Annotated in this window: 54 protein-coding genes and 2 pseudogenes (1 of these 56 running past the window's edge); 19 read left to right on the plus strand and 37 right to left on the minus strand. The window is 61.0% G+C overall.

Annotated elements, in window-relative coordinates:
- Positions 1-252 precede the first annotated feature (252 nt).
- Positions 253-705 carry a thiol-disulfide oxidoreductase DCC family protein gene (locus JN524_RS21820; protein WP_202370656.1) on the plus strand — a complete coding sequence of 151 codons (453 nt, stop codon included), beginning with the start codon at positions 253-255 and terminating at the stop codon, positions 703-705.
- Positions 706-713: 8 nt separating this feature from the next.
- Here the strand turns inward: JN524_RS21820 and JN524_RS21825 are convergent, their stop codons facing one another.
- Positions 714-1,202 (minus strand): DUF2269 family protein, encoded by a 489-nt coding sequence (locus JN524_RS21825; protein WP_202370657.1) that lies wholly within the window; start codon positions 1,200-1,202, stop codon positions 714-716.
- Between the two features lie 2 nt (positions 1,203-1,204).
- A complete protein-coding gene (locus JN524_RS21830; RefSeq protein ID WP_202370658.1) occupies positions 1,205-2,320 on the minus strand; it encodes a saccharopine dehydrogenase family protein in 1,116 nt (371 codons plus the stop codon).
- A 136-nt stretch (positions 2,321-2,456) separates the two neighbouring features.
- Here JN524_RS21830 and JN524_RS21835 point away from each other — a divergent pair, with 136 nt between their 5' ends.
- The gene (locus JN524_RS21835; protein ID WP_202370659.1) at positions 2,457-3,491 is read left to right on the plus strand and encodes an NAD(P)/FAD-dependent oxidoreductase; all 1,035 of its coding nucleotides are present in this window, start codon (positions 2,457-2,459) and stop codon (positions 3,489-3,491) included.
- 115 nt (positions 3,492-3,606) lie between these two features.
- Positions 3,607-4,728: an SMP-30/gluconolactonase/LRE family protein gene (locus JN524_RS21840; RefSeq protein ID WP_202370660.1), complete on the plus strand. Its 1,122-nt coding sequence runs from the start codon at positions 3,607-3,609 to the stop codon at positions 4,726-4,728.
- A 144-nt stretch (positions 4,729-4,872) separates the two neighbouring features.
- Here JN524_RS21840 and JN524_RS21845 read toward each other — a convergent pair whose 3' ends face one another.
- The gene (locus JN524_RS21845; RefSeq protein ID WP_202370661.1) at positions 4,873-5,952 is read right to left on the minus strand and encodes an SDR family oxidoreductase; all 1,080 of its coding nucleotides are present in this window, start codon (positions 5,950-5,952) and stop codon (positions 4,873-4,875) included.
- 74 nt (positions 5,953-6,026) lie between these two features.
- On the opposite strand from JN524_RS21845, the gene JN524_RS21850 reads away from it, so the two are divergent.
- Both JN524_RS21850 and JN524_RS27590 read left to right on the plus strand, forming a co-directional pair.
- The gene (locus JN524_RS21850) at positions 6,027-6,419 is read left to right on the plus strand and encodes a MerR family transcriptional regulator (protein ID WP_202370662.1); all 393 of its coding nucleotides are present in this window, start codon (positions 6,027-6,029) and stop codon (positions 6,417-6,419) included.
- 43 nt (positions 6,420-6,462) lie between these two features.
- A pseudogene (locus tag JN524_RS27590) lies at positions 6,463-6,549 on the plus strand (DUF1993 family protein); the annotation flags it as partial.
- Positions 6,550-6,568: 19 nt separating this feature from the next.
- Here the strand turns inward: JN524_RS27590 and JN524_RS21860 are convergent.
- Positions 6,569-7,003, minus strand: a complete 435-nt coding sequence (locus JN524_RS21860) for a GFA family protein (RefSeq protein WP_139054611.1) — start codon at positions 7,001-7,003, stop codon at positions 6,569-6,571.
- A 166-nt stretch (positions 7,004-7,169) separates the two neighbouring features.
- Positions 7,170-7,463: a hypothetical protein gene (locus JN524_RS21865; protein WP_202370663.1), complete on the minus strand. Its 294-nt coding sequence runs from the start codon at positions 7,461-7,463 to the stop codon at positions 7,170-7,172.
- A 53-nt stretch (positions 7,464-7,516) separates the two neighbouring features.
- On the opposite strand from JN524_RS21865, the gene JN524_RS21870 reads away from it, so the two are divergent.
- Both JN524_RS21870 and JN524_RS21875 read left to right on the plus strand, forming a co-directional pair.
- Entirely contained in the window at positions 7,517-7,939 is a 423-nt protein-coding gene (locus tag JN524_RS21870; protein ID WP_202370664.1) for an SgcJ/EcaC family oxidoreductase, read from the plus strand.
- Between the two features lie 119 nt (positions 7,940-8,058).
- On the plus strand, positions 8,059-8,619 hold the full coding sequence (locus JN524_RS21875) for a fasciclin domain-containing protein (protein ID WP_202370665.1): 561 nt from the start codon (positions 8,059-8,061) through the stop codon (positions 8,617-8,619).
- A gap of 65 nt (positions 8,620-8,684) precedes the next feature.
- Here JN524_RS21875 and JN524_RS21880 read toward each other — a convergent pair whose 3' ends face one another.
- Positions 8,685-9,917, minus strand: a complete 1,233-nt coding sequence (locus JN524_RS21880; protein ID WP_202370666.1) for an NADH:flavin oxidoreductase/NADH oxidase family protein — start codon at positions 9,915-9,917, stop codon at positions 8,685-8,687.
- A gap of 350 nt (positions 9,918-10,267) precedes the next feature.
- Between JN524_RS21880 and JN524_RS21885 the strand changes: the two genes are divergently transcribed.
- Together JN524_RS21885 and JN524_RS21890 are read left to right on the plus strand one after the other, a co-directional pair.
- Positions 10,268-11,005, plus strand: a complete 738-nt coding sequence (locus tag JN524_RS21885) for a type 1 glutamine amidotransferase domain-containing protein (RefSeq protein ID WP_202370667.1) — start codon at positions 10,268-10,270, stop codon at positions 11,003-11,005.
- A 94-nt stretch (positions 11,006-11,099) separates the two neighbouring features.
- A pseudogene (locus JN524_RS21890) lies at positions 11,100-11,234 on the plus strand (acetoacetate decarboxylase (ADC)); the annotation flags it as partial.
- A gap of 15 nt (positions 11,235-11,249) precedes the next feature.
- Here JN524_RS21890 and JN524_RS21895 read toward each other — a convergent pair.
- Positions 11,250-11,729, minus strand: a complete 480-nt coding sequence (locus tag JN524_RS21895; protein ID WP_202370668.1) for a MerR family transcriptional regulator — start codon at positions 11,727-11,729, stop codon at positions 11,250-11,252.
- Between the two features lie 72 nt (positions 11,730-11,801).
- On the minus strand, positions 11,802-12,497 hold the full coding sequence (locus JN524_RS21900; protein ID WP_202370669.1) for a tRNA (adenine(22)-N(1))-methyltransferase: 696 nt from the start codon (positions 12,495-12,497) through the stop codon (positions 11,802-11,804).
- 221 nt (positions 12,498-12,718) lie between these two features.
- On the opposite strand from JN524_RS21900, the gene JN524_RS21905 reads away from it, so the two are divergent.
- Both JN524_RS21905 and JN524_RS21910 read left to right on the plus strand, forming a co-directional pair.
- A complete protein-coding gene (locus JN524_RS21905) occupies positions 12,719-13,750 on the plus strand; it encodes an alpha/beta hydrolase family protein (RefSeq protein ID WP_098968339.1) in 1,032 nt (343 codons plus the stop codon).
- A gap of 114 nt (positions 13,751-13,864) precedes the next feature.
- On the plus strand, positions 13,865-14,029 hold the full coding sequence (locus JN524_RS21910) for a DUF2986 domain-containing protein (protein WP_202370670.1): 165 nt from the start codon (positions 13,865-13,867) through the stop codon (positions 14,027-14,029).
- Here the strand turns inward: JN524_RS21910 and JN524_RS21915 are convergent.
- Positions 14,024-14,620: a DJ-1/PfpI family protein gene (locus JN524_RS21915; RefSeq protein ID WP_202370671.1), complete on the minus strand. Its 597-nt coding sequence runs from the start codon at positions 14,618-14,620 to the stop codon at positions 14,024-14,026. The two genes, JN524_RS21910 and JN524_RS21915, sit on opposite strands and share 6 nt — an antisense overlap.
- Before the next feature lie 167 nt (positions 14,621-14,787).
- Here JN524_RS21915 and JN524_RS21920 point away from each other — a divergent pair, with 167 nt between their 5' ends.
- From JN524_RS21920 to JN524_RS21935, 4 genes are all read left to right on the plus strand, one after another.
- On the plus strand, positions 14,788-15,711 hold the full coding sequence (locus tag JN524_RS21920) for a LysR family transcriptional regulator (protein WP_202370672.1): 924 nt from the start codon (positions 14,788-14,790) through the stop codon (positions 15,709-15,711).
- 100 nt (positions 15,712-15,811) lie between these two features.
- On the plus strand, positions 15,812-16,537 hold the full coding sequence (locus JN524_RS21925) for an alpha/beta fold hydrolase (protein WP_202370673.1): 726 nt from the start codon (positions 15,812-15,814) through the stop codon (positions 16,535-16,537).
- Positions 16,538-16,644: 107 nt separating this feature from the next.
- Positions 16,645-17,079, plus strand: coding sequence for a GNAT family N-acetyltransferase (locus JN524_RS21930; RefSeq protein ID WP_202370674.1), 435 nt, complete (start codon positions 16,645-16,647; stop codon positions 17,077-17,079).
- A 70-nt stretch (positions 17,080-17,149) separates the two neighbouring features.
- Complete coding sequence (locus tag JN524_RS21935; protein ID WP_202370675.1) at positions 17,150-17,986, plus strand: PhzF family phenazine biosynthesis protein; 837 nt, start codon at positions 17,150-17,152, stop codon at positions 17,984-17,986.
- Between the two features lie 66 nt (positions 17,987-18,052).
- Here the strand turns inward: JN524_RS21935 and JN524_RS21940 are convergent, their stop codons facing one another.
- From JN524_RS21940 to JN524_RS21960, 5 genes are all read right to left on the minus strand, one after another.
- Positions 18,053-18,631, minus strand: a complete 579-nt coding sequence (locus tag JN524_RS21940) for a DUF4337 domain-containing protein (protein ID WP_003224278.1) — start codon at positions 18,629-18,631, stop codon at positions 18,053-18,055.
- 39 nt (positions 18,632-18,670) lie between these two features.
- Positions 18,671-20,017 carry an ATP-binding protein gene (locus JN524_RS21945; protein ID WP_202370676.1) on the minus strand — a complete coding sequence of 449 codons (1,347 nt, stop codon included), beginning with the start codon at positions 20,015-20,017 and terminating at the stop codon, positions 18,671-18,673.
- Positions 19,993-20,658, minus strand: coding sequence for a response regulator (locus JN524_RS21950; RefSeq protein WP_098968331.1), 666 nt, complete (start codon positions 20,656-20,658; stop codon positions 19,993-19,995). Before JN524_RS21950 ends, JN524_RS21945 begins: the two co-directional genes overlap by 25 nt.
- Positions 20,659-20,756: 98 nt before the next feature.
- The gene (locus JN524_RS21955; RefSeq protein WP_135295568.1) at positions 20,757-21,194 is read right to left on the minus strand and encodes a hypothetical protein; all 438 of its coding nucleotides are present in this window, start codon (positions 21,192-21,194) and stop codon (positions 20,757-20,759) included.
- Between the two features lie 28 nt (positions 21,195-21,222).
- Complete coding sequence (locus JN524_RS21960) at positions 21,223-21,987, minus strand: COG4705 family protein (protein WP_202370677.1); 765 nt, start codon at positions 21,985-21,987, stop codon at positions 21,223-21,225.
- Between the two features lie 194 nt (positions 21,988-22,181).
- Between JN524_RS21960 and JN524_RS21965 the strand changes: the two genes are divergently transcribed.
- Complete coding sequence (locus JN524_RS21965; protein ID WP_202370678.1) at positions 22,182-24,563, plus strand: DUF3772 domain-containing protein; 2,382 nt, start codon at positions 22,182-22,184, stop codon at positions 24,561-24,563.
- 192 nt (positions 24,564-24,755) lie between these two features.
- Here the strand turns inward: JN524_RS21965 and JN524_RS21970 are convergent, their stop codons facing one another.
- The 5 genes from JN524_RS21970 to JN524_RS21990 form a co-directional block, all read right to left on the minus strand.
- Positions 24,756-25,520, minus strand: a complete 765-nt coding sequence (locus tag JN524_RS21970) for an ABC transporter permease (RefSeq protein ID WP_202370679.1) — start codon at positions 25,518-25,520, stop codon at positions 24,756-24,758.
- Positions 25,520-26,719, minus strand: coding sequence for an ABC transporter substrate-binding protein (locus JN524_RS21975; RefSeq protein WP_202370680.1), 1,200 nt, complete (start codon positions 26,717-26,719; stop codon positions 25,520-25,522). The genes JN524_RS21970 and JN524_RS21975 overlap by 1 nt, the downstream gene beginning before the upstream one ends.
- On the minus strand, positions 26,685-27,527 hold the full coding sequence (locus tag JN524_RS21980) for an ABC transporter ATP-binding protein (protein WP_202370681.1): 843 nt from the start codon (positions 27,525-27,527) through the stop codon (positions 26,685-26,687). Before JN524_RS21980 ends, JN524_RS21975 begins: the two co-directional genes overlap by 35 nt.
- Complete coding sequence (locus tag JN524_RS21985; RefSeq protein ID WP_202370682.1) at positions 27,524-28,594, minus strand: acyl-CoA dehydrogenase family protein; 1,071 nt, start codon at positions 28,592-28,594, stop codon at positions 27,524-27,526. The genes JN524_RS21980 and JN524_RS21985 overlap by 4 nt, the downstream gene beginning before the upstream one ends.
- A gap of 64 nt (positions 28,595-28,658) precedes the next feature.
- Positions 28,659-29,204, minus strand: a complete 546-nt coding sequence (locus tag JN524_RS21990; RefSeq protein ID WP_202370683.1) for a carboxymuconolactone decarboxylase family protein — start codon at positions 29,202-29,204, stop codon at positions 28,659-28,661.
- 103 nt (positions 29,205-29,307) lie between these two features.
- Here JN524_RS21990 and JN524_RS21995 point away from each other — a divergent pair, with 103 nt between their 5' ends.
- Positions 29,308-30,219, plus strand: a complete 912-nt coding sequence (locus JN524_RS21995; RefSeq protein ID WP_202370684.1) for an AraC family transcriptional regulator — start codon at positions 29,308-29,310, stop codon at positions 30,217-30,219.
- 365 nt (positions 30,220-30,584) lie between these two features.
- Positions 30,585-31,046: a DUF3574 domain-containing protein gene (locus JN524_RS22000; protein ID WP_202370685.1), complete on the plus strand. Its 462-nt coding sequence runs from the start codon at positions 30,585-30,587 to the stop codon at positions 31,044-31,046.
- On the opposite strand, the gene JN524_RS22005 is transcribed toward JN524_RS22000, so the two are convergent.
- From JN524_RS22005 to ycaC, 13 genes are all read right to left on the minus strand, one after another.
- Positions 31,043-32,407 carry an APC family permease gene (locus JN524_RS22005; RefSeq protein WP_202370686.1) on the minus strand — a complete coding sequence of 455 codons (1,365 nt, stop codon included), beginning with the start codon at positions 32,405-32,407 and terminating at the stop codon, positions 31,043-31,045. The two genes, JN524_RS22000 and JN524_RS22005, sit on opposite strands and share 4 nt — an antisense overlap.
- A 41-nt stretch (positions 32,408-32,448) precedes the next feature.
- Positions 32,449-34,836, minus strand: coding sequence for a TonB-dependent receptor plug domain-containing protein (locus tag JN524_RS22010; protein ID WP_202370687.1), 2,388 nt, complete (start codon positions 34,834-34,836; stop codon positions 32,449-32,451).
- A gap of 674 nt (positions 34,837-35,510) precedes the next feature.
- On the minus strand, positions 35,511-36,176 hold the full coding sequence (locus JN524_RS22015; RefSeq protein ID WP_202370688.1) for a sulfite oxidase-like oxidoreductase: 666 nt from the start codon (positions 36,174-36,176) through the stop codon (positions 35,511-35,513).
- Positions 36,177-36,244: 68 nt separating this feature from the next.
- Entirely contained in the window at positions 36,245-37,300 is a 1,056-nt protein-coding gene (locus JN524_RS22020) for a substrate-binding domain-containing protein (protein WP_202370689.1), read from the minus strand.
- Positions 37,301-37,331: 31 nt separating this feature from the next.
- A complete protein-coding gene (locus JN524_RS22025) occupies positions 37,332-38,357 on the minus strand; it encodes an ABC transporter permease subunit (RefSeq protein WP_202370690.1) in 1,026 nt (341 codons plus the stop codon).
- Positions 38,350-39,900, minus strand: coding sequence for a sugar ABC transporter ATP-binding protein (locus JN524_RS22030; protein WP_202370691.1), 1,551 nt, complete (start codon positions 39,898-39,900; stop codon positions 38,350-38,352). Before JN524_RS22030 ends, JN524_RS22025 begins: the two co-directional genes overlap by 8 nt.
- Before the next feature lie 8 nt (positions 39,901-39,908).
- Entirely contained in the window at positions 39,909-40,580 is a 672-nt protein-coding gene (locus JN524_RS22035; protein WP_047599773.1) for a methionine ABC transporter permease, read from the minus strand.
- On the minus strand, positions 40,577-41,377 hold the full coding sequence (locus JN524_RS22040; RefSeq protein WP_202370692.1) for a methionine ABC transporter ATP-binding protein: 801 nt from the start codon (positions 41,375-41,377) through the stop codon (positions 40,577-40,579). Before JN524_RS22040 ends, JN524_RS22035 begins: the two co-directional genes overlap by 4 nt.
- On the minus strand, positions 41,374-42,183 hold the full coding sequence (locus JN524_RS22045; protein ID WP_202370693.1) for a MetQ/NlpA family ABC transporter substrate-binding protein: 810 nt from the start codon (positions 42,181-42,183) through the stop codon (positions 41,374-41,376). The genes JN524_RS22040 and JN524_RS22045 overlap by 4 nt, the downstream gene beginning before the upstream one ends.
- Positions 42,184-42,210: 27 nt before the next feature.
- Positions 42,211-43,263: an isopenicillin N synthase family dioxygenase gene (locus JN524_RS22050; RefSeq protein WP_202370694.1), complete on the minus strand. Its 1,053-nt coding sequence runs from the start codon at positions 43,261-43,263 to the stop codon at positions 42,211-42,213.
- A gap of 197 nt (positions 43,264-43,460) precedes the next feature.
- Positions 43,461-43,988, minus strand: coding sequence for a hypothetical protein (locus tag JN524_RS22055; protein ID WP_202370695.1), 528 nt, complete (start codon positions 43,986-43,988; stop codon positions 43,461-43,463).
- Positions 43,989-44,143: 155 nt separating this feature from the next.
- Positions 44,144-45,079 carry a Gfo/Idh/MocA family protein gene (locus tag JN524_RS22060; RefSeq protein ID WP_202370696.1) on the minus strand — a complete coding sequence of 312 codons (936 nt, stop codon included), beginning with the start codon at positions 45,077-45,079 and terminating at the stop codon, positions 44,144-44,146.
- A 201-nt stretch (positions 45,080-45,280) separates the two neighbouring features.
- A complete protein-coding gene (gene ycaC / locus JN524_RS22065) occupies positions 45,281-45,913 on the minus strand; it encodes an isochorismate family cysteine hydrolase YcaC (protein WP_007966399.1) in 633 nt (210 codons plus the stop codon).
- A gap of 310 nt (positions 45,914-46,223) precedes the next feature.
- On the opposite strand from ycaC, the gene JN524_RS22070 reads away from it, so the two are divergent.
- Positions 46,224-46,982 carry a helix-turn-helix transcriptional regulator gene (locus JN524_RS22070; RefSeq protein ID WP_202370697.1) on the plus strand — a complete coding sequence of 253 codons (759 nt, stop codon included), beginning with the start codon at positions 46,224-46,226 and terminating at the stop codon, positions 46,980-46,982.
- Positions 46,983-47,043: 61 nt separating this feature from the next.
- Here JN524_RS22070 and JN524_RS22075 read toward each other — a convergent pair whose 3' ends face one another.
- The 5 genes from JN524_RS22075 to JN524_RS22095 form a co-directional block, all read right to left on the minus strand.
- Positions 47,044-47,403: a DUF6124 family protein gene (locus JN524_RS22075; protein ID WP_202370698.1), complete on the minus strand. Its 360-nt coding sequence runs from the start codon at positions 47,401-47,403 to the stop codon at positions 47,044-47,046.
- 139 nt (positions 47,404-47,542) lie between these two features.
- The gene (locus JN524_RS22080) at positions 47,543-47,917 is read right to left on the minus strand and encodes a DUF6124 family protein (protein WP_202370699.1); all 375 of its coding nucleotides are present in this window, start codon (positions 47,915-47,917) and stop codon (positions 47,543-47,545) included.
- Between the two features lie 609 nt (positions 47,918-48,526).
- Positions 48,527-50,482 (minus strand): MacB family efflux pump subunit, encoded by a 1,956-nt coding sequence (locus JN524_RS22085; RefSeq protein ID WP_202370700.1) that lies wholly within the window; start codon positions 50,480-50,482, stop codon positions 48,527-48,529.
- 2 nt (positions 50,483-50,484) lie between these two features.
- The gene (macA, locus tag JN524_RS22090) at positions 50,485-51,633 is read right to left on the minus strand and encodes a macrolide transporter subunit MacA (protein WP_098968301.1); all 1,149 of its coding nucleotides are present in this window, start codon (positions 51,631-51,633) and stop codon (positions 50,485-50,487) included.
- Between the two features lie 66 nt (positions 51,634-51,699).
- On the minus strand, positions 51,700-56,639 hold the 3' end of the coding sequence (locus tag JN524_RS22095) for a non-ribosomal peptide synthase/polyketide synthase (protein WP_202370701.1). 12,883 nt of this gene lie beyond the right edge of the window; the window shows 4,940 of its 17,823 coding nt (coding positions 12,884-17,823); its start codon lies off the right edge, out of view; the stop codon is at positions 51,700-51,702.

Below are 56,639 nucleotides of genomic sequence, written 5' to 3' on the forward strand. Positions count from 1 at the left end.
CGCTGTCGAAAACTGCTTAACTCATTGAATCTCAAGGAGTTTTCCGTTTCGACTGCGCCGGAAGTGGGGCGAATTATAGACCTCCTGAATCTGCCGTCAACCGTTAATTTCAGTTTTCTATCAATGCACCGAAAAAGCCTGCTTATATATAGACGCAACGTCAGCGGATGCGCAGCATATAGTCCATCACCTAAGACACCGCCTTCGGATGATGCCTCACAATGACAGCCCAACTTCCTGGATCTTCCCCCCATGCCCGGCTCCCGAATCCGCCCTACCCCCGCCCCCTTGCTCAATCCAGGCGAGACCGTGGTGCTGTTCGACGGCGTCTGCAAGCTATGCAACGGCTGGGCGCGTTTTCTGATTCGTCATGACAACAAGCAGCGAGTGCGCCTGGCGGCAGTGCAATCGCCAGAAGGTCAGGCCTTGCTGGCATGGGCCGGTCTCCCGGTGGACGAATTCGACACTATGGCGGTGATCCGCGACCAGCATTACTGGGTGCGCTCCGATGCGTTCTTCGAAGTGATTGCACAACTGCCGGCTCGTTGGTCGCCGGTCAGGCTTCTGCGAGTTTTCCCACGAGCACTTAGAGATTGGGCCTACGACCGCGTCGCACTGAATCGTTATCGGATCTTCGGCAAGTACGACACCTGCCTGTTACCCGACCCCGATCACGAACGACGCTTTCTCAAGTCGCCAATGTGAATGCTCAGCTACATCAACTGCAGCCACTGCCCCGGCGTCATCTTCGTCACCATCATCAAGACAATCACGAACATTCCCAGAAACCCGCAAACGCCCATCCAGAACCACTGCCGATAAACAGCCCGGTAATCAGCATCAAGCCTTGCGCCACATTGCACCGCGTCCGCCGCCATCCCCAGCAAACGTTTCTGTAGCAACAGCACCGGCAACCAAAGCGAGCCCACTATAAAGAACAGTATCAGCGACATCAGCACCCATTCCGTGGTCAAGGGCAACCCGGAAAGCCTTGTCAGCCAATAACCCGTCGCGATCTGGATGAAGCCCGCCGGCGTGGTGATCCAGGCGTCATAGCGCACGACCATCTTCGCCACATGTGCAATCACTTGCGGATTGGCCGTGCGACTGGCGGCGATCAGGTACAGATAGGAACCCATGCCGAAGCCGAAGAGGAACATCGCAGCGATGACATGCACGTACTTCACGCTCAGATAAAGCATGCTCAACGCATCCCGTCAGAGAACATCACGGACAGGCCAAGATTCTGCGGATCGTTGATCGCTGCCATGTATTCGTCGACGCTGATCTCACCAACACATGGACGAGCCCCCGGTTCGGGCAAGTAACCTCGAGCGATTTTCGCGGCCAGAGCGACGGCAGCACAACTAGGGATCTCCGGCCCCTTGTCATTCAGCGCGGTCAGTTGCGCCATCATCGACAACGGCTGGTCGTTCAAACCGACACCTCGCACATCTATATACATTGCACTTTTGCCATCACCGAAACGCTCAAACCATGTCCCCCAGCGATGCAACCGGGCCGCCCACACCCTGTGGTCACGCACCAGCCCTTTCCTCATCCCCAGTGCAAACAGATAATTGGCCACGCCGCCGAGCTTGAGGCCAGCGCCTGCCTTGAAACTCAACGTGTGCGCACCAAACCGGCTGGCAAAGATGTCCATGTCCGGCACATCAACATTGGCCAGCGCACGAGTGCCCAGGTTCTGCAGCTTGCGCAGGGTCAGGTCTTCCCAGCCCATCACCTCATGCACTTGACCATTGCGCAGTTGGCGGATCGGTTTGCCCGCATACGCCAGCACGCCCTCGATTGTCGACAACCCCGGCATTTTCGCTGACGAGGAAATGCCGTGCTCGATCGAGTCGATGCGTTTGAAGTGATGGCGCTGCTCATCGATGATCGCCGACGACAGCGTCGGCACCGAACTGCAACCACTGAGGATGACGACACCGGCCTCTCTCGCCCGTGCATCGAGTACGCCGATGCCATTGACGAACGTCCGGCAGTCCGCCAGATCGCAATAGTTGACGCCCGCCTCGATGCAGCTTTCGGCCACCGCATAGGATTGCCCCTGGAACGGGCCGCCCGTGTGAATCAACAGTTGAATATTCATTGCGCGCAGAGCAGCGGGGAAATCGGCGCCCATCGCATCACCACACCAGCTTTCGCAGCTCGCCCCCAATTCAGCGACCTTGCGCCCCAGCTTCTGCGGATCGCGCCCCGAGATAGCCAGTTCGATGCCCGGCATGTCGATCAGATGCCGACAAACGATACTGCCAAAGTTTCCATACCCGCCAACCACCAACACCCTGAGTGCCATCAACGCTTCCCTGAACAATTCAACAACTGACCCGTAACCGGATTCGGCGCAGCTTCCCTGATATCACCGGGCCAGGCAAGCCTGCGTCAAAGGACGGCGATGTAGTAACGTCAGCGCCTCGACAACGGAGGTTGATATGAGTAAACGAATCATCGTCATCGGCGCGGGAATCGTCGGCGCGTCAGTTGCGTATCATCTCGCCGCGAAAGGTGCACACGTCATAATGGTCGAGGCCGGTGAGATTGCGTCCGGTGTGACGGGCCGCTCCTTCGCCTGGATCAACACTTCGCACGGCGGACCGGATTCCATTGCGCCGTTGCGCGCAGCGGCCATCGCAGAATACCGCCGACTCGAATCCGAGCTGCCGGGGCTGAAGGTGCGCTGGACCGGTGCGCTGTCTTACGGCGACGGCCGGTTTCAAGCGCCTTCTATATATAGCGCGCAGATTCTCGAGCTTGAACCCAACCTCAAACATCCTCCAGAACGGGCGTTCTTTGCCGCCGAAGAAGGCGCGCTGGATGCCGTGCAGGCAACGCGGGCCTTGATTGCAGGTGCGCAGGCGCAAGGAGCGACTCTGCTTACCCATACGCCAGTGCTCGGTTTGCAGATTCTGGACGGTATCGTCAGCGGCGTGATCACTGCGACGGGCAAGCACGATGCCGACGTTGTCGTACTGGCAGCCGGAACCGCCACCCCGCTGTTGGTGGATCGACTGAACGTCACCCTGCCCATCGACGCCTCACCCGCAATATTCATCCGTTACAAAACCCAACCCCAACAAGTGAACACGATCATCTCCAGCCCCGAAACGGAAATCAGGCAAGACACTGACGGTACGTTGCTCGCTGCAGAAGACTATGTGGATGAGGCGCCGCTAAACAGCGCGCAAGCCATCGCACAGAGAACGGCGAAAGTCATCCAGCACGAACTGCACGGGGTGCTATCTATAGAGCCGGAACTGGCGTGCATCGGCCTCAGGCCAATGCCTGTCGATGGCATTCCAGTCATTGGCTATCTGCCGAACCTCAGCGGTGCCTATGTTTGCGTCATGCATCCGGGCGTGACACTGGCGGCAGTCGTAGGACGACTGGTGGCCGAGGAGATCGTCGGGGGAGGCTTTGCGACCGCGTTAGCGCCGTGTCGGCCGGATCGATTCCAGTCACCGGTTTGAGTGATTCACCCGCGATAAAATGCAGCGCTGGCGACGGCATGTCAGCTTGTACGATGTCCTATCACAGGGTATTAATACGTCTCCTCAACAAAAATAAAACCACGGAGATCGCTACATGGACTCATTCCTGTCCGCCAAGCCTGAAAGCCTTGATCAAGCGAAAGGCAATACTCGCCGCAGTTTCCTGAAAAAGTCGCTCGCTGTTTCCGCCACGCTCGCCACTGTCGGCAGCGCCGCACTGCCCCGCTTCTCCGATGCCGCCGAACCCTTGAGTCAACGCTACCCTGATCCACTGATTCATATCCTCGACGACAGCTTCCTTGAGCTACGCGTTTTCAACGCCAGTGTTGAAAAGCTCGCCACCGGCATGCGCTGGGCCGAAGGACCGGTGTGGGTCGGTGATGGCCGCTATCTGTTGGTCAGCGACATCCCCAATAATCGCATCATGCGCTGGGACGAAATCACCGACTCTTTCACCGTGTACCGCGAACACTCAAACTTCTCCAACGGCATGTGCCGGGATCGCCAAGGGCGTCTGATCGTTTGCGAAGGCTCCACCACCACTGGCGAAGGCCGCCGCATCACGCGCACCGAACACAATGGCACGATCACCGTGCTGGCCGACAGTTTCGACGGCAAGCCCTTCAACTCGCCCAACGACATTGTCTGCAAAAGTGATGGCTCGATCTGGTTCACCGACCCGCCATTCCAGACCGGCAATAACTACGAAGGCCACAAAGTCACCCCGACCCAACCCCACGCCGTTTACCGCATCGACGGCGAGAGCCAAAAAGTCACTCAGGTAATCGACGACCTCAACGGCCCCAACGGCCTGTGCTTTTCTCCCGATGAAAAGACCCTGTATGTCGTCGAAGGTCGCGCCAAGCCCAATCGCCTGATCTGGGCAATTGCGGTGAAAGACGACGGAACCCTGGGTGAACGCCGCAAGCACATCGAAGGCTTGGACTACGCCGCGATTGACGGCATCAAGTGCGACGAAGCGGGCAACCTGTGGTGCGGCTGGGGCGGTAATGGTGATCCCAAGGCCGACCTGGAAAAACTCGACGGCGTGCGCGTTTTCAATTTGCAGGGCAAGGCCATCGGGCACATTTCATTGCCAGAGCGCTGCCCGAACCTGTGCTTCGGCGGGCGCGAAGGCAATCGACTGTTCATGGCGAGCAGCCACTCGATCTACTCGTTGTTTGTGAATACTCGCGGGACTACGTTTGCGTTGTAAAAACGACGTTGGTCTAGCGACAGTTCCGTGAGTAGCGAACCAAGATCCTGCCGCGCATCCGAGGCTGCGCGGTGACGATCCTTGTCGCTGAATATCGTTCGATAGCATGCCGCCCTGTATCGACGGCGCCGCCCAAGGGAGAAGTCAGAGTGCCTGGCCCTTGGCTATGCAATACGCGTTGACGAACGTTGCCGTGTGCTGCAAAGCCTGACGTATATCCGGTTTGGCTATTCCATGCCTGTTGGCAAACTGCTCGACCGCCGCGGTGTTGAAACGAGTGGTCTGGATAAAGTCCAAGGCTTCGGGTTTTGTATTCAAAAACCACGCGACGGGGGGAATACTCAGTAGCCACTTCAGCAGTCGGAGTGAAATGTGATGCTTGGGGGACTTCAAGCCCAAAGGTTCAGCCACCTGTGCCAGGAGTTCTTGCAAGTTTGGCGTCTGATCATCCAGCGCCAGCAGTTCCTCGCCCACCATGGCAGGATCAAAAGCACAAACGGCCACCAGTTCGACCAGATAATCCACGGTGACCAGTGGCAGCCAGTGCTCGGCGGTACCGGGCACTGCAGTCATCTTGCCCTGCACCAGGTTGCGTATCAGCGCCACCAAAGGCTGGCCGTCAACGATATGCCCGGTGCGGCTGTGGCCACAGACCGTCGCAGGGTGAACAACGGTCATCTCACCACCCTTGGCGGACATGACCTGCAGGGTCGCAAAATGCGCCTCGAGCTTGCTTGCCTCGTAACCACCGACACGCCGGTAGACGGCGGGCCAGTTCGTCAACTCCGGCTGACGAGGATCAATGCCGATGCGTTGCAGATGTTCATGATTGTTCAGCATGTAGCCGCCGATCATCACTAAACGGCTTTTTTGCTCAGCCGCCAACAGCGCCACGCGCTTTGCTCCCTCCACATTCACCGCACGAGACTGCTCCATCGAAAGCCCCCATGCGAAGTGGGCGCCCAGGTGGAAAATGACACTGGCGCGCCTCAGCACTTCCTGATCCGCCAGACTCAACCCGAGATTGTCCTGTTCCAGATCGCCAGCTACGGCAAATACCCGTGCCGCGCACCCGCCCAAATTATCAACTTGCTCGCGCAACGCAGCCAGCCGCTCCGGGCGACGCATCAATACCCGAAGGGTGTGACCTTTTGCACTCAGGCTCGCCAGCAAATGTTGACCGATGAAGCCGGTTCCCCCCGTGACAAAGCACTCCACGCTCATGTCCCTGCTCCTTGTTGAAGGTGAGAAATCAAGCGTAAAGTATCGACCCAACTCTACAGTCAAGCGGTGTTTTCATGAAAATCGGCGAACTCGAGGCTCGCAGCGGCGCCAGCCGTCATACGTTGCGTTACTACGAGCAGATCGGCCTGATCTCACCGCTGCGGCAAACCAACAATTATCGTGTCTACACCGAGCAAACCCTGCAGGATCTGGACTTTATCCAGCGCGCGCAAAGCATGGGATTTTCCTTGGGGGAAATAGGCGAGATTCTGGATGCGCAGCGCAACAAGCTGATCGACTGTGCTGACGGCGCGAAGCTGATTGAAAAGAAGATGGCCGAAATCAAACAGAAAATTGCCAACCTCCAAAGCATCCATCGGTATCTGGATGTAGAGCGTGCGGCCCTCGAAGCGAGTGCTGCCAGGCAACTTGAGCTTCAACAGTTGTGCGACGCTGCCAATCATTGAACCTACGGCAAATGCCGTGGGGAGGCTCCTGCGCAAAGTGTGCTGTGCCTACAACATCCTGCGCCACATTGGTGTGCCGCTGGGCAAGGCGGATTATGTGCAGCACATGTTTGCGTATCTAAGGAAGTAATTGCAGCGCGAGCTTCGGATCAATCAGGATTGAGCCGGAGTTTTTGCAGAAGAAACGCCAGTGACTCCACCGCCCCGTGATAACTCCGCGTTGAACGCTGCGTATCCCATGACATGGCATCGTCCACACAGAAATCGCCAACGCATTCCATGCTCAGATCCTCATCGAGCAGTCCGAGCGGAATCCACACGTAAGGCGATTCGCGAAGCGGGTTGGGCACGGTCGAGCCGCATTGTGCGCAGAAGTCGTTTCTGTAGCCGCTGGGTTTGACCCAACTGTTAATCAAGTCCTGCCCTGCATCCCAGCGAAAGTCCCGAGCGTTGACCAGAGTGGCGAGGTTGAACCCGACACCGGTTTGCTTGCGACACAATGAGCAGTGGCAGCGATAGAAAAAGCGCGGTTCCACTGAGAGGGAAAAGCGTACTGCCGCGCAAAGACACTGCCCTGTTGTCATGGGGATCTCCTTGGAAAAACGATTGATCAGGCGCTGGCGTCAGGTTTAGAAACAAGCGCGCCGGCAGAACCTCAGGTTACAGACAGAATGTATTGCGCCAAGCGTTGACAGAGATTTGAATGGAATCGTCTATCGAGATGGCGATCCCTCCTTTTGCGCTCAAAGCCTAAATCAGCTTTTCGACCAAAACCGTGTCCGCCTCGATAGACATATCGCCAAAATCGCCCTCGAGAGATAGAACGTTTTCAACAAAGCTGATCCCTTCCAGCTCTCCGAGGACGCGAGAATTTTGAATGTGCAGAGCACCGAGATTGATGGGCAACTCTGCGCCATCGATATTCCACGCCGTCAGTTTGCATCGGCAGCCGTCCTTCAGGCTGACGACCATTTCGAAACAGCGATGTGCCTGATCCAACGTGAACGATAAAACGTCGCTACTTTCGAGCGCTTGTACATCCATACTGAGCTTCTTATGTTTAAAAGCGCATTCTAACGATCTGCGAGGCCCCGGCCATGACTCAGATAAAAAAACCCGAAGACGCTCCAGGCGCATTCCAGGCAGTCTGGAACGCTCACGACATGGCGGCACTCGGAGCTCTGTTCGATCCGCAAGCGACGTTCGTCAATCGTTTCGGCCACTTCGTTCGGGGCGTCGAGCAGATCGTTGCGCTGCACGCGCCCATTCACCAGACAATCTATCGTGACTCCACTCTTGAGAATGAACTGATCGATATCGACCCTGTTGCTGACGGGGTGGCGATCATTCATTTCTGGAGTCGTTTGTCGGCCGGTGCTGCGCATCCGGCCGGAGCGCATGTGGTGGATACGCTGATTCTCGCGGTGCTGATCTGGCAGAACGAGGCTTGGCGCATCAGAGCGCTGGAGAATGTGACCCTGACCAACCCGCGCACAGGTGAAGCCACCCTGCGTGATTAGCGGTAATCCGTTTCAGCGCACCGCAAAAGGTTTTTCGCTGCATGCTGCATCCGTTTCACTCCCTGCTCCGTATATTCAACACCCTCATTCGAAGGGTCGAAGAACCAAGGAGACGCACCATGCACATGCTCATCAAACGCCTTGCTGTCGCTTGCTTCACCCTGCTCTGCCTCGGAGCCGGATCCAGCTTTGCCGCCGATACCGTGATGGTTGGCGGCGCGGCCATGTATCCGACCAAGACCATTGTCGAGAATGCAGTCAACTCCAAGGATCACACGACCCTGGTCGCTGCGGTCAAGGCCGCCGGGCTGGTGGATACGCTCAACAGCAAGGGACCGTTCACGGTCTTCGCCCCCACCAACGAAGCCTTCGCAAAACTGCCCGCCGGCACGGTCGATACATTGGTCAAGCCTGAACACAAGGCCGATCTGACGAAGATCCTGACTTACCACGTCGTCGCCGGCACTCACACGGCTAAACAGTTGATGGACGACGCCAAAATGCACGGCGGCAAAGTGATGCTGAAAACCGTCCAGGGCGAATCGCTGACCGTGATATTGCACGACGGCAAGCTGTGGGTGCAGGACGCCAAAGGCGGCAAGGCGGCCATTACCATCGCGGACGTCATGCAATCCAATGGCGTGATTCATGTGGTCGATACGGTGCTGATGCCGAATTGACTGGCTGAGGTTGGCGGGCTCTCGTCAGAGCGTCCGCCAACGTCACGATTGAAATGCCTTGCGACTCACACCGAACGCTTTTCCACCCAGCGCCGATATTGCCGGGTGCGAAACGCCATGGCGATCTGCTGCAAAATCAGCGCGCGTAACGGTGACACACCCGGATCAGGCTTTTTCGCCCGACTGAGTTTACCCAGCTGAAACTTCACCACCGCCATGTTCGCCAAGGCCGCAATGGCCTTGTTTTTCCAGGTGATCGGCGGCAATTGCGGGGCGTTGTCCTTGCCCTGCAGCCAGTCACGCGGCAGGTACGGATCGATGGCCAACGCGGTACCGATGCCGACCATGTCCACACCACTGTGCACGACGCTTTCGGCAACCGGACGACGGCGGATGCCGCCGGTGACCATCACTGGCATTTTGGCAACGGTCTGCAGGTCCCGGGCAAATTCGACGAAATAGGCCTCGCGAGCCAGGGTTCGACCATCGCGCGCCTCACCTTGCATGGCCGGAACTTCGTAGCTGCCACCGGACAGTTCCACCAGATCCACGCCCAGATCGTTGAGCAGCTCAACGACCTTTTTCGCGTCGTCAGCGGTGAATCCGCCGCGCTGGAAATCGGCGGAATTGAGTTTGACCCCTACGGCAAACTCTGCAGAAACCACGGCTCTGACTGCCTTGACGATCTCGACCAACAACCGCGCACGATTGTGCAGAGAGCCGCCCCACTCGTCCGTCCTTTGATTGGTCAGTGGCGAGAGAAACTGGCTCAACAGATAGCCATGAGCGGCGTGGATTTCCACACCAGTGAAGCCGGCCTGTTCACCCAGGCGTGCGGTATTCGCAAAACGCTGGATGACGTCCTTGATTACAGTGGTGGTCATGGCGTGGGGCGTGGCGAAACGCTTGGACAGCTTGCCCAGCTCCAGCGGCACCGCTGACGGCGCCCAGGTTTTCTGCCCGAGGTTGGACTGCATCTGGCGCCCCGGATGATTGATCTGCAACCAGAACTGCGCACCGGCAGAACGGCCGATCCGCGCCCAGCGCTTGAACTTGTCGAGTTGCTGATCATCCTGCAGCACCACGCCGCCCGGCCCGGTCATGGCGCGGCCGTCAACCATCACGTTGCCGGTGATAATCAGCCCGGCACCACCGTCGGCCCATGCCTGATACAGACGCATCAGTTCTGCAGAGGGCGCCTGGTCGGCGTCCGCCATGTTTTCTTCCATGGCGGCTTTGGCGATGCGGTTCTTGATGGTTGAACCGTTGGGTAAGGTCAGGGCGTCGAACACATTCATGGGGCAGTCCTCAACTGGAGATGAGGCCACCATAAGGTTGAAGTCAACTTTAAGGTCAATGACTTTTTTCAAGGTCATTCAATGTTGATTTCGCTGACTGATGCGTTGCTCCTGAGGAGATTGCCAAGCAGCGTTATTGCCTTGCCCAATCAGCTTCAGACGCTAGCGTTAAAGTCAGGTTGGGGGTCAAGCGAAAGTCCGATGGCATCAGCACAAATTATTCGCAGCAGCGGGGTTGACCTTAAAGCGAGGTTTAAGGTGAGCATGCTCCGACCTGCTTGCTCGATGGAGCCCGGAAGATGCTCAAGACCCTTGTTTCCTCTGCCCTGTTATTGATAGGTGGTGCTTTCATGACGTTTGCAAATGCTGAGTCGGCGGCTATCAAGGATCGCCAGATCCTGGTGATCATGACCAATCACGCCAGTTATCCCTCTCGAAACGATACCACCGGGTTGTGGCTGACCGAGCTGACCCACTTCACCGATGTGGTGGAAGCCGCCGGCTACACCACCGTGTTTGCCAGCCCCAAGGGTGGCGCGGTGCCTCTGGACGAACGCAGTCTGGGCTGGTTGTACATGGACAAGGCTGCGCGGGAGCATTTGCAGTCCCCTGCGTTCCGCGCGCGCCTGGCCAATACGCTGCCGATCGCCGAGGTCGATCCGTCCCGCTTCGGCGTCATCTACTTCACCGGGGGCCATGGCGTCATGTGGGACTTTCCCGACAACCCTGACCTACGCCGTGTCGCCGAAACCATCTACAACCAGGGCGGCATCGTGTCGGCCGTGTGCCATGGCGTAGCGGGTCTACTGGATCTGAAGGACAGCCAAGGCCAATTGATCATCAAGAACCGAAACATCACCGGTTTCTCTGACCGCGAAGAGCTGCTCTCGGGCATGAAAAATCAGGTGCCATTCTTTCTTGAGGACCGCTTGGTGAGCCAGGGCGCGCACTACCGCAAGGGCTGGCTGCCGTTCACTTCGTTTGCCATTACCGATGGAAGACTAGTGACCGGCCAGAACCCTCAATCGCCCAAGGCCGTGGCTGAAGCCGTGATGGCGGTGCTCGCTGGCGACCACACAGCTCGCTGAACCTTCAAGTAGCTCCTACCCGGAGAAAGACCGATTGAAACTCGCCAGCACCGTATTGACAGGATTGCTGTTCAGCTCAATGGTCAACCATGCGTTGGCCGATGGCAGCCTGTCGAATTACTTGCGCGACTTGAAACTGGGGAGAATGCTCAAGTACGAATATGTCCCTGAGTTCCAGAGTGCGCTCTATGCGCCAAATCCGCTTGCCACGCTGGTTGGCAATCGCTGAAGGCTGTAACGCCCGTCAGACTCTGGATGCCTGACGGGCGTTTGCTTTTCTTGCCGCAACTGCTGGCTGCTTGTCGGGCGCAGAAGCCACGCCTTCTTCGCACAGCCGTTGGATCAGCCTCTGCGCATTGTCCGCACACGCCATCCCCGCAGGTTTGCCTTCGATCCCTTTGATGACCAGCAGCAGTTGTTCCTTGTTCTGCGCCAGCCGTTGCTGCAGCACCTCGATTTCTTCGACCTTTTGCTTCAAGCCACTGAGCAACTGGTCATGCTGCCAACCGCTGGCATTCATCGGCATCAACTGACGGATTTCCTCCAGGGAGAAACCTGCCGCCTGCGCGCCGGTGATGATATGCAACACCCACTGTGTGTCGGGGGCGTAATCGCGATAGCCATTGGCTTTGCGCGCGACCGAAGTGATCAACCCGCTCGCTTCGTAGAAGCGGATACGCGATGGCGCCAGTCCGCTGATTTTTGCCAGTTCACCAATTCTCATGTCCGACTCCGCAGCACGTTAACCTTGAAGCTGACTTTAAACCTGAAGGAGTGCAAGAGCCAACACGACAGATCACGCCAACAACTCAGTCATCCACTGCACCTGTCGCGCAACCTCTTCCAGCTTCTCCTCGGGCACAGCCTGGCGCGCCTGTTTGAAACTGTTCAGGGTTTTCTGTTTCTGCCGTAACGAGCGCTGCCACTTGGCGAGGAATGCCGGGCTGCGTGCTTGCATCAGCAATGGGCCGAAGTACAACTGTTCAGCGCTGTAACTCAGCGGTGCGCCGCGCTCGGCGACGATGATTTCGTAGAAGAAACGGTTTTCCTGCAGCACTTCCTCGTCGAGGATGCGGTAGCCGTTGTCCATCAGCCATTGGCGTAAGGGTTGCTCGCCGCCGTTGGGTTGCAGGATCAGCCGTTCGTGCCCGCGCAGGAGCGCCTTGCCGCTGTCGAGAATGTCGCGAATCGTCTCGCCGCCCATGCCGCAGAGGCTGATCGCGGTAATCCCGTCGTCCGGCTCGATCGCCGCCAGGCCACTGGCCAGGCGCACGCTGATGTGCTGCTGCAGATCGTTGTCGCGCACCGTGCGCACCGCGGCATGGAACGGCGTCAGCGCCACCTCGCCGGCCACCGCCGCAACGATGGCGCCACGTCGCATCAGGGCCACCGGCAGATAGCCGTGATCCGAGCCGATATCCGCCAAGCGCGCGCCGGCCGGTACATGCGCCGCCACCCGCTCCAGACGCATGGACAATGTGTGTTCGTTCAACTGCCGCCCTCTTCCCCAGCCATCGCCGGCGCTGCTGGCCGGACAAGGGGCGCGACTCTAGCGGGCAATGGTGGGTATTTCAAATCCGGACGGGCGCGGTCTAGTCCGGATTCGGCCTGTCACTGCACAGTCGAGGCATCCACTATCTTCTTTGCAACCGGTCTACTAACCTGCGCGCAGCGGTATCTCAAAACAACAAATGCACTCATGGAAGATCAACCTTGAAAACAGCTCTCGGCGCCCTGCTTCTGCTTGGCCTGTCCACCAGCGCACTCGCGGACTCGCACCCCATCGGCTTCCACCGCACAACCCTGGCGGATCCGCAGCGGCCGCTGGAAATGGTCGTCTGGTACCCGGCGACAACCCATGCAACCGCGCAAGTGATTGACGACAGTCCGGTGTTCGTCAGTGCCTCTGCGGTGCGCGATGCGCCGCCGACCGCCGGCGAGCATCCGCTGGTGGTGCTGTCCCATGGTTACCGGGGCAACTGGAGCAATCAGATGTGGCTGGCCAGTGCGCTGGCCGATCAGGGTTACATCGTCGCGGCAGTCAATCATCCCGGCAGCACCACCCACGACCGCAGTCCGCAAGCGGCGGCGCAGCTGTGGCAGCGGCCGGTCGATCTGCGGCGGGCCATCGAAGCCGTTGTGGCGCAGCCGGGAAAATTTGGCGCGGTGGCGCCGCAGCGGATTGCCGTCGTCGGGCATTCGCTTGGTGGCTGGACGGCTCTGGAAATCGCCGGTGCACGCTTCGACCCCGAGCGTTTTGCCGAGGACTGCAAGGCCCATGCGCAGCTCGCCAGTTGCAACGTCTATAAGCAAATGAACCCCGCCAGCACCGCGCAAGGCAAAGCCGACCTGGCGGCCGACCGGCGTTACAAACCAGTCAGCGCCATCGTTTCGCTGGACCTGGGCCTGTCACGCGGCATGACCGACGCAAGCCTCGCGGCGTTGCCAGTACCGACGCTGGTGATCGCCGCCGGCGCACCTTCCGAAGACCTGCCGGCGCAACTGGAATCCGCCGATCTGGCCAAACGCCTGCCAGCGGCTACCACACGTTATGTCGAGATCAACGACGCCACTCACTTCAGCTTCACGTCGATCTGCAAACCGGGCGCGATCGAGATGCTCGAGGAAGACGCACCGGGCGATGGCGTCATTTGCCAGGATCGCGACAATGCGCGCCCGCGTGAAGTGATCCAGCAGCAGGTGGTAGCGCTGATCAGCGATTTTCTGGCGGCGTCGAAGCCATGATCCGGGCAGCCGTTTGATCCTGCATCGCTGCAACAGACTCGCCAAATCACTCCGAGCCGGTTCTAATGCGCGCTTGATGGGCATATGCCCGGCTCCCCTTCACCGAGTAGAAACATGAACCGCCAAAAGAAACTGCAGCAGTTGTTCAAGGAAAAGGCCAAAAAGGCCAGCGCCAAACTCGCGCCGAAAAAGCCCAAGTACATCAGCAAGGCCGACCGCGCGAAACTGGCTGCTGAAGCGGCGGCAGAACCGGTTGAGAGCAGCGAAAACGCTTTATAAAAACGCCGAAATGTTGCTCATTGCCCGTGTGATGTAGAGTTCTTTCTCGCCAACCGGTGCCACGTAGTGAAGCGCGCTGCGTGCAGCCTCCAGACCGGCAAGGCGGGCAATGAACCAGGCCGCTAGGTACTGCGAAGACAAGCACCCGCCTGCGGTGGCGACGTTGCCATTGGCTACGAACGGTCGGTTGAGCACGGCAACGCCAGCCTCTTCCACCCAGGGTTTGCTGATCAGATCCGTACAGGCCGGTACTTCGTTCAACAGGCCGAGCTTCGCCAGAATCAACGTGCCGGAGCACTGGGCACCCAGCAACTGGCGAGCCGGATCAAGCTGCAGACGCGACATCAATTCGGCATTCGCCACCACGTCCCGAGTCATCCGCCCGCTTCCCACCAATACCGCGTCCGCGTCGCACGCCTCCTCCAGTGACGCCTGTGCCTCAATCACCAGGCCATTCATCGAGCGCACCTTGTCCGTGGGACTGGCGACAGACACGCGCCAACCGGGCTGCGGGATCCGGTTGAGAATGCTGAGCGCAATCAGCGAATCCAGCTCGTTGAAACCTTCAAAGGTCAGGATGGCGATGTGCATGATGAGCCTCGAATTTGATGGACAATGCGCCATCGTAAGAGCGGCGAATCAAGACAATCAAACAATTGTCATAGCTACATTTTCAGCTGTAGCCGAGGGGCGCTGTAGCTTTCAGCCAACGCCTGTAGGACAGTTACCTGCATCGAATGGTGAAAAGGCAATACCCCATGAAGCCGCTGGATCTGACGCGTTTCGACCTCAATCTTCTGGTGGTGCTTGAGGCGCTTTGGGCGGAGAGGCACGTCGGTCGTGCGGCGCAGCGCCTGCATCTGTCGCAGTCGGCCACCAGCCATGCCCTGTCGCGTTTGCGCACGGCGTTTGATGATCAGTTGTTCATTCGCAACCCTCGCGGCATGGCACCGACGCCGCTGGCCATCGAGCTGATGCCCAGAGTGGCGGCGGTGCTCGAATCGGTGCGGCTGGTCGCCAGCCCACGGGGCCCGTTCGATCCAGCGCGTCTGCAGGCGACACTGCTGATAGCGGCCACCGATCACGCCGTGCTGACCGTCATCGCCCCGGCGCTGGCGAAAATTCAGGTTGCGGCGCCGGAGGTGGTGCTGAAACTCGGGCCGGTGGATGGCGAGTCGGCGATGCGCCAACTGGACGCCGGCGAGATCGACCTGGTGTTGGGTTCGGGTTCGTTTGCGCAAGTGCCGCAACGCTTTGATTGCCAGCTCGCGCACAAGGAGCGATTCGTCGGCATCGCCCGCAAAGGGCACCCGGCATTGGTCAAGCGCGGCAAACATTTGCATATGGAACTGGATGACTTCACGCGTCTGCCGCACGTTCTGATTTCGCCCCGGGGCGACGCGCGGGGCGCTGTCGATGACGCGCTAGAACAGCTCGGTCGCAGCCGCAAGGTCAGCGTCACCTGCCCGAGTTTTCTCGCAGTGCCATTCATGGTTGGCGCATCGGAATCGATTGCCGTGGTCGCCGAACGCATCGCTTTACAGCTGCAGGAGACAGCACAGCTGAGCATTTTTGAATTGCCTTTGCCGCTGCCGACCTGGGAGGTCTTCGTCGTCCGCGCACGCGGGCGCGCCAACGAGCCTGCGGTTGAATGGTTGACCAGAATGCTGATCGACGACTGATGATCGATCTCGTGCATCGAGAGGCTGCACCAATGCCATTGGATAGCGCGCCTCGGTACTCCTAGAGTGCGGACATCCGTTCAACACTCCTGGAATTCTCATGCAAACCGAGCCCACGCTGGTCATGGTTCCCTGCTTCGCCGGTGCGCCGTGGCAGCTCAACCAACTCACCAACTTGCAGCACCGCGCCATGCGTACTTTGCGCTTACCGGACGACGTCGCTGATCTGGAAAAACTCGCCAACTTCATCATTGATCAGGTGCAGGACCTCGAAAGCTACGTGCTGGTGGGAGACTCCTACGGTGCGGTCGCCTCGATCGCGGTTGCAACACGCCAGCCCAAAGGCCTCAAGGGCCTGGTGCTGTCCGGCGGTTTCGCCAAAAGCCCGATCACCTCGCCCCTGCTGAAAACGCTGGCCGCGCTGGCGCCGTTTTTCCCCGGGCCATTTTATCGACAGACCACCCTGCGCTTCCACGCCGCGCAACTGGCTTCGTCGTTCGACAAGGAAGGCGAAATCCCTTGGTCAACCGCCAACAGCCGCGCCTTCTTCATCAAGCAAACCCCACACAAGGCCTACGTCAACCGCGTGCGCTCGATCGAGAAAATCGACTACACCGCCCTGCTGCCAAAGATCGACGTGCCGACGCTGATCCTTACGCCCGAGGAAGACAAGCTGATCGGCAAAGAGGCTGCAGGGATTCTGCTGAATGGCATAAAAGGCGCGCAGGAAGTCGTCATGCCGAGGACCGGGCATATGTTCAGGTTTTCGCATCCGGGGGCATATTCGCTGGAGGTCAGGAAGTTTCTGCAGCGGGTGGCGCTTTGAGTGTATTTGGGCCAGTCAGATGCTGCGGGCCATATCATTCCGAATTGCCGTTTATTGTTGCAGCCGCTAGCCTCAGCAAAAGTCAAAAGCACAAATCAGAGACCCGCATGACGCTACGCCCCGCCACCGATGGTGACCAGACAGCCCTCTTCGACTTGCATCGAGCAGTCTTCCGCGAACACATCGAAAAAATATGGGGCTGGGATGAGAGTTGGCAACGCGCAAATTTCGCGGTGGAATTCGCATGCACAGCCACTTCGGTTATTGAACAAGACGGCCGGATTGTTGGCTATGTGCAAATACTCGACAAGGAAGATCGAATCCATATTCAGAACATCGCTATTTCGCCCGAATACCAAGGCAAGGGCAGTGGCTCGCAGATTCTGAAGAACCTCCAACTGGAAGCCGCTGCCCGCAAGGTGCCGTTGCAGTTGGGCGCTTTTCGCACGAACACTCTGGCGCAGAAGCTCTATGAACGACTGGGCTTTCGCCAGACTGGCACGACGGACACGCATATCGAAATGTCGTGGACAGGCACCTGACGGTCAGCAGCCTTGCCCCGAATCCATCCGCATACGAGACCTTCCCTGATTCAACCTATAAGGACATTCAATGCCACGCGCTCTGCAATTCGAACAAGTCGATGTATTCGCCGATCACCCCTACGAAGGCAATGCACTGGCAGTGGTGGTGAATGCCGATGAGCTGACAACCGAGCAGATGCAAGCGTTTGCCCGCTGGACGCAACTCAGTGAAACCACTTTTCTGCTGAAGCCCGAAACGCCGGGAGCGCATTACCGCGTACGCATTTTTACACCGCTGCGAGAACTGCCCTTCGCTGGCCACCCCACCCTGGGCAGCTGCAAAGTGTGGCTGGCCCACAACGACAACCCTGAGCATGTCGAGATTATTCAGGAGTGCTCGGCAGGTTTGATTCGGGTACGCAAGCAAGGCCCGCAACTGACCTTCTCCGCGCCACCGCTGGTGCGCAGCGGACCGCTGGAGGCAGTGACACTAGGCCTGATCGAACAAGGACTCGGCCTCGCCACCGGGCAGATCCGCGCGAGCCAATGGGTAGACAACGGCCCGGGTTGGGCGGGCGTGTTGCTGGCGAGTCGCGAAGAAGTGCTGGCGATCAAGCCTGATTACGCGGCGCTGCAGGGGCTGAATGTCGGCGTTATTGCGCCGTGGTCGGGGTCTGAAGCTGAAACGGATGTGGAAGTCAGAGCCTTCATCGGCGAGGAATGCACCGAGGACGCCGTCACTGGCAGCCTCAATGCAAGCCTGGGTCAGTGGCTGATCGGCGCGGGCATCCTCAGCGAGCGCTACACCGTCAGCCAGGGCACCACCATGGGCCGCCGCGGCCGACTGCACATCGAAAGCGTTGACGGCACCGTCTGGGTGGGCGGAGCCGTTCAGCACTGCATTTCCGGCCGGGTGGTCTTTTGATGAACCATGGAATCCGGGGTGATTAATCCCGCGATAACCGCTGCCCCGTGCCGGAGTCCAAGGCGCTCAAATATGCAGCCAGGCCAGCGATCCCAGCATGACGCCGACACCGGCGGCGCCAAACGAGACGCGCCGCAGCCATTCCTTGCGCGTCAGCAAGGTAATGGCCGCCAGTGAAATGGCGATTTGAATCGCCGTCATGGCCTGGGCCCAGCGGTGATGCTGGTGCAGCACCTGCTCAGATTTTTCCTCCCACTCGCGCGCCTGCTGCTCAAGCACTTCGGCTTTCTTGCGCGCCTCCTCTTTCTGCTCCCCGTAGCGTCGCGCCTCGGCCGCATAGTGGGCGGAATCCAGCCCCGGCAGATGACTGGCCAGATCCGACAGGTTCTGCCGGCTGGACTTGGCCTGATAGTAGTTCCATTCGTTGGCGGCTTCGGTCTTCTGGATAGCGGCGTTATTTTTGTCCATGGCCGCCTCACTTTCCGTCGAACCGGCCTGATAACTCATCAGGGCGCCGACGGTCGCCATGATCGCCGTCATCACCGCAATCTTGCTGGCGAAGCGATCGCCTTGTGCATGGGCATGATGGGTGGTGTGCTCGATGTGTTGCTCGTGGGGGCTTGGGACTTCGAACTCTTCAGGCATGGCTGTCGAACTTGGGTGGGTGATGGGAAATGGGCGGCATTATGAGGACAACCACAGCGAAACACGCAAGCCACACCGCCCCACTTCATCGACAAAACTCAAACCCACCCGAATCCCCGTGCGCTCGGCGATCGCCCTGACAATCGAAAGCCCCAACCCGGACCCGGCCTCGCCGGTCCCCAGGCTGCGGTAAAACGGATCGAACACCAGCGCCTGTTCTTCGGCGCGGATGCCCGGCCCCGAGTCCTTGATTTCGATGCGCGCGCCCTGCTCCGTCCGTTCGACGCTGAGGTCGACTCGTCCGCCCGCCGGGGTATAGCGGATGGCGTTATCCACCAGGTTCTTGATCAGGATGATCAGATCCAGTTCGCTGATGACGACCTGCACATCCTCGACGCTCTCCACGCCGATATCGATGGCTTTGTTCTCTGCCAGTGGCAGCAGGTCTTCCAGCACTCGGCGGAACACTGCATGCACCGACACGGCGGCCTCGGCACGTTGCGCGATTGATTGTGCGGCGGCCAGAGCGAGCAATTGCTCGATCAGCTTGCGACTGCGCTCGATCCCCTGAGCCAGCGGCAGAAAGTTCTGCCGGGTGTCAGCCGACATGGGCGTAGCGGCCAATCGCTCAGCCTGCAGCGACAGCGCCGTCATCGGCGAGCGCAGTTCATGGGCGGCATCGGCGATAAACCGTCGTTGCGCCTCCATCGCCTGCGCAACGCGGCGCAGCAATCGATTGATCGCCACGACGAAGGGCCGGATTTCGCTCGGCAAGTGCTGTTCATCAATCGCATGCAGGGCCTGTTGGTCGCGCTGATCGATTTCCGCCGAGAGCGTCGCGATCGGGCGAAACAGCTTGCGCACCAGATCCCCCACCACCAACAGCAGCACCGGAAACAGAATCAGAAATGGCAGCAGGCTGCGCCAGGCGCTTTCCCGGGCTTCCTTGTCGCGCACATCGGCTTCCTGCGCGACCGCAATGCGTTCGCCTGCCGAGGTGGTTCTGACCAGCACACGATAGTGTTCACCGGCGATATTCAGCGTCGCCAGACCATCGGCCAGGGTCAGGGGAAAGGGCAACGGAATGCTCGCGTCATCAGTGCCGACGGCTTTGCTGCTGTCGGCCAGGTATTGCACGGTGATCCGCGAGTCTTCGTCATCGCCAACGACCTGCCCGGCAGCGGGATAACCCAGGGTCATGTGCTGCCGATCGAACAGCAGCGCCACCTGACGCAGACTTTCGTCCTGCATTTCGTGCGCTTCGTCGAGTGCCGAGATGAACGCGAATGCACCGGCGAGCAAGGCGACGATGAGAATCGCCAGTGACAGCGTGATGGATAGCCGTGACTGCACCGAGTCGCTCAAACGCCTTTTGAAACCATCCATCCCATCCCCCTGACATTCCTGATGACATGGTTGCCCAGTTTGCGCCGCAGCGAATGGATCAAAAACTCTACCGCGTTGCTTTCCACTTCGTTGCCCCAGCCGTAAATCCGGTCCTCAAGTTCGCTGCGCGAGAGAATCGCACCCGGGCGGATCAACAGCGCCTGCAACAGCGCAAACTCGCGACTGGAAAGCTGCACATCGGCGACTTGCGCGGTGGAGGCCTGTTTCGAAATCAGGTTCAACGACACCTCGCCGTTATCCAGCAACGATTGGGCGTTACCGCCGCGACGGCGCAATACCGCGCGCATCCGTGCCAGCAACTCGGCCATGGCGAACGGTTTGAGCAGGAAGTCATCCGCGCCGCCATCGAGGCCGCGCAGCCGGTCATCGAGGCCATCGCGGGCGGTGATAATCAGCAGCGGCACGGGGTTGTTGCGCGCGCGAATGGCATCCAGCACATCGAGCCCGTCCTTGCCGGGCAGGCCGAGATCCAGCAACACCAGATCGTAGGTCTGGGTGTCCAGCGCCGCCAGCGCGGTGAGGCCGTTTTTCACCCAGTCGGTGGCGTAGCTCGCTTCCTTGAGCGCCGCCTCGATGGCTTCGCCAATCATCAGGTCATCTTCGACCAGCAGAATCCGCATGCAGCGCTCCGACAGAAAAAGGCGCGACGGTCATTGCCATCGCGCCTGTATTGAAGCACTTGAACCGACGTTTGTCCGCCGCCGGTTCAGCGCTGCGATCACTGCTTGCCGTTCATCGAATCGAAGGCCTTGAGCAGATCATCCATGGCCGCCTTGCAGTCAGCCTGCTTCGGCGAGCTGGCGCGCAGGGCATCCAGCGCGCGGTCAATGGCCTTGTCCAGTACATGCCAGTCGGCAGCGGCACGCGGCTTGATGCCGGCTTCGGCAGAGTCCCAGGAGGTCTCCAGATCCTTGATCCGGGTCTTGGCGCCGAGCAGGTCGTTTTTCTCGACCAGCGTGCTGACGTCAGCGGCGATGTTGCGGAACTCGCTCAGGTCACCCAGCTTCGAGCCCGATTGCGGCGGCGCGCTCAAAGAGCTGGTCGGCGTGCCGGCAGCGGGCTTGTCGGCGGGTTTCGAGCAGCCGGCGAGGCTACCGAGCAGTACCAGAGACGAGATGATCGCGACGTGGCGAAAAGCCGTTTTGAAGGCGTGCATATTGATTCCTTGATGGGTATCCAAACGTTTATTGAGTGAGGGTTTTGCGATTGCCAAGGCTGATCTGCGCGACCGCCACCAGCAGCACGATGACGCTGAGGAAGATCGCACTGGTCCAGGCGGCACCCATGCCCAGGCCACCGTAGGTCTTGGCCTGAGTCAGCAAGTCACCGAGAGAGGCGCCGAACGGACGGGTGAGGATGTAGGCGATCCAGAAGGTCAGCACCACGTTGGCCCCCATCCGCCAGGCCAACAGCGTCGCCGAGATCAGCGCGCCGAATATCACTGCACCGACGGTGAAGCCCAACCCCAACGCTTCGGTTGCCAGGTCCCCGGCGGCAGTGCCCAGGGCAAAGGTGCAGAGCACAGTGGACCAGTAAAAAAGCTCGCGCCGCGGCGTGTTGATTTCGCGGATCGACAGGTTGTCCTCCATCGTGAACCAGATCAGGAAGTTAACGGCCAGCAACACCGAGAACACCGCAGTGCTGACGTACAGGCTGATGTCGAGCATGTCGGTCATGATGTCGGTGATCTGCGTGCCGACGATGCTCACCAGCACCACGGTCAACCAGTAGATCCAGGGCGTATACGCGGTTTTACGCATTTGAAAGAACAGCGCGCACCCGAGTAACAGCGCCATGCCGATGCTGGTCCAGCCAGCACCGAAACCGGCATCCACCGCAAGGAAGTCGGCGCCGGTTTCCCCCACGGTCGTCGAGAGAATCTTGATCACCCAGAAGGCCAGTGTCACTTCGGGGACTTTGTTAAGCCATCCGGCTTTTGCGGGATTCATGTGCGGGTCGCCTCTCCTGTCCAGCGCTGAATTTGCGCAGGGGGGAAGATACGAGCCAATACTTAGCTGAGACTGAGGGCGTACACGGCACGGCCGGCTCACTGGCCCGCCCTGCTCGCCTGAAATTTTCCGCCGTGCCCGGTTCGATCACCTAACCTCATAGATTGTGTGATCAACGAGAACCGGCCCCTCTCATGCGCAACACATTGAAGTCATTGTTTTTTGTCGCGCTGACCGTGCTTGTTCCCGGCGGTTCGGCGTCGTGGGCGGCGGATTTGCCGGCGCCTTCGGCGACCACTGCGGCGCCGCTGGTGGAGGTTTCGCAAAGTGATCTGCAAGCCCTGCAACTGCGCCTCGACGGGCTGAAGCAGCAGATTTCCGCCGCCAACAACTACAACCAGCTCGAAGGCCCGCAAGACCGGGTGCAAACGTTCATTCTGGACATCGATCGGTTGTCGGCTTCTCTGTTGCCGCAGCAGGCACAACTGGCGGTGCAACTGGGGGTGCTCGGCGCGGCGCCGGATACGCAGATTGCCGCCGAACAGGCGGAAATCGCCGCGCAACGGGCGCAGCTCAACGAGCAGAAAAACAAGGTCGACGCCACGCTCAAAAGCCTTGCCGCGCTCAAACAAAGCGCGGCTGATCTGATCACGCAAATCGCCGGCATCCGCCGCACACTGCTCGAAAGCGAACTGACGCTGCGCACCGACAGCATCCTGAGTCCGGACTTCTGGTCGCCATTGGTGTCGCCAGAGCCGGATGATCGTCAGCGCCTGAATTTTTTCATCAATCAGGTGAAACTCACCTGGGCCACGGTCTGGGCGCCCGGCCAGCGCTTTTTCACCTGTGTGCTGGTGCTGCTGGCGCTGGCTTTCTGGACGCTCGGCCGCCGACTCGCCGAGCGTGGCCTGACCTGGGTTTGCATCCACCGCATGCCGGAGGGGCGCCTGCGCCGCAGCGCGCTGGCATTCGCCTCGGCGCTGGCGACCCTTGGCACCACGGCCATCGCCCTGCATCTTCTGTTCTATGCCTGCACCCGCCACGAACCACTGACGCCCATGCTGCAGACTTTTTCCGAGGAGTTTGAAAAAGCCGTTTACGCCTGCGTCCTGATCACCGCGCTGAGCCGCGCGCTGCTGTCGACTCAGCATCCTTCATGGCGGCTGCCGGCGATAGCCGACTCGGTGGCGCTGGCGTTGCGGCCCTATCCAAGGATTCTCGCTGCCACTCTGCTGGTGCTGGTAACGCTGGTGCAGGTCAGCAACGCCACCGGCATGAGCAGCCAGATCGTGATCGCCCAGCGTGGGGTGATTGCCATCGTGGTGATCGTGATTCTGGTGCCGCTGCTGTTGCGCGTCGGCAGAGTGCGCAAAGCGTTGCTCACCGCCAATGAACCGGAGGCCGGCAGCACGTTTGCCGGGGCGATCTACAGCATTGCCACGGTGTGCATGTGCATATCGGCGCTGGCCTTGCTCACCGGCTACGTGTCGCTGGCCCGCTTCGTCACCTATGAGTTGGTCTGGGCCTATATCGTGCTGGCCGGGTTCTATTTGCTGGTGCAGGTGGTCAAGGACGCCTGCGAATACCTGTTCTCGCCGCGCTACTCGGCCGGCAAGACCATCAAGCAGACCCTGGGCATGGGCGACCGGCGGCTGGAGCAGGTTTCGATCGTGCTGTCCGGTGCCAGCCGTGCCGGGCTGTTGCTGCTGGCGGTGATCACCCTGTTCGTCGGCGGCATCGGCACCACGTTCGGGCAACTGACCACCAATGTCATGGGCATTCTCGGTGGCGCCGGGTTGCGCAAGCTGAACATCGTTCCGGCGCATCTGATCAATGCCGTTCTGGCGCTGCTGATCGGCATCTACCTGATCCGCGCTTTGCGCCGTTGGCTCGACAACGAATTCCTGCCCAAGACCGATATGGATCCGGGCATGTGCGCGTCGTTGAGCACGCTGTTTTCCAACATCGGTTATGCCACGGTCATCCTCCTGACGCTGTCGTCGCTGGGCGTGCGCTGGACCAATCTGGCGTGGATCGTCAGTGCGCTGTCGGTGGGGATCGGTTTCGGCTTGCAGGAGATCGTCAAGAACTTCGTCTCCGGGCTGATCCTGCTCACCGAGCGCCCGGTGAAGGTCGGCGACCTGATCAGCATCAGCGGCGTCGAAGGCGATATCCGCCGAATCAACGTGCGCGCCACGGAAATCCAGCTCAGCGACCGCTCGATCGTCATCGTGCCCAACTCGCAACTGATCTCGCAGAACCTGCGCAACGTCACCCTCGGCGGCAGCGCCCAGGGGGTGGCGAGCCTGGAGCTGATGTTCCCGCTGGACATCGACCCGGAACAGGTCAAGGAACTGCTGCTGAACACCTACCGCGAAAACGAAAACATCCTCGACAAACCAGCGTCGTACGTGCGCTTCAGCAAACTCTCGCCCGATGGCATCACCCTCACCGTGACGGGCTACGTCGGCAGCCCACGGATCGTCGGCGGGACCAAGAGTGATTTGCTGTTCGAAATTCTCAAGCGGTTGGGGGATGCGGGGATTGCGCTGGCGAAACCAGCGTCGAGCCCGTGACCCCTACAGGGTTTTGCGGTGTACACGGACTTGGTTACTGGCCGAGATTACTGTGGGAGCTGGCTTGCCAGCGATGGCGGTGGGTCAGTCTGCAAGGGTGGTGGCTGACACGGCCCCATCGCTGGCAAGCCAGCTCCCACAGGGCTTTATTGCGGGATTGCGCGCAGGGAGCGAGCCTGCTCGCGAAGAGGCTCAGGCCGGCGCCCAGCGCCGATGCAGCCAGCGCGCCAACGCATCCAGCGCAAAGCCCAGCACACCGATCAGCAGCACCATCGCCATCAACTCCGAATACGCCAGTCGATCACGCGTATCGAGGATGAAGTAGCCCAACCCGGCACTGACCCCGAGCATCTCGCACGGCACCAGCACGATCCACAGAATGCCGATCGACAACCGCACCCCGGTCAGCACATGGCCGAGCACGCCGGGCAGGATCACCTTGCGCAGGGTTTCCCAACGGGTGGCGCTAAGACTACGACTGAGTTGCAGCCAGCGCGGGTCGAGCTGGCGCACGCCGGCCACGGTGTTGAGCAGGATCGGCCACACCGCAGCGAAGGTCAGCAGAAAGTAGATCGGCTGATCGCCAACGCCCATCAGCATCACCACCACCGGCATCCACGACAGCGGCGAAATCATCCGCAAAAACTGAAACGCCGGGGTGGTCGCCGATTCCAGATGCCGGTAGCTGCCGATCATCAAGCCCAGTGGCACGCCGATCAACAGCGCCAGCAGCAGACCGACCAGAATCCGCTTCAGGCTGACCAGCACATGCTCGTACAGCTCCGGGCGCAGCAGCAGTTCGCCAAGGCTGGCCAAGGTTGCCTCGGGTGAAAAACGCAGCGCCAGGCTGTCGTTGCCGCCGAACATGTGTACACCCAGCCACCACAGCAGCAACAGGCCCAACAGCCCCGCCACACCCAACAAACCGTGTACGGTCGAAGAAGATCGCTGACGCATCAGAGGCTGAACTCCTCGCTGCGATCAAAGCTTTCCGGCAGGCCGAAAGTCTGCATGCCGCCGACCGCAGCGATGGCATTGCGCACGAAGCGGTCGTCCACCAGATCCCTTGCGGTTTGCTGCGGATCGAGGTTGGCAAGGAAACCCTTGTCGCCCTCGATCAACGTGTCCTTCAGGCGCTTGACCAGTTCCTCGGTGTAGCTGGGGAACGGGTACGGTTGAAAGTCGATGCGCTGCTCGTCCCAATGGCTGTGCTGAATCGCGCCGCTGGCCAGATATTGCTCGCGGTCGCTGGTGGCCGGCGACAGCACCCGGTCGAGCACCGGTTGCGCGTGCGGCGTATAGCGATTGGCGCCGTCCTTGGACAGCAGTTTCGCCGCCTCGGCGCGGTTGTCGCGGGTCCAGACCTGCGCCTTGACGATGGCGTTGACCACTTTCTGCGACCACTCGGGGCGGTTGTTCAGATCCTGCTCGTGCATGAACACCACGCAGCAGGCGTGATTGCGCCAGACGTCGCCGGTAAAGCGCTGCACGCGGCCAACCTTGAGTTCCTCGGCCAGGGCGTTGAACGGCTCGGCGACGATGTAGCCGGCGATGCGTTTGCTCGCCAGGGCCGGCGGCATGTCCGACGGCGGCAGCACCAGCAGATTGACCTCGTTCGGCGCCAGCGCGGCGCTCGCCGATTTGCTCACCGGCACCAGACCGTGGTCGCGGAACAGCTGTTGCACCACCACGTTATGGATCGAATACCAGAACGGAATCGCCACTGATTGCCCGCCCAGTTGCTTGACCTCGGTGATGCCCGGCGCCACGGTCAGGCCCGAGCCGCCGACGTGGTTCCACGCCACGACCTTGGCCGGCACCTTGCTGCCGTAACGCGCCCACACGGTCATTGGCGACAGCAGGTGAATCACGTTGACCTGCCCGGAAATGAACGCCTCGATCACCTGCGCCCAACTGCGCAACAGCACCGGGCGCTCAGCCTGGATGCCTTCGGCTTCGAACAGGCCATTGTTATGCGCGACCAGCAGCGGCGTGGCATCGGTGATCGGCAGATAACCGATGCGCACCGGCGCGTTCGGCTCGGACGCGGCGCGCGCGTTGAGGCTGTTGAGCAACGGTAACGCGCCGCCAGCGGTCAGCAGCGCGCTGAGTTTGAGGAAGTCACGACGTGTGTGAGTGAAGTCGTCCAGGCACATGGTCAATCTCCGACGTAGCGGGCACAGGTTGAGTGAGGGGGTTGCGGCTCGCCCGCCGAAGGGTTTTGAGGATGTCGATGCGCAGCGCACCCAGTTCCTCGACCAGCGCGGCACGCGGCTGAGGCAGGTCGATGCGCCACTCGCCGAGGATGTGCGCCGGGCTGTTACCCAGTAGCAGAATCCGCTCGGAAAGCAGCAGGGCTTCGTCGATGTCGTGGGTGATCAACACGGCTGCGGTGTGGTGCTCGGCAATCAGTTGCAGAAGCAACTGCTGCATGTCGGCGCGGGTGATTTCATCCAGCGCACCGAACGGTTCATCGAGCAACAGCACCTGCGGCTGACGGGCCAGACACCGCGCCAACGCTGTGCGTTGGGCCATGCCGCCGGACAACTGCGCCGGGTGCTGCTGACGCGCATGTTCGAGGCCGACCGCAGCAATGGCGTGGTCGATCCGCGCCTTGCGCTGCTCGGCCGTGAGATGCGGCTGGCGGGCGAAGTCGAGACCGAAGGCGACGTTTTTTTCCAGGGTCAGCCACGGCAACAGGCTCGGGTCCTGAAACGCCACCGCCACCCGTGGATGTGCGCCGGTCAGTGGCTCGCCAAGCAGGCTCACCCGACCCTGTCGCGGCGCCTGCAGACCCGCCAGCACTCGCAGCAGACTGGATTTGCCAACACCGCTGGGGCCAAGAATGGTCACCACTTCACCGGGCTGCAGTTGCAGGTCGAAGTGTTCCAGCACCGTGTGCCAGCCCTCCTCTCGCGGGTAACCGAGGCTGATGCCCTGCGCCTCCAGCACCGGCGCGGTCATGCCATTGCTTCCCGTTTCTGCCGCTGCAATTCAGCGCGTAGCTGCACCAGGCTCGGAGTGACGATCGGCACGAACGCCGACTCACGCCAGCGCCGGGCGAAACCACTGCCGTGCTCGGTCAGATAGGCCTTGCCGCCGCTGGACTGCAATTCCAGTTGCACCGCATTGGCGGCGGATTCGGCCAGCGCGATGCGGATCTGGAACAAGGCGCCCGGCTGGGTCAGGAAACGTCCGTCGTGCAGACCCTGCTTGAGCGCATCGACGCTCTGCGCCAGTTGCTCGCGTTGTTCCTGCAACGGCTCCAGCAGAATCGAACGGCCGTCCTGCAAATGCCCTTCGACCTCGGCCAGCGCCCGTCGCGCCAGACCAATCGCCATGCCGCATTGCAAGCCGAGAAACGCCGGGCGCACCGCTGGCAGAAACTTGCGCGCATCTTCATGCAGCAACCATTCGCGAGCGACCGCGACTTGGGCGAAATCGATGGCGGCAGTGTTGCTCGATTGCAGCCCCATCAGTTGCAGATCGGCGGAACGTTTTACGCCGGCAGCGTCATCGGCGATCGCCAGCACGAACGGCGAACCACCCTCCTCGTGCTCAATCGCCGCCGCCACCACGAAACCGGTTTGGCGCAGATTGGTCACCCAATGCAGGCGCCCGTTCAAGGTCCAGCCGTCTGCGGTGTCGGCGGCGCGCACTTGCAGTGCCTCGATGCCCGACAGGTATTTCATCGCGTTAGACAAACCGGTGGCGCCGGCCAGTTCGCCGCTAAGCAACGCCGGCAGCAGTTTTTCCCTCAGCGCAGTGTTGGGGCTGTGCAACAGGTATTCGATGAAGGCCCGCTGGCCCCAAAACACAAATGCCGCCGCCAATGAATGGCTGGCGACGGCGGCCAGGGTTTCCACGGCATCACTGACGTGGCCACCGCTGCCGCCCAGCGCCGGGCTGATGCCGACCCGTAGCACCCCGGCCTGCGCCAGTTGCGTCAGCACCTGTTGCGGATCGCCGTCGCCCGCATCCAGGGCTTGGGCGTTGTGTTCCAGCCATTGCATCAATACCGGATTGAGCATGTCGTTTCTCTCCTTGTACGCAGCCGCATCAACCATAGACGATGCGGCCTGAAGCGCTGGCCAATTACGCGCGATACGGCGCCAGCTCGGGATTGAGCGGCGTGTCGGCGAACACGTTGGCGAAGTTGCACAGGGTCGCCAGGCTGATGCCGAGGATCACTTCCAGCGCATTGCCTTCGGTGTAGCCGGCAGCCTTGAATTGGTTGAAGGTCTGGTCGCTGACCTTGCCCCGGGTGGCAATCACTTCGCGGGCAAACGCGGCCAGGGTTTCCAGTTTTTCCACGGGCACGGTGGCTTTCTCACGCAGCGCACTGACCACTTCCGGCGGCAGTTTGGCCTTATTCAGCGCCACGGCGGTATGACCTGCGACACAGAAATCGCAACCATGGTTGGTGGCCGCAATCAGTTGCACCACTTCGCGCTCGGCAAGGCTGAGTTCGGACTTGCCATTGAGCGCCGATACCGTAACGTAGGTTTCCAGCGCGGCCGGGGCATTGGCCAGCACGGCCAGCAGGTTCGGAATGAATCCGGAGTTCTTCTGAGCGTTTTCCAGAAACGATCTGGCGGCTTCGGGAGCGCTTTGCACGGTGTGTAGAGTAACGCGCGACATGGAGTGGACTCCTGCTGTTGAGTGTCCGGCCAGTCTGTTGGTTATAAAAATTTCGATCCATATTCTAAAGTAGCGATTACTTGCTCCTGAGTGTTTCCATTAGATGATTTCGTCCAGCCCCCTGGTTGATTGGTTATTAGAAAGCCTCGAACTCGATGCCAGCCTGTTCCACGTCGGCCGCTATTGCGGTGGCTGGCATGCGAGTACGCACGGGCTGGCGCGCGCCAGTTTTCACTTGATCGTGCAGGGGCGTTGCTGGCTGCACATTAACGGGCAGGAGCAGTCGGTAGCGTTGAACGCCGGGGATGCGGTATTTCTGCTGCGCGATCTGAACTACCGCCTCTCCAGCGCCGAAGAGACGGCCCTCGCCCAGATCCTGCCACGTATTGCCATGACCGCGCTCGACAGTCAGGCACAGGATGGCGTCGGGCTGGTCTGCGGGTTCTTTCATTTCAAGTCCGGGCTGTCGTCGCTGATCATCGAAGGCCTGCCGGACTGGATCATCCTGCGCGCGGGCGATCCGTCTTCCAGCGCGGCGCGAGCCTTGTTCGAGTTGATCCTGCAAGAGTGCGAACGCCTGCCGGCGCCCTCCTCGGCGCTGCTCGAACGCTTGAGTCATCTGCTGTTTTTGTATGTGTTGCGCCAACAGATGGCCGACAACCAGCGCCTCGGCGGCCTCGTGGCTTTGGCGCGCAATCCGCAGTTCGCGCCGTTGCTGGACCAGTTGATCGAACAGCCGCAATTGCCGTGGTCGCTGGAGAGCATGGCGGCGAGTATCGGCCTGTCGCGCTCGGCGTTTTTCAAACGCTTCAACGAACTGGCCGGGCAATCGCCGGGGCAGGTATTGCTGGCGTTGCGCATTCGGCATGCCTGCCAGTTGCTGCGGGCCAATCACACGGTGGAACAGGTGTGCGCGGCCGTGGGCTATCAGTCGATCGCCGCATTTACACGAGCGTTTGCCAAGTCGGTGGGGGTGCAACCGGGGGCTTATCGCAAGCAGCATGAGGGGCGCTGAGCGGCATATTTTTAGCTGGCGTTTCTCAGCGTCGATCAGCGGATTTGTGCGTACCACACAACCTGTGGGAGCTGGCTTGCCAGCGATGGCGGCGGTACATCCAGCATCTTTATTGCCTGACACACCGCTTTCGCTGGCAAGCCAGCTCCCACAAGGGAGATGTTTCGATCAACGGATCTGTGTACACCGCAAAAACCTGTGGGAGCCGGGCTTGCCCGCGAAGGCGGCGGTACATTGAGCATCCAGGACTCGTTGGTTTCTTATTCCATTAATCAACCAAAAAACCACTTTTTAATCTTTTATCGCTATTAACCTCGCCCCTTATAATTGCGCGTCTGCACTTAACTCATAACAAGGGATATTCCATGCAAAGACGCCTGTTACTGGCTGCACTGTTTGTCGCTGTCGCCGGGTGCGCCAGTCCTCCTGCTGTTTCGGTGCACACCAAAGACCCTTCCAGTTCGACCCTGCAAGGCGACGCCTCGCGCCCGGCGCAGGCGCAGTGGATTCGCACCGAGCTGTACTTCTCGGTAGGCACGGTGGATGGCAAGGAAGGCGCCGTCAGCCCGGCGCGCTGGCGCGCGTTTCTCGACAAGGAAGTGACGTCGCGGTTTCCCGACGGTTTCACCGTGTTCGATGCCTATGGGCAGTGGCGTGATCATGGGGCGAAGGAGCCGGAGCGGCTGAGCACCAAGGTGATTGTGATCCTGCACGAGAACAATCCGCAGAACGCCGGCAACATCGAAGCGATTCGTTTGGCGTACAAACGCATTACCGGGGACTTGTCGGTACTGCGTCTGTCGCAACCTGCCGAGGTATCGTTCTAATCGCTGATCTGTCCGAGAGCTTGCCGAGGCGTCGACGCCAGGCGGCTCAATCCCGCCAGCAGCAGCGCACCGACCAGCAACACGCCAATCCCCAGAAACGCGCCCCACCCCACCACCGTCACGCTCGAATAGAGCATGTACAGGCACAGTCCGAAAAACACCAGCGGCAACAGCGGGTACAACGGCACCCTCACCGGCCTCGGCACCTCAGGGAAACGCCGGCGCAGGATGATCAACGCCAGGCTGCTGAAGCTCAGAAACAGCCAGTACACCGGGGTCAGGTACTCGACCATGGTGTTGAAGCCGCTCTGGGTGAAACTGCCGAACAGCACCAGCAACAATGCCACCGCGCCCTCCGCCAGCAAGGCTTTGCGCGGCACGCCGTCGCGTTCGTGCCACTCGCCGAAACGACGCAACTGCGACACATCGCGAGCAGCGGCATAGGTGGTGCGGGCGCCGACCAGCAAGGTCGAGTTGATGGTAGCGATGGCCGCGATGCCGACCATCAGCAGAATCAGCAGCACCCCCGGCGCACCGAATGCACGGTTCAACAGCTCCACCGCCGGTGCGTTGCTCGCTGCCAGTCCAGCGAAACCCAGGCCTCGCACAAACGCCCAGTTCAGCGCCAGATAAATCGCCATCAGCAGCGTCAGCGCACCGAGCATGGCGATGAAAATCCCTCGCCGCCCGTCGCGCACTTCCGCCGATAATGTGGCCGCATCGCTCCAGCCACCAAACGCCAGAAACACGAAAATCATCGCCGCCGAAAACCCGGCCATACCGGTGTTTTCCGGCGTGACCGAAACGCTCGGTGGCGGTGCTTCAATCCCCTGCCACGCCAGCCACACACCGGCGCTGGCGATGCTCAGAAAGCCCAGCGCCAACAAGCCCACCAGCAAGGTCTGAGTGATGAAACCGATGTGCTTGCCAGTGAGATTGAGCAGCACCAACGCGGCGATCACCCCGCCGGCAAACATCCCCAAACCGTACCGACCGAGCGGTACCACGGCATTGACGTAATCAGCAAACATGAACGCCGACAAAGCGATCCAGCCGGTGTGCATCACCGAGAAGCGCGACCAGGCGAACAGGAAACCCATGCGCTCGCCATAGGCCGTGCGCAGAAAGTGATAGTCGCCGCCAGGATGTGGAAACGCCGTGGCCATTTCGGCAAAGCACAACGCCCCGGCCATCGACGCCAGGCCGCCGAGCACCCAGACCCAGTAGAAATATTCCGGCCCGACGTTCAGCGCAACGGTCGGCGCGGTCTTGAGGATGTCGGTGGTAATCACCATGCCCAGCGTGATCAGCAATGCCTGCAGCACCGGCAGGTGACGCTTGGGGCCGTTGGAGTGATTCATTGAGTGTCCCGCAGAAGATCCGCCGTCCATGGCGGTTCGGCTCAGAAGCCATAGGTGGCGCTGGCGTAGTAGTAAGCGCCGTTGGTGCCGATCGGCGACAGCACGTCATACGGCAGGTTGCCGCCGTAGTTGATCGCCGAGCCGGAGCGCTCCGGGTAGTTGTCGGTGAGGTTGTTGCCGCCCAGGGCGACGCTGAATTTCGGGGTGAATTTGTAGGTCACCTCGGCATCCAGTTGCCACACCGCGCCATAGGTCTGCTCCGGTTGCGAGTCGCCAAAGTCGAACACGCGAGTGGTCTCGCCCTGACGGGTCAGACGCCCGAGCAGGCCCCAGTGTTCGCTGGCCCAGTTGGCGGAAAACACGAAACGATCCTTGGGCGCAGCGTCAGTCAGGGTATTGGTTTCTTCAACGCCGACCAGTGCATCGTTGCCGATACCCAACGCCGTCAGTTGCGAAGGCGTGCCTTTGGTGCTGGTGACTTTGGTGTGGTTGTAGGTGTACGCGGTGGTCAGGCCCAGTTGCCCTTCATACAGCGGCTGATGGTAGTTGAGCACCAGCTCGGCACCGTGGGTGCTGGTGTCGGCGGCGTTGGTGAAAAAGTTGACGTCATGCACCCCGGCCACGCCGAAGTTGTCGTTGATGTATTGCTCCATGGCGTCACTGCCGATGCGCTGCGACAGGGTGATGCGATCCTTGACGTCGATGCGGAATACATCGAGCGAGGCATCGAAGCGTTCGTTGAGCTGAAAGGTCAGGCCGAGGCTGAAGTTCTTCGAGGTTTCCGGATCGAGCTTTTGCGCACCCAGCGCACGCGCGATCGGGTCGTTGACCGAAAGCACGCGAATATCGGTGAGCGTGCCGCCTTCGCCAAAGTTGCTGGTGGTGTTCTGGAACCCGCTCTGCGCCAGCGACGGCGCGCGGAAGTTGTTCGACACCGCACCGCGCAGCGCCCACTGCTCGGTCAGTTTGTAGCGACCACTGAGCTTGCCGGTGAGTTTGCTGCCGGCATCGTCGTAATGTTCCCAACGCGTGGCGGCGTCGACGAAAAATCGGTCAGTCAGATCGCCCGAAATTTCCGCGTAGGTGGCAAACACGTTGCGGTCCAGGTCCGACTCTTCGCTGGGGCGCAGGCCGTTGGCGCCGTCAGCACCGGAGCCGATGTAGGAGGCCTCGTCACCGGCGTAGGTCAGGTAGTTTTCGTAGCGGTATTCACCGCCCAGCGCCAGCACGAACGAGCGTCCGCCGAGGCGCAGTTCGCGGCTGAAATCGAGGTTGGTGGTGGTCTGACGCAGCTCGTAATCGCCGGTGTCGAACTTCGTTGGTGAGTCCGCGCCGAGGCTGACGTTGAGCGTGCGGCGAGTTGATGAATCGAAGCGGTTGCGGCCATGGGTGACGCTGCTGTCGAAGTCCCAGTCTTCGCCGATCATGCCTTTGAAACCGGCGGTGGCTGAAACATCCTTGTTGTCGCCCAGCGACTGCGGCAGGTAGCCGTTGGGATAGAACTGCGGCTGCTCGTAGGGGTAGCGATAGAATTCGGCGCCGGTGGTGTGGCGCTGGTTGTAAGTGCCGAAGCTGTAGGCCTTGCCGCCGGCCAGTGGCAGCTCGCTGTTGAACCACAGGTTGACGTCCCGCGCCAGGCCGTCGCCCATCACGTAGTTGCGCTGGTCCGGGGTATCGGCAAACCCGTCGAAACCGGCGCGGTTGGTCGGGTTGCGATTTTTGTACTCGGTGCCGCCACGAATGAACCCGCCCTCTTCGCCCAGGCGCGTGCCGATCTTGGCCGTGGTCACGCTGTTCTGGCCGTCGGTGGTGGTTCTGCCGATGGCGTCCTGATGGGTGTGAAACGCGCCGTAGCTGGTGGACACTTCACCGCCCTCGGGCGCGTCGTCGAGGATGATGTTGATCACCCCGGCAATCGCATCGGAACCGTACTGCGCACCGGCGCCGTCGCGTAGCACTTCGATGCGTTTGATCGCGCTGATGGGGATCGAGTTGAAGTCCACCGGCGCCGTACCGCGACCGATTTTCGACGAGTCGTTGACCACCGCTGAAGTGTGACGACGCTTGCCGTTGACCAGCACCAGCACCTGATCCGGGCTCATGCCGCGCAGCTGTGCGGCGCGCACGTGGTCGGCACCACCGGAGTTGGACTGACGCGGCATGCTGAACGATGGCAGCAAGGTTTGCAGCGCCTGGCCCAGCTCACCGTCGGCCGCGCCGGTGGACTTGAGATCGGCGGCAGTCAATATGTCAACCGGCACCGGAGAATCGAGCACCGTGCGAGCAGTGCCACGGGTGCCAGTGACCAGCACGGTACCCAGCCGTGTGTCATCGTTAACGCGCGTGGAAGTGTCTTCGGCTTGCGCCGGAACTTGCCAGATCGCACCGACCACCGCGATGGCCAGTAATGAACGGGAACGCTGATACATGTGACAGCTCCTTTATCGCAGCTAATACCCGGCCGTTGCCGACAATAAAGGGTCGGCAATCAATGCGCGGCAATGTCTGCTGTAGTTGTAGAAATCAGGAAGGCGGTGAAGGCTTTTTAACGTGATGAGTGAGTGAAGCGCGGAATCCCCAAAGTTAGTTATTTCCCCTTGAACACCGATGCTAGACGGGCCGAAGGCCTGCCGTAAAAGAACCAATAACACTTAGGTTAGATCGGGCTGATTAACTGTATTTAGTCCAACACAAGTGTTGCTGGACAAACACCGAAGCCGTAACTAACACCAACTAATTCGAGATCAGACAAAGGTCTTTTGTAGGAGTGAGCCTGCTCGCGATAGCTATCGTTCAGTCACCGAAAATATCGACTGGGCTGGCCCCTTCGCGAGCAAGCCCGCTCCCACAGGTTTGACGGGGTGAACACTGACTTCTCATCCACCACAGTTCCAATGTAGGAGTAAGCCTGCTCGCGATAGCGGTGTATCAGCCACCGAAGCAGTTGAATGTTCGGGCCCCATCGCGAGCAGGCTCACTCCTACAGGTTGATCGGGGCGAATACATTGCTTTCATCCACCGCAGATCCAATGTGGGAGCGGGCTTGCTCGCGAAGGGGCCAGTCCAGTCACCCGAGATGTTGACTGCAAACATGCGCAAACCTTTAGTCGAATTCCTTTTCCAGCCAGGCATCCGCGGCGATGTCCAGGGCCTGTGCACTAAAGCGTTGCTCCGTAAACGGATCGGCGTGCAGGTGAAAGCCGTTGCGCTCCCAGAAGCCGGGTTGTTCTTCGTCGACAAACTCCAGACCGCGCAACCATTTGGCGCTTTTCCAGAAGTAGCGCCCGGCGACCACCAGCCGCAGCGGCCAGCCGTGCTGGGCGGTCAAGGGTTGGCCGGCGTAATGGGTGGCGAGCAGGCTGTCCGGGTGCAGCAGGTCGTCGAGTGACAGGTTGGTCTGGTAATCGTGATCGGCGTGGGCCATGACAAAACGTGAAGCGGGCTGGATCCCGAACTCGCTCAGCAGATCCTGCAGATGCACCCCGCTCCACTGCGTGTCGAACTTCGACCAGCGTGTCACGCAATGAATGTCACATTGCAACTCGCGCTGCGGCAACCTTTGCAGGTCAGCAAAACTCAACTCGACGACACGCCCGACCTTGCCGAACAGGCGCAGTGACCAGGTTGCCAATTCATACTCCGGCACCGTGCCTTCGTGGAGGATCGGGAACCGCTCCGTCAACACCTGCCCCGGCGGCAAGCGTTGACCGAGCGCCGGATCAGCCTTGGGTGCGCGGCTGTTGCGCAAGCGCATGGCTTTGTTGTGCATATTCACTCCCAAGCGCGTCAGGATGCCTGCCGCGCATACAGCGCATCACCCGGTGATAACGGCTGCATTCAGTTCGCCACAGGAATCCACTCGGCCCGCGCCACGTTGGCGGTATCACCGAACGCCGGCAGCTTCTGCGCCAGGTCGCGGACGTTTTTCACGTCCAGATCGAGCAACTGCTGACGGGTGATCAGGGTCGGTGGTACCAGCACCTGATGCCCAGGATTTTCGCCAGCAATCAACATCGCCAGACTGCGCACGCTGATCGCCCCCGCCACTTGCGGATTGACCGCGGCGGTCGCCGCCCAGGCGCTGTCCGGTTCTTTCATGATCTGAATGTCGGCGGTGGAAATGTCGGCGCTGTAGATCTTCACCTTGCGCCCCAGACCGGCCTCGTCGACGGCGATCTTCGCGCCTTTGGCAAACTCGTCGAACGGCGCGAAGATCACGCTGATATCCGGATTGGCGCGCAGCACTGCGCTGGCCTGATCCGCCACCGAGTTGGCAATCGGCGGGTTGAGCGTGCCGAAACGCGCCTTCTCGATGATGCCCGGATTGGCCTTTTTCACCTGACTCCAGATCTCGTCGCGGCGCTCCATCGGCGTGAAGCCGCTGATGTACACGTAACCGGCATCGAACCGCGTACCGTTGTCCTTCACCGCCTGATCCAGCGCCAGTCGCGCCAGTGCATGGTGATCCTGCTCGACCTGGGTCACTTGCGGGCTGTTCAGATCGACGTCGAACGCCACCACCTTGATGCCTTTGGCGATCGCCCGGTCAATCGGTCCCTTGAGGGTTTCCGCCAGGCCCAGTTGCACGATGATCCCGTCGACGCCGAGGTCGATCGCCTGATCGATCATCTCGCCCTGACTCGCCGCCTGCTGCCGCGCATCGAACACCCGCAGATTGGCCCCCAGCGCCTCGGTCTGTTTCTCCACGCCGCGCAGGTACGCCTCGGGAAAGTCCCCGGAAAACAGATAGCCGACCAACGCGATCTGCACCTGCCCCTTGTCGAACGGCGCCGGAGCACCCGGCAATGCCTTGGCCTGAGCGCTCAAAGCCAACGCCGAGAGCACCGCGCCGGCGAGGCAATGGCGTGCGAACCGCTTGATTGAACCGTGCATACATCTTCCTTGCGGCGACAAATGAACCGGCTCAGCGCGCCCGATGCGCGAGGCCGAAGGTGAACATCAGGGCCAGCACCAGCACCAGTCCCTTGACGAAATCCTGCGCGTAATACGGCGCGTTGAGCATGGTCAGGCCATTGAGCAGCGACGCCACCAGCAGTGCGCCGACCAACGTGCCGAACGCATTGGGCTTCTTCGCTCCGAGCACGGCAAAACCGATTAGCGCCGCGCCGAGGGCGTCGAGCACCAGACCGTTGCCGGAGCTGACATCCCCCCGACCCAGGCGCGCCGCCAACAGCAATCCGCCGAGCGAGGCAAGCAATGCCGACAGCACGTAAGCGAGCAACTTCAAGCGCTGTACCGGCGCACCTGCCAATCGCGCCGCCTGCTCGTTGCCGCCAATCGCATAAAACAATCGGCCGATGCGCGTGCGCTCAAGAAACAGCCACACCGCCAGCGCCACCAGCGCCGTGATCAACACCGGAACCGGCACCACCTCCCACAAACGTCCGCGGCCGAGGGCGAGAAACGCCGCACTGAAGGTGCCTTCGGTTTCCACGCCACTGGGCAAGGTCATGCCCACCGCAATCGAGCGTCCGCCCGTGGGAATCAGTTGCACGCCAATTACCAGAAACATGTTGCCCAGCGTCGCGAGAATGTCCGGCACCCGCAGCTTGACGATCAGCCAGCCATTGAGCAGCCCGACCAGTGCGCCACCGGCCAGACTGATCAGCACCGCCGGCACCGCGCCCCAGCCGAGCACCACCATCACGTAACTGGCGATCATCAGGCTCATCGCTGCCACCGCCCCAATCGACAGATCAAGTCCGCCGACGGCCATGGTCAGCGTCACACCAAGGGCCAACAGCGCGACGATCGACACCGACTGCAAGATGCTGAACAGATTGCCGACGCGCAAAAACGCCGGCTCCGCGACACTGAAAAACACCACGATCAGCGCCAGCAGCCACAACAGGCCGTAGCGGATCAGCGCGTGCAACAGGCGCTCGGCGGGTGCCGTAGCGGACGACAACAATGAACTCGAATCAGGCACTCGCTCTGCTCCTTGGCGTGGCATGAAAGGGATTTTCGCTAGCGTCGCTGCCGGCCAGCGCGGCGACCAGGGTCGCGCGTTCAAGGCCGGCGCGCGGGTATTCGGCGACCACCGCGTGATCGCGCACCAACAGAATGCGGTCGGCGATTTCCAAGGCTTCATCGACATCGGCGCAAATCACCAGGGTTGCCCGGCCGCCGGCACTGTCGCGCAGCAGTTGGCCGATTTCGCGGCGGGCGCGCACGTCGACGCCCTGAAACGGCTCATCGAGAATCAACACCCGCCCGTCCCCGAGCAGCCAGCGACCCAGCACAACTTTCTGTTGATTGCCGCCGGACAGCGCACTCATCGGCACCTCGATGCCGGCGGTCTTGATCCCCAGCGCCGCGACTTGCGCCTCGACCGCTGCAGCTTCGGCGCGGTTGCGAATGAACCCGGCACGGGTGAAGCGCTGCAGAAACGGCAGCGTCAGAGTCCGGCGCAGGGAGAAATCCGGCACCAGCGACTGACTAGCGCGATCCTCCGCCGCGAGAAACACACCGCTGCGAATCGCCGCCCTTGGCGAACCCGGCAGCCATTCCACGCCATCCAGCTGCAGGCTGCCGGCCACGGCTTTGCGCAAGCCGAACAGCACTTCGGCAATCTCGCTTTTACCGGCGCCGAGCAGCCCGGTCAGCACCACCACTTCGCCTTGGTGCAGGTCGAAATCGAAACGCCTGGAGCGCGGCAAAATCTGCAAACCGCGCACACCAAGGACTTTTCGGCCCACGCTGCCGGGCGTGTAGACATGCCCGTCCAGCGCCTGCCCGAGCATGGCGTGCACCGCTTCCGGCAACTGCCGCGCACTGAACTCTCCGGCCAGTCGCCCATCGCGCAGGACAATGGCGCGATCCGCCACCCGTTGCAGGTCGGACAAGCGATGGGAGATGTAAACAATCGCCACGCCACGGCTGCGCAGGGTGTCGATCAGACCGAACAGCCGTTGCGCCTCGGCGTCCGACAACGCGGCGGTCGGCTCATCGAGAATCAGCAGACGCGGCTGCAAGGCAAAGGCCCGCGCCAGCACCACCAACTGCCGTTCGGCCTGGCCGAGGTCTTCGATCGGCTGCTCCAGCGGCAACACCAGCCCCAATCCGGCGGCAATACTCGCGGCGCGCTCCAGCAGGCGTTTGCGATTGAGCCAGAAGTCTGCGTCGGGTTTGCACAACTCATCGAGCAGCAGGTTTTCCGCCACGCTCAAACCGGGCGCAATGCCCTCGTTGATCTGCTGATGCACCGCGACAATCCCGACCCGACGTGCCGACAGCGGCGAGCTGAATTGCCGGGGCTGACCGTCGATGTAAATCTCGCCGCCATCGCCGCGCTGGCTGCCGGCGAGAATCTTCACCAGCGTCGATTTGCCGGCACCGTTGGCACCGAGCAACGCCAACACTTCGGCGGGATGAATCTGCAGGCTGATGCGATCCAGTGCGCGGTTCGAGCCGAAGCTCTTGCTCAGATCACGCACTTGAATCAGCGGCGCGCGGGCCACGACGACACTCATAAAATTCCTTAACGTCGATGGGCCAGCGAACGCACCAGTCGGTCGCCCAGGCTCTGCACGCCCTGCACCAGAATGACCAGCACCACCACGGTGGCGACCATCACTTCATTGTTGAAACGCTGATAGCCGTAACGGATCGCCAGATCACCGAGGCCGCCACCGCCAATCACCCCGGCCATGGATGAAAAACCGATCAGCATCACCAGCGTCAGGGTGATCCCCGCCAGTAGTGCCGGCAGCGCTTCGGGCAGCAGCACTTTGAAAATCACATGACGGATATCGCCGCCCATGGCGAGGATCGCTTCGATCCGGCCCTTGTCGACTTCATCCAGCGCGTTCTCGACGATCCGCGCGAAAAACGGAAACGCGCCAATGGTGATCGGCACCACCGCAGCGGTGCTGCCCAGGGTCGTACCAACCAGCAGACGCGTCAGCGGAATCAGCGCAATCAGCATCACCACAAACGGCAGCGAACGCCCCAGATTGACCAGCGAACCCAGCGCGGCATTGAGCCGTGGCAGCGGCCACAGTCCGTCACGGCGACTGACGAACAGCAACACCCCGAGCGGCAAACCGATCAGCAGCGTGAACAGCCCCGCGAGCAAGACCATGTACAGGGTTTCGCCGGTGGCGTTGAACAGCAGTTGCAGGATTTCATCCCAGTTGATCGTGCGGTTCATGACTGGGCCGCCCGCACGCCGTATTGCTTGAGGAAGCTGAGACCAGGGATGTCGTGGCCCAGCGGCAGGCCGCAGGTTGGACGTAACGAAGTGCTGAGACTCGATTGCGCATCGGCGAGCAAACGCGGCACCGGGCCGGACTCGACCAGGCGCCCGTCCGCCATGTACGCCGCGTGATCGCAGATCGACTTGACCACGTCCAGCTCATGGGTGATCAGGACAATGGTCACGCCCAATTGCCGGTTGATGTCGCGCAGCAAGTCAAGAATCGACGTGGTGGTTTCCGGGTCCAGCGCACTGGTGGCTTCGTCCGACAGCAGATACGCCGGCTCGGCGGCCAGGGCGCGGGCGATCCCCACCCGTTGTTTTTGCCCACCGGACAACTGCGAGGGAAAGGCTTGCGCCTTGTCCGTCAAACCGACCAGTTCCAGCAGCTCGCGCACCCGCACATGGCGCCACGGTTTACCGACGTTGGCGATTTCCAGCGGCACGGCGATGTTGTCGAAGACGGTACGCGAATGCAGCAGATTGAAGCCCTGGAAAATCATGCCGATGCGCTGCCGCTGGCGGCGCAGGTCGCTGGGCGACAGATTCAGCAGGTCCACGCCGTCGATGAGAATTTGCCCGCTGTCCGGGCGTTCGAGCAGATTGAGACAACGCAACAGGGTCGACTTGCCTGCGCCGCTCCGCCCGAGGATGCCGTAGATCGCGCCGTCGGGAATACTCAGCGACACCTGATCCAGTGCCGGCGCGGCGGCTGACGGGTAGGTCTTGCTGACCTGCTCGACGACGATCATGGCTTGCCATCCTCCACCGGAATCACCGAGCCCTTGAAGTTATCGGTAATGTATTTCGCCACTTGCGGCGAGGTCAGGTCTTTGGCCAGTTGCGCAATGCGCGGATCGTTCTGCAGTGTCGGCGTGGTCACCAGAATGTTGGCGTACGGATTGTGCTCGGCCTTCTCCAGCCCCAGCGCATCCTGGGCTGGCACCAGTCCGGCTTCCAGCGCGTAGTTGCCGTTGATCACTGCGAGATCGACGTCGTCCAGCGCCCGAGGGATTTGCGGCGATTCGATTTCGAGGATCTTCAGCTGTTTCGGGTTCTCGGCGATGTCCTTGGGTGTGGCCTGATCGGCTGCCGGATCCTTGAAGCCGGGCTTGAGTTTGATCAGGCCGTTGTCCTGCAACAGGTACAGCGCACGGCTCAGGTTGGTGACGTTGTTGGGCACGGCGACGGTGCCTTTTTCCGGCACCTCGGCGAAGCTTTTGTGTCGGCGCGAATAGATGCCCAGCGGCTCGATATGCACCGTGGCGGCCACCGCGAGTTTCTGCCCCAGCGCTTGTTCCTGGGATTTCAGATAAGGCAGATGCTGGAAGTAATTGGCATCGACATCGCCATGCACCAGCAGCTCGTTGGAGTTCACGCCGTTGGGAATCTCGATGACCTTGAGGTTGAGTTGCGGATCGATTGTCTGGATGTACGCGAGAATCTGCGCGTGGGGCACCGGGTCGGCGGCCACGCGCAACGGCTCCAGTGCCTGCGCGCCGAACGAAGTCACCAGCGCGCCGAGCACGGCCAGGGTCAAACCTGCTTTTTTCAACATGTGCGGAGTCCTTGAGCGAGTGATGAATCAGGCGTTGGCGGTTTTACGAGCCGGTGCGGCGGGCATCAGCGCGTCGGCATAGAAGCGCCGGGCGACGTCGGGGTGCGAACGCAACCGTCCCTTGAGGTAGTTCCAGCCGACATCGCGAAACAACGGATTGAGCGGATCACTCGCCGGGCCACGCGCTTCGCGCAGCAGCGCGGTGGGCAACGGATACAGCGGCACCACGGCATCGAGTTGCGCGCCGAGGAAGAAGGCGATGGACAAGCGTTCGCTGCCTGCGGGCGGCGACACCACGCGGTGTACCGTGGCGCGCAGATAACCGTTGGTGGCCAGCTCCAGCAGTTCACCGATGTTCACCACCAGCGTGTTGTCGCGGGGCAGCGCATCGATCCAGCGCCCTTCCTCGACCTCCACTTGCAGACCGGCCTGCTGGTCTTGCAGCAGAAAGCTGAGGAACCCGGAATCCTTGTGCGCGCCGACGCCCTGCTGGCTCGCGCTAGCGGCCTGGCCTGGATAGCGCATCAACTTGATGTGTTCGTTGGGCTTGTCGCCGTACAACTGATCGAACGCGTCCGCCCGCAGCGACAGCGCCTGGGCAAAGGCACGCAGCAGACGCAACGCCATGCGCGTCATCGCCTGTTGCCATTCGAGCAGCAGCGGTTTTAGTTCTGGCAGCGCCGCCGGCCATTGGTTGGGCCCCTGCAAGCGCGCCCACAACGGACTGTCCGCGTCCAGCGGCAACGCTTCGCGCTCGGCGCCGAGATCGAACTGCTCACGCCAGTCGGGTTGACCACGGGTGATCTCGGAAGCGGCACGGTTGTAACCGCGAAAGTGCGGCGAATTGATCATGCCGACGGCGGTCTTTTCTTGCTCGGGCAAGGCGAAGAACTGCCGTGCGTGATCCTGCACCTGTTTGAGCAGGTGGCTGTCGATGCCATGGCCGGTGAGATAGAAAAAGCCGACGTCACGCGCGGCGTGACGCAGGTTTTCAAGAAATTCATAACGCTGTTGCGCGGTGCCTTCGAACAACGAAAGGTCCAGCGTCGGCAGCGTGGTGATATCGAGGGTATGCGGCATGATTCACTCCCGTGTGAACCAAACCTGAAGAGCCTTTGATCGATTCAGCGTGTGCCGTCATGGCAATCGGGGGTCTATCGGTTTGATGCGTTTGATTCGTCGTGAGACAAAACTAAACGATCTTAAAAACCACGAACAAATACCCTTTTTGCATTAGCTTAGGCCTGACGCTCAGGTTCGCCGTCATCGCGCAAACGCTACTTCTCCAACGGCAGGAATCTGAGGCAGGGAAATCCCGTCCTCATGCGCAGTTGCTGGATGGGTTGAACACTCTCCTGATCGCCAACCTTCTTCATCACGACTATCCCGCAATGGTATTGGTCATGGTTCAAGACAGGGATGAGACCAGGCTTGGTTTCACTCCAGAAGCCGCTTTTGACGAGGTACGTCGCGCCAGCCTGCGGTGTGAAGGCAAACGGAATCTGACACTGCGCGCCACCCACCACGTTGGTGTAATTCAGGACAAGTTCTTTGTCTACGGCGACTTTCGACTCGATGTATTCACCGTTAGAGGGCAGCGGGGTGAACCCCGCGTAGCAGGTTTTTTCGCTGAAGGTGATGGCGTCCAGTGTGGTGCCAGAGCCAAATTTCAAGCGAACAGTGGCCGAAGGCTCGTCCGCGCGAGGAAACTCATACTGCTTGCCCATGAAAAGTGAAGTGCAGCCACTGAGCACGACAGTGCCCGCCACCAGCGCGCACCCAGCCAATTTGCGAAACCCGAACATCAAGCGCTCCCTGATACCTTCGCCTCTCCCTGTGATGAGCAGGAGTCGGACCTGTTTGAATATTGCCTACGGTCTGACTCGGCTGCTTGCGCAAAAACTTAATGCCAACGTCAACCTTTCTCGACAGTCATCGAGGTGAGGGGCGCTTCAACTGATCAGCGGGCCGGGTCATAAAACGGCTCGACTGCCACCCGGCTGCCGACAAAGAAACTGTCAGCCACCAGCCGCAGTGGCTGCAGGTCCACATCGCTGGCCCGATCGCCAATCAGTTGCCGGAAGTGTCGATACACCGCGCTGTACTCGCCCTCTTCCGATACCGCCTGGCGCACGCCGTCGATGCTCAGCAGCGCCCCGCCGTTGTCCAGACGCAGCACCCCTTCGGCGCAGCGAATCTCGATGCTCCAGAGTTCGTCGTGACCGTGGTCGAAATCGAACTCCGCCTGCACGTCGAGCCTGTGCGCATCGGACATCTTGATCGACGCGGCAATCGGCGACTGGCAGTTGTCCGGTACGCGCAGTTCGGCGGACTTCACAAACAGTGGCTGCGTCAGCAAATAGGTGACAATCGACAAGGCATTGATGCCCGGATCGAAAACGCCCAGACCACCGGGTTGCCAGATCCACGTCTGCCCGGGATGCCACTTGCGCACGTCTTCTTTCCAGTCGATCTGCACGCTTTGCAACGTGCGGCTGGCGAGCCAGTCGCGGGCGGCTTCGATACCGGGGGCGTAGCGCGAATGCCAGGCGAACAACGCACTGACACCCTGTTGCTGCGCTTGACTGACCAGGGCCAGCGCCTCACCCAGCGTCGCACACGGCGGTTTTTCCACCAACACATGTTTGCCGGCGGCCAGCGCCTGCTGCACCAGTGCGAACCGACCTTGCGGCGGCGTACAAAACGCAATCGCATCCACCTCGGGGCCGTTCTCCAGCAACTCGCTCAACGAGTGAAAGTTCTCCACCCCGGCACAGGGTGCACCTTGCGTGGCGACCGCCACCAGACGAAATCCGGGATTGGCGTTGATCGCCGGAACATGTTGATCCTGGGCAATCTTGCCGTAGCCCACCAGACCGAGACGGATCGGTTGCATCAGTGACTCCTGTTTTTATCTTGTTGTCGTCAGCGAGTGCGCAGATTAGCCGTAAACGTCAGGGAATACCCAACTGAGTCTGATCAAAAAACCGCAGAAGCCAACGCTCGGTTCATCGCGCCGGGTAGTAACGCTGATGCAGCGGCGCAAACAAAGAAAGCCTGCTTTTCAGGGCAGGCTTTCACGTTCACAACTCTGCAGTCACTTCTGCTGCGCGGTCAATGCCGAGTAACTGTTCATCAAGTTCCGGTAGTTCGGAATCCGCTGCGACAGCAGATTGCCCAGCCCTTCGATGTCGTTGCGCCAGTCGCGGTGCAGCTCACAGGCGACCGAGAACCAGTTCATCATTTGTGCGCCGGCCTGGGTCATGCGGCTCCAGGCGGCTTGCTGGACGGTGGTGTTGAAGGTGCCGGAGGCGTCGGTGACGACGAATACGTCAAAGCCTTCGGCCAGTGCCGACAGGGTCGGGAACGCTACGCAGACGTCGGTCACGACACCGGCGATGATGATCTGCTTGCGGCCGGTGGCCTTGATCGCCTTGACGAAGTCTTCGTTGTCCCACGCGTTGATCTGGCCTGGGCGGGCGATGTACGGCGCGTCCGGGAACATTTCTTTCAGTTCCGGGACCAGCGGGCCGTTGGGGCCTTGTTCGAAACTGGTGGTGAGGATGGTCGGCAGGTTGAAGAATTTCGCCAGGTCGGCCAGCGCCAGGACGTTGTTCTTGAACTCGTTCGGCGAGAAGTCCTGAACCAGAGAAATCAGACCGGTCTGGTGGTCGACCAGCAGAACTACGGCGTCGTCTTTGTTCAGGCGGTTGTAGGTTGCAGTGCTCATGTTTGAATCCCTTTTCTTGGTTGAGGTAGTTGGCGTTGCGTTGAACATGGGCACAGATTACTGACACGACCGGAACCGATAAATCGGTTGAAAAGTGTTTCACTGTCAACTTGAAGCGGACAATCGAGTGACGCGCAAACTTGGTTGCAGTCGATGGCGAGGGGTTATGAGCTAATAACACCTTCATTAAACCGTCTTTCAAACGTTGTACTAGGATAGGATCCACATCCTGACATTGCGCCGACCAGGGAACATGCGCGACGCAGGTCAGGAATGGGACTGTTTCACCTGCAACTCATGGATGATGTTTATGAATTCACACCTGTTTCCCCACATCGGTAAAGTCATCGCAAGCACCGGCAGCCGGCACTTTCCGCGGATGCTGCATGACCTGATCCAGACACAACTGGCGGTGGACGCCACACACATTCGCCAGATGCGCGTCGAGCCGGTGGGCCGCCCCGCCCATCGCAACCTACCGGAACCCGGCAAAGACTCGGCCCAGCAGGCTGAAACGGTATTCTGCGAACAGATTGCCGCACGCTCGAGCGAGCCGATGGACCCGCCAGCCTCGGCCAGCGCCGATGCCTCGCAGCTGCACCTGACCCGGCGCAAGGACGGCTACCGCTACGTGATTTCGGTGTATCGCAACGACCAGTCGCAGCGATTCTCGGCTCAGGAGCAGAGTTTGTTGCAGGACATTTCTCCGGTGCTGTTGCCGATGCTGGAAAAACACATTCACGCCCTGCAACCCCAGCAGGCCAACACAGAAGACCCGTCGCCCGGCGCTGACGGCGCACAACAGGGCCTGGAAAACCTGCGGCTGCGCTTCAACGAGCGTTTACAGCAACTGGGCCTGAGCCTGTCCAATCGCGAAACCGAAGTGTGCATTGGCCTGCTCGCCGGGCGCACCGCGCCGGAACTGGCCGAGCAATTGCAGTTGAAGGTCAACACGGTGGAAAGCTACCTCAAACGCGCCGCGATCAAACTGGGGATCAGCGGCCGGCATTCGTTGATGCGCTGGATGTATTCGCCGGAGGACACCAGCCACGCCACCAGCGCAGCCTGAGTCCGTAGCTGAACAAAAAACTGCCGCCCTCCCCGGGCGGCGGTTTTTTTTCATTGGGGGCCTAATCCTTCGGCACAACTCTATCCAGCGCTTGATTCACCGCCAACTCCCCCAGCATCACCACTTGCGCAATGCCCAACACCGTATTGCGACCCGGCCCTACCAGCGTTCCGGCGAAATCACCAAGCATGACGGTAGCCGAGGCCAGGGATTCGCAGGCGTTGGCCAGCAGGGATTCGGTGTCGGTTTGCGGGTTGACCAGGAACATGCTGCTGGGGGTGTAAGGCGTCGCCATGATGTGCGCGGGCGCGAGGTAGTGATCGAGGGCGCGTTCGGCGGCTTCGTGGAGTTTTCTCGAGTTGAGGGATTCGTAGGGTGATACCGAGTCTGCGGCCGGCGGATTGGGTGGGGTTTCGGGCATCAGCGGGAACTCCGATCGAGGCACTTTGAAAGAATGATGACCTGTAGGAGCTGCCGCAGGCTGCGATCTTTTGATCTTGTTTTTAGAAGCAAAATCAAAAGATCGCAGCCTGCGGCAGCTCCTACAGGGGGCCGCGTGATTAGTTCGGGATGCGGCGGCCGTCCAGCACCCGGTTGACCATCAGTTCACTGAGCATGATCACCTGATGCAGCATCAGCATCGCCCGGCGCTGTGGGTTGTCGACGACGTCGCCGATATCGCGCGCCATGTCGCTGGCGGCCGCTAAGGATTCGCAGGCCTCGACCAGCAATGTTTCTTCGTCCACGGTGGGGTCGATGAGGAAGATTCTGTTCGCCTTGCATGACGAGGTTGAAGGGAGCGAGATCTTCAGTGCGCCGGGGTTGAGGTAGAAGTTGATGGCGCGGTCGGTTGCCGCTTTTATCTTCTGCGGGTCGAGGGCCGGGTCGTATGGGATCGGGTCGACATCTGGGGGGTTGGGTGTGGCTTTGAACATAAGTGACTCACTGTTTTAAATAAATGAGGAGCCATCACTCTCGCTACCAAACGAAGGGTGGCGGCCATTTGTGGGTTGGTAGACCGGTCAAAACAGTAAACCCGGCGCTCCCGAAGGAGCCCCACGCATGGCCACCATAAAAGCAGAGCCCCAATAACGGACCTGTAATGTGGCGCACGACTGTAATGAAACGGGCTACCAAACCCGATCACTGATTTTCAGTGACAGGGAAACGATATAGCCCGGCCCATAGCCGTGTAAGCCGGCGGATTCTGGCGTACGCGTAGGTAACGGCGCAAGGCGTTGTAGCCGTTATGGCGTAACGGTTCGTGTACTTTAAACGTGGTTGCAGGGGTGCGTTTATGGTGTGTGTGGAGAACCGGGATTGCTCCTGTAGTTTTGATGTCGTCTGGCAGACCGCTTTCGCGAGCAGGCTCGCTCCCACAGTTGGAACGAGTGCATTCAGTTGCAAGGTTGGTCGGCTTGTGGGCCGTCATCGCTGGCAAGCCAGTTCCCACAGTTGGAAAGCGAAAAACAGGGACGGGTTCATGACCCATCCCTTTCGATTTTTGCAGTTCAGGCACGAGCCCGGCCAATCAGCTTCGGCAATCAGTCCCGCGCCAGCGCCTCGATCGGATCGAGGCGCGATGCATTGCGCGCGGGGACGAAGCCGAAGACTATGCCGATCAGCGTCGAGCAGATCACCGCCGTCAGCACCGAGGCCATGGAGAACACCATCTCCCATTCCTTGATGAACAGCGAAAACAGGTGGCCGATGGCATACGACAGGGAAATGCCGATGGCCCCGCCGAGCAGGCAGACCATCACCGCCTCCACCAGAAACTGCTGACGGATGTCCGACTGCCGTGCGCCGACCGCCATGCGAATGCCGATCTCGCGGGTACGCTCGGTGACCGACACCAGCATGATGTTCATCACGCCGATGCCGCCGACCACCAGCGAAATCACCGCGATCAGCGACAGCAGCAAGGCCAGCGAACGGCTGGTTTTCTGCACGGTCTGCATCACGCTGTCGAGGTTATTGGTGTAGAAATCCTTGATGCCGTGGCGTTGCAGCATCAGTTGAGTGACGTGATTCTCCACGACTTTGCTCGACTGACCATCCTTGATGCGCACGCTGATGCTGTCGAGGAAGCGTTGGCCCAGAATACGGCCGGCGGCGGTTTCGTAGGGCACCCAGACGTTGAGGGTCTTTCCAGAGGCAAACAGGTTTTTGTTCTCGGCCGCCACGCCGATCACCGTGCATGGCAGGTTGCCGATCAGGATCACCTGGCCCAGCGGATCGACGCCCTCGGCGAACAACCGATGCCGGGTGTTGTAGTCGATCACCACCACCTGCGCCTGACGCCGGGCGTCGGTTTCGCTGAAGGTGATGCCCGCCTCCAGTTTGATTCCGCGAACCTGGAAATACTGATCACTGACACCGTTGATCTGCGCATCGAGGTCGATGTTGCGGTAACGCAAAAGCATGCTGCGGCCGACCACCGGGGTGGCGCTGTCGACGTAATACAGTTGATTCAGCGCGGTGACGTCGGCCGGCACCAGCGTCTCGATCGAGGCCGCGCGCTTGTCGCCGAAACTGCTGCCGGAATAGATATCGATGGTGTTGCTGCCAATCGCCGAAATGTCCTTGAGCACGTAATTTTTCGCGCCCTCGCCGATCGCCGAAATCGACACCACCGAGGTGATGCCGATGACGATTCCGAGCATGGTCAACAAGGTGCGCATGCGGTGCGAAATCAGCGCCACCCAGGCCATGTTGAAGGCCTCCTTGAACAGCCCGAGGCTGGCGACCAGGCGGCGGGTCGCCGGGGGTTTTGGTGGCACGTCTTCGCCCGGCAGTTGCCCGGTGTCGCGCTGGTTGCGCCGGTCGCTGAGGATTTCGCCGTCGCTGACTTCGATGATGCGCTCGGCATTGGCCGCGACTTTCGGGTCGTGGGTCACCAGAATCACCGTGTGCCCAGCCGCGTGCAGCTCCAGCAGGATGCGCATCACCTCTTTGCCGCTGGCGGTGTCGAGGGCGCCGGTGGGTTCGTCGGCGAGGATCACTTCCCCGCCATTCATCAAGGCCCGGGCGATACTCACCCGTTGCTGCTGACCGCCGGAGAGCTGGCTCGGCCGGTGGGTCAGGTGCCCATCGAGACCCAGTCGCGCCAACAACTCGCGGGCGCGGGCGTGGCGTTGCGGCGCGGGAATACCAGCGTAGATTGCCGGCATCTCGACGTTGTGCATCGCGCTCAGGTGCGGCAGCAAGTGATAGCGCTGGAAGATGAAGCCGAAGTAATCGCGGCGCAGCTCAGCCAGCGCCTGATCATCGAGGTCGCGGGTTTCCTGGCCATTGATCTTGTAGCTGCCGGCGGTGGCGTAATCGAGACAGCCGAGGATGTTCATCAGGGTTGACTTGCCGGAACCGGAGGCGCCGATGATCGCCACCATTTCTCCGGCATTGATCGTCAGGTTGATGTCCTTCAGCGCGAGAAACTCGCGGTCGCCGGCGGTGAAACTGCGGTTGATGCCAGTCAGTTGCAGCAACGCTTGCGTCATGCTCAAGCCCCCGCCACGGCGGGCAACGGATCACCGATCACCACCCGCTCGCCTTCGCTGAGGCCCTGATTGATCTGCACTTTGACGTTGTTGTTGATCCCGGTCTGCACGTTGCGCGACTGCGCCTGGCCCTTGGCATCGAGCACCCGCACCGGAAAGCTGCCATCGGCGTTGCGTGGCCCAAGCGCGGCCACCGGCACGGTCAGCACCGATTGCGCGGTATCGAGGACGATGCGCACTTGCGCGGTCATCGAGATACGCAAGCGATGGTCGGGATTGGGCACCTCGAACAGCGCGTTGTAGAACACCGCGGTGTTTTGCTTCGGGGTGCCGGCCGGCGGCGTTTCGAGGAAGTTTTGCGGCGCCGGCTCCGTGCCACGCAGCTTGCCGTAATAGCGTTTGTCCTCGCCGAGGATGGTGAAATACACCTGCTGCCCCGGCGCGATATGAATCACGTCGGCTTCCGACACTTGGGCCTTGATGGTCATGGTGTCCAGATCCGCCAGTTTCAGCAGGATCGGCGCCAACTGGTTAGCAATCACGGTCTGGCCTTCCTGGGTGACGATGCCGACCACGTCGCCGTCGATCGGCGCGACGATCCGCGTGTACGCGAGATTGACCTTGGCGGTATCGATCTGGATGTGCGCACTTTTGATCTGCGCGTCCAGCGACAGCAGATTGGCCTGCTGCACCTCGTAGTCCGATTGCGCGGTCTCGAAATCCTGACGCGAGATCGACGCGTCTTCCTGCAGGTTCTGATAGCGCTCGTAGATCGCTTTGGTCTGTTTGAGCTGGGCCTGCGTGGCGCGCTTTTGCGCCTGCAGGTTTTCCTCATCGACCTGCGCCTGACGCAGGGTGTTCTGCAGCACCAGCGGATCGATCTCGGCCAGCCACTGGCCCTTCTTCACCTTGTCGCCCACCTTGACCTTGAGCGACTTCAACTGCCCCGACACCTGGGCACCGACGTCCACCTGCTTGACGCCCTCCAGCAAACCGGTGGCGAGCACAGTGTTTTCGATATCCGAGCGTTCGACCGGGGCGGTCTGGTATTTCGGCGCTTCGGCCGGTGCCTGCACCGTGTACAGCACCAACCCGGCCACCGCCGCCAACGCCAACCCCATACCGACTTTGCGCAACTTCGACTTTTCCATAAATAACCACAAGTCCGTTCAGGGATGAACCCGGCCGGCGGCCGGGTCTTGATAGAACAACCATACTCAGGACAGCACTTCGCCGACCGCCAGCGCCAGACCGTCATGCCACCACGCGGCGAAACTGAAGACGTTGGGTGCCTTGAGAATCGTGAAGTGGTTGCCCGGCCCGTACCACACCGCCAGATCGCTGACCTGCCGCTGCCAGCCCTCGAGCATCGCCGCCTGTTCGCGCTGATTGCCCCACTCGTCCAGCGTCGGGTCATCGACCAGCACCAGCCGCACCGGCCCGGTGTAGGCCAGACGTGGTTGATAGACAGTGCGCAAAGCCGTGGCGAAAGTGCGAACCGGGCCGTGCATCGCGTCCGGCGCCGCGCGCTCCGACAACACCCCGGCGCGCACCATGCCTGCGTGCAGCAGACGCAGTTGCGTGGTGTCGTCGGCGTTGGCGAAGGTCGCAGGATCGATGCCCAGCGATTTGCCACAGGACAACTGCAGGGTGTCAATCAGCCGTTGCAGCGCGGCAGTGGCCGTGTACGGCTTGCCCGCCGTGCCGTCACCACCGGGTGCCTCGCTGTCGATCAACGTCAGCGAAGCCACCTCGCGCCCGGCGGCCTGCAACTGCGCGGCCATGGCATGCGCGACCCAGCCGCCGAACGAATGGCCGATCAGGTGCAGCGACCCTTGCGGGTGGATCTGCTCGATGGCTTGCAGGTAGAACGCGGCAGCGGCTTCGACCGCACTGTGCGGCACACTGACGCCGTCCAGCCCGCGCGGTTGCAGGCCGATGATCGGCCATTCCGGGCCGATCGCCTCGGTCAGGTGAATGAACCCGGTGACGCTGTCACCCGCCCCCGGCACACAGAAAATCGGCGCATGCCCCGGCTGCCCGGTCTGAATCGTCAGCAGCGGTTGATACAGCGCCGGTTCCGGCGTCACCAGGGTTTCCAGCGCCTGGGTAATGGCCTGGCCGAGTGCCTGGATGTGCGGGTGCTTCATCATGGTCCGGTGATCGCCGGGGATGTCGATGCAGTGCAGCAAGCCAATATCGAAGCGCTCTTCCCAGCCGCGCGTCGGGCTCGGCAGCGACTGGCCGTCCATCAACTCCTGTGCACGGAACAGATGGATCGTCTGGCTCGCCGGGCTGACCCGGTAATGCGCCAGCGCCAGGCGATGCGCCGCTTCGCGATCAAAGTAATGCCAGGCGTCCGTCGCGCTGACCGTGGCCAGTTCCGGATCAGTCAGCTGCTGCGCCTGACAGCGCTTGAACAGCTCGGGGAAATCCAGTTGTTCGACTTGCGCTTCCAGCGCTTGCACCGCCGCCAACGCCGCCTCGCTTTCAGCACCGAGCATCAGCGAACGCCCACGGCAATGGCCGAGCAACTGACGCTTGTCGAGGCCCTCGCCGCTCCACATCGTTTTGTCCTGGGCGAGCGGGTTTGGCGCATAGCTGTCGAGCATGCCGATGAATTCCACCGGTTCATCGAGACCGAGCAATTGCTGCGCGACCTCATGCGCCAGCACCCCGCCGAACGACCAGCCCGCCAGCCGATACGGCCCGTGAGGCTGTACCGCGCGGATGATCCCGACCATGCGCTGCGCCATGCACTCAAGCGTGCGCAATTGCGCTTGCCCCAGCGGCACACCGGGCAGGCCGTAAATCGGGAACTCGCCACCGATGTGCTGGGCCAGCGTCGAGAAATATACGTCCCTGCCGCTGAATTCATGCATCAGAAACAGCGGCGTACCGTGCGCCCCGGCACGCACCACGACCAGCCCGTCAGGCTGACCGGGCGCCTCGCCCTGACTGAGCAGCGCGGCGGCAGACTCGATGCTCGGATGCTGGAACAGTTCGGCCAGCGACAGTTGCAGCCCGGCCCGTTGCAGCAGATTGACCAGCTTCACCGCCAGCAACGAATGCCCGCCGAGTTCGAAGAAGTTGTCGTGACGACCGACCTGTTCGACGCCAAGCACCTCGCTCCAGATCTGCGCCAGCGCGGTTTCGACTTCACCCTCGGGTGCCACGTATGGGCGATTGATGACTGCGTCGGCTCCCGGCTCCGGCAAGGCTTTGCGATCGATCTTGTCGTTTGGTGTCAGCGGCAAAGCGTCGAGCAGCACAAACGCACCGGGCACCATGTACTCGGGCAAACGCTCCAGCACATGGCTGCGCAAGGTTTCCAACGATGGCGCGTCGATGCCGGCGCGCAAGCTGTACCAGGCCACCAGACGCTCATCACGCACCATCACCACCGCTTGGCGAATCGCCGGATGTTCGATCAACCGCGCCTCGATTTCTCCCGGCTCCAGACGCAAGCCCCGCAGCTTGATCTGGAAGTCATTGCGGCCGAGGAATTCCAGTTCCCCATGATTGTTGTAGCGCGCCAGATCGCCAGTGCGGTACAGGCGATCCCCCGGCACAAACGGGCTGTCGATGAAACGCTCGGCCTGCATCTCCGGCAGTCCGTGATAACCACGCGCCACGCCGACGCCGCCAATGTGCAACTCACCGCTGACACCTTGTGGCAACGGTTGACCGTACGCATCAAGCACGTACAACCGAGTGTTGCACAGTGCTGTGCCGATCGGCACCACGTTGTCCGGCACCGGCATGTCCGGTTCCAGCGTCCAGCCCGTGCTGTCCACCGTGGTTTCAGTCGGGCCATAAACGTTGTGCAAACGCACCCACGGCAGGCGATCACGCACCTGTCGCGCCAGTACCGCACTGAGTTCACCACCACCGTTGAGCAGATCGGTCAGGCTGGTGCATTGCTCGACACCGTCCTGCTCAATGAACTGCTGCAACAGCGCCGGAACGAATTTGACTACGGTGACCTGCTGCTCACGAATGGTCTGCACCACATAGGCCGAATCGCGGTTGCCGTCCGGTCGCGCCAGTACCAGACGCATCCCCGAACACAGCGGCCAGAAGATCTCCCACACCGAACTGTCGAAGCTGAACGGCGCTTTTTGCAGCAGCGCACCGTGCTCGGTTGGCGGCGAAATCTGCGAGCCCCAGTGCACCATGTTGCAGGCGCTGCGGTGTTCGATCATCACGCCTTTCGGCAACCCGGTAGAACCCGAGGTGTAGATCATGTACGCAAGATTCGAAGCACTGAGGCCCGGCACTGGCGAATCGTGATCCGGCAGGTGCTGCCAGGTACTGCGGTCAAGGTCGATCACCGTGGCGACCGCGTCATCGAACAACCCGCGAGTCGCCGTTTGCACCAGCACCGCGGTCGGCGCGCTGTCCTTGAGCATGTACGCCAGACGCTCCGCCGGATACCCCGGGTCCAGCGGCACATAGGCACCACCAGCCTTGAGGATGCCGAGCAGACCGACCACCAGATCCAGCCCACGCTCGACGCAGATCGCCACCCGCGCATCCGGCTGCACACCGAGTTCGCGCAGGTGCTGCGCCAAACGGTTAGCACGCTGATTGAGCTCGCGGTAGGTCAGGTTTCCTTGCGCGGATTGCAGCGCGACAGCGTCCGGTTTGCGCCGCACCTGCGCTTCGAACAAGCCATGCAGCGGTTGTTCCAGCGGACAATCGAAGGCGCTGGCATTGAAGTCGACCAGCAAACGCTGCTGCTCCTGCGGTGCCAGCAACGGCACTTGCGCAAGCACTGCCTGATCATCGTTGACCAGCGCCGCCAGCAGCCGCTGGAAATAGCCGACGAAACGCTGCACCGTCGACTCATCGAACAACGCCGTGGCGTAGCGCAACGAACCGCGAATGCCGTCGGGCGAATCGCCAAGACTCAGCGACAGATCGAATTTCACAAAGTGGCTGTCGCCGGCCACGCCTTCCAGGGTCAGGTCGCCGAGGGTCAGGCTCGGGCCGTCGTTGTTGTCCCAACTGAGCATGGTCTGGAACAACGCGCTGTGCGACAGGCTGCGGACCGGTTTGCTGATGTCCACCACTTGCTCGAACGGCAGATCCTGATGCGCCTGAGCGTCCAGGGTTTGCGCCTTGACCCGTGCCAGCAGCGCCTCGCCGCTCGGCTCACCCGAGGTATCGATGCGCAGTGCCAGGGTGTTGACGAACATGCCGATCAGGCCTTCGATCTCGGCGCGGGTGCGGTTGGCTACCGGCGAGCCGATCACCACGTCGTCCTGCCCGGACAAACGACTGAGCAACATCGCCCATGCGCTCATGATCACCATGTACGGCGTCACCGCGCGACGCTGACACAAGGCTTTCAAACCGGCGCTCAAGTGTTCATCGAGCAGCATGTCGACGCGGCTGCCGGAATAGTCCTGCTGTGGCGGACGCGGACGGTCGGTGGGCAGGGTCAGCAAGGCCGGCGCGCCGGTCAGGGTCTGCTGCCAGTAATCGCTCTGGCGCTGCAGCACCTCGCCACTGAGCCAGCGCCGCTGCCACACCGCGTAGTCGGTGTATTGCAGCGCCAGCGGCGACAGCGGATCGTCTTCGCCACGGCTGAACGCCTGATACAGCGCCGCCAGCTCGCGGGTCAGCACGCCCATCGACCAGCCATCGGCGATGATGTGGTGCAGCGTCAGCAACAGCACATGATGATCATCCGCCAGACGCACCAGACGTCCGCGCAGCAGCGCATCGTGCTGCAGATTGAACGAAGCGCAGGCCTGTTCCTCGATCAGACCACGCAAGGCGTTATCAGCCTGCGGGTGCCGGCGCAGGTCTTCTACCGCCAGCAACAGACCGCTCTCGGCCGGCAGGATCAACACCTGCGGCTGATCGTCGATCTGGCTGAAGCGACTGCGCAGGGTTTCGTGACGCGCAACGATGCGTGCCAGTGCCCGTTGCAGCGCGTCTTCATCCAGCCGACCGCGCAGGCGCAGACCGACCGGGATGTTGTAGGCGCTGTTGCCGCCATCCATCTGCGCCAGGAACCACAGACGTTGCTGGGCGAAGGACAGCGGCAATAGCTGATCGCGGGGCGCCGGCAAAATCTCCGGCAAGGTGCTGCGCCCCGCCCGGCTCAGTACCTCGGCGACAGCGGCCAGCTCGGGGTTGGCGAACA

Source organism: Pseudomonas sp. MWU318 (assembly GCF_016756945.1).
GTDB classification, from domain to species: Bacteria; Pseudomonadota; Gammaproteobacteria; order Pseudomonadales; family Pseudomonadaceae; genus Aquipseudomonas; species Aquipseudomonas putida_A.

Bases quoted from the DNA above. Each gene is read 5' to 3' on its own strand.
- JN524_RS21885 (WP_202370667.1), top strand. From the start codon at position 10,268: ATGACGTTTGCAAATGCTGAGTCGGCGGCTATCAAGGATCGCCAGATC.
- JN524_RS21865 (WP_202370663.1), bottom strand. From the start codon at position 7,463: ATGGATGTACAAGCGCTCGAAAGTAGCGACGTTTTATCGTTCACGTTG.
- JN524_RS21915 (WP_202370671.1), bottom strand. From the start codon at position 14,620: ATGCACATCGCCATCCTGACCTTTGAAGGTTTCAACGAGCTGGATTCG.
- JN524_RS21840 (WP_202370660.1), top strand. From the start codon at position 3,607: ATGGACTCATTCCTGTCCGCCAAGCCTGAAAGCCTTGATCAAGCGAAA.
- JN524_RS21980 (WP_202370681.1), bottom strand. From the start codon at position 27,527: ATGACCGCGCCGGTGCTGGAGGCGCAGGGCATCAGCCTCGGTTACCCG.
- JN524_RS21995 (WP_202370684.1), top strand. From the start codon at position 29,308: ATGATTTCGTCCAGCCCCCTGGTTGATTGGTTATTAGAAAGCCTCGAA.
- JN524_RS22015 (WP_202370688.1), bottom strand. From the start codon at position 36,176: ATGCACAACAAAGCCATGCGCTTGCGCAACAGCCGCGCACCCAAGGCT.
- JN524_RS21925 (WP_202370673.1), top strand. From the start codon at position 15,812: ATGCAAACCGAGCCCACGCTGGTCATGGTTCCCTGCTTCGCCGGTGCG.
- JN524_RS21960 (WP_202370677.1), bottom strand. From the start codon at position 21,987: ATGAATCCCGCAAAAGCCGGATGGCTTAACAAAGTCCCCGAAGTGACA.
- JN524_RS21965 (WP_202370678.1), top strand. From the start codon at position 22,182: ATGCGCAACACATTGAAGTCATTGTTTTTTGTCGCGCTGACCGTGCTT.
- JN524_RS22030 (WP_202370691.1), bottom strand. From the start codon at position 39,900: ATGAGTGTCGTCGTGGCCCGCGCGCCGCTGATTCAAGTGCGTGATCTG.
- JN524_RS21830 (WP_202370658.1), bottom strand. From the start codon at position 2,320: ATGGCACTCAGGGTGTTGGTGGTTGGCGGGTATGGAAACTTTGGCAGT.
- JN524_RS21850 (WP_202370662.1), top strand. From the start codon at position 6,027: ATGAAAATCGGCGAACTCGAGGCTCGCAGCGGCGCCAGCCGTCATACG.
- JN524_RS21955 (WP_135295568.1), bottom strand. From the start codon at position 21,194: ATGCACGCCTTCAAAACGGCTTTTCGCCACGTCGCGATCATCTCGTCT.
- JN524_RS21845 (WP_202370661.1), bottom strand. From the start codon at position 5,952: ATGAGCGTGGAGTGCTTTGTCACGGGGGGAACCGGCTTCATCGGTCAA.
- JN524_RS22050 (WP_202370694.1), bottom strand. From the start codon at position 43,263: ATGCCGCATACCCTCGATATCACCACGCTGCCGACGCTGGACCTTTCG.
- JN524_RS21930 (WP_202370674.1), top strand. From the start codon at position 16,645: ATGACGCTACGCCCCGCCACCGATGGTGACCAGACAGCCCTCTTCGAC.
- ycaC (WP_007966399.1), bottom strand. From the start codon at position 45,913: ATGAGCACTGCAACCTACAACCGCCTGAACAAAGACGACGCCGTAGTT.
- JN524_RS21825 (WP_202370657.1), bottom strand. From the start codon at position 1,202: ATGCTTTATCTGAGCGTGAAGTACGTGCATGTCATCGCTGCGATGTTC.
- JN524_RS21860 (WP_139054611.1), bottom strand. From the start codon at position 7,003: ATGACAACAGGGCAGTGTCTTTGCGCGGCAGTACGCTTTTCCCTCTCA.
- JN524_RS21945 (WP_202370676.1), bottom strand. From the start codon at position 20,017: ATGGATGGTTTCAAAAGGCGTTTGAGCGACTCGGTGCAGTCACGGCTA.
- JN524_RS21910 (WP_202370670.1), top strand. From the start codon at position 13,865: ATGAACCGCCAAAAGAAACTGCAGCAGTTGTTCAAGGAAAAGGCCAAA.
- JN524_RS21870 (WP_202370664.1), top strand. From the start codon at position 7,517: ATGACTCAGATAAAAAAACCCGAAGACGCTCCAGGCGCATTCCAGGCA.
- JN524_RS21935 (WP_202370675.1), top strand. From the start codon at position 17,150: ATGCCACGCGCTCTGCAATTCGAACAAGTCGATGTATTCGCCGATCAC.
- JN524_RS22055 (WP_202370695.1), bottom strand. From the start codon at position 43,988: ATGTTCGGGTTTCGCAAATTGGCTGGGTGCGCGCTGGTGGCGGGCACT.
- JN524_RS22035 (WP_047599773.1), bottom strand. From the start codon at position 40,580: ATGAACCGCACGATCAACTGGGATGAAATCCTGCAACTGCTGTTCAAC.
- JN524_RS22010 (WP_202370687.1), bottom strand. From the start codon at position 34,836: ATGTATCAGCGTTCCCGTTCATTACTGGCCATCGCGGTGGTCGGTGCG.
- JN524_RS22060 (WP_202370696.1), bottom strand. From the start codon at position 45,079: ATGCAACCGATCCGTCTCGGTCTGGTGGGCTACGGCAAGATTGCCCAG.
- JN524_RS21940 (WP_003224278.1), bottom strand. From the start codon at position 18,631: ATGCCTGAAGAGTTCGAAGTCCCAAGCCCCCACGAGCAACACATCGAG.
- JN524_RS22070 (WP_202370697.1), top strand. From the start codon at position 46,224: ATGAATTCACACCTGTTTCCCCACATCGGTAAAGTCATCGCAAGCACC.
- JN524_RS21875 (WP_202370665.1), top strand. From the start codon at position 8,059: ATGCACATGCTCATCAAACGCCTTGCTGTCGCTTGCTTCACCCTGCTC.
- JN524_RS21970 (WP_202370679.1), bottom strand. From the start codon at position 25,520: ATGCGTCAGCGATCTTCTTCGACCGTACACGGTTTGTTGGGTGTGGCG.
- JN524_RS22080 (WP_202370699.1), bottom strand. From the start codon at position 47,917: ATGTTCAAAGCCACACCCAACCCCCCAGATGTCGACCCGATCCCATAC.
- JN524_RS21880 (WP_202370666.1), bottom strand. From the start codon at position 9,917: ATGAATGTGTTCGACGCCCTGACCTTACCCAACGGTTCAACCATCAAG.
- JN524_RS21990 (WP_202370683.1), bottom strand. From the start codon at position 29,204: ATGTCGCGCGTTACTCTACACACCGTGCAAAGCGCTCCCGAAGCCGCC.
- JN524_RS22085 (WP_202370700.1), bottom strand. From the start codon at position 50,482: ATGACGCAAGCGTTGCTGCAACTGACTGGCATCAACCGCAGTTTCACC.
- JN524_RS21950 (WP_098968331.1), bottom strand. From the start codon at position 20,658: ATGCGGATTCTGCTGGTCGAAGATGACCTGATGATTGGCGAAGCCATC.
- JN524_RS21835 (WP_202370659.1), top strand. From the start codon at position 2,457: ATGAGTAAACGAATCATCGTCATCGGCGCGGGAATCGTCGGCGCGTCA.
- JN524_RS22005 (WP_202370686.1), bottom strand. From the start codon at position 32,407: ATGAATCACTCCAACGGCCCCAAGCGTCACCTGCCGGTGCTGCAGGCA.
- JN524_RS21895 (WP_202370668.1), bottom strand. From the start codon at position 11,729: ATGAGAATTGGTGAACTGGCAAAAATCAGCGGACTGGCGCCATCGCGT.
- JN524_RS22045 (WP_202370693.1), bottom strand. From the start codon at position 42,183: ATGTTGAAAAAAGCAGGTTTGACCCTGGCCGTGCTCGGCGCGCTGGTG.
- JN524_RS21975 (WP_202370680.1), bottom strand. From the start codon at position 26,719: ATGTGCCTGGACGACTTCACTCACACACGTCGTGACTTCCTCAAACTC.
- JN524_RS22075 (WP_202370698.1), bottom strand. From the start codon at position 47,403: ATGCCCGAAACCCCACCCAATCCGCCGGCCGCAGACTCGGTATCACCC.
- JN524_RS21985 (WP_202370682.1), bottom strand. From the start codon at position 28,594: ATGCTCAATCCGGTATTGATGCAATGGCTGGAACACAACGCCCAAGCC.
- JN524_RS22040 (WP_202370692.1), bottom strand. From the start codon at position 41,377: ATGATCGTCGTCGAGCAGGTCAGCAAGACCTACCCGTCAGCCGCCGCG.
- JN524_RS21820 (WP_202370656.1), top strand. From the start codon at position 253: ATGCCCGGCTCCCGAATCCGCCCTACCCCCGCCCCCTTGCTCAATCCA.
- JN524_RS22020 (WP_202370689.1), bottom strand. From the start codon at position 37,300: ATGCACGGTTCAATCAAGCGGTTCGCACGCCATTGCCTCGCCGGCGCG.
- macA (WP_098968301.1), bottom strand. From the start codon at position 51,633: ATGGAAAAGTCGAAGTTGCGCAAAGTCGGTATGGGGTTGGCGTTGGCG.
- JN524_RS21920 (WP_202370672.1), top strand. From the start codon at position 14,788: ATGAAGCCGCTGGATCTGACGCGTTTCGACCTCAATCTTCTGGTGGTG.
- JN524_RS22000 (WP_202370685.1), top strand. From the start codon at position 30,585: ATGCAAAGACGCCTGTTACTGGCTGCACTGTTTGTCGCTGTCGCCGGG.